Origin of the sequence: Candidatus Accumulibacter phosphatis (genome assembly GCF_012939955.1) — a bacterium.
Classification (GTDB): domain Bacteria; phylum Pseudomonadota; class Gammaproteobacteria; order Burkholderiales; family Rhodocyclaceae; genus Accumulibacter; species Accumulibacter delftensis.
On the sequence record NZ_SPMY01000022.1, the window covers coordinates 1 to 56773 of the forward strand.

Below are 56773 nucleotides of genomic sequence, written 5' to 3' on the forward strand. Positions count from 1 at the left end.
CGGCCCCCTTGCCCGACAATGCCACGCCAGTACAGGCGATGTCCCATCGGCTGAAGACCAAGGATGGACGAGCGCGCTACGCCTTACGCAAGCAGACGATCGAGCCGGTCTTCGGGATCATCAAGTCGGTGATGGGCTTTCGCCGCTTCTCCCTGCGCGGCTTGAAGAAGGTCACCGGCGAGTGGACGCTGGTTTGCCTCGCCTGGAATTTGAAGCGCTTGGCCGTATTGCGTCCACAGTAGGGAGAATGAGGGGAAATCCCTTGGAAACGCCAGAAAACCAGGGAAATCCGGCTTTTTGTCCCACATGGTGAAACGCGCCGGCTTTGCCGACGGGTAGTCCGACAAGCTGCTAGTAAGCGCTGGGTTGGGGTCCTGCTTAAGTTCGGCGATACTGGAAATCGACGGACGGACGTTAAGGGTCACCGTGCCGTTGTCGCTGATCTGCGGCGTCAGGCTCATGAAGAAACCGATCGAGACTGACTGCGGCGTGGTTGTGGTACTCACGGTCGCGTTGGTGTTGGGACCTCCTGCCACGGAATCCTGCTTGACGCTGAAATAGACGAAGTCCTCGGAAACCTTGAGCGTCGCCGTCTGGTTGTTGAGCACCGTCAGCTTGGGGCTGGAGAGGACCTTGACGGTGCCAAAGGCACGCAGCAGTTCCACGCTTCCCAGCAGACTCGCCGGGTTGAGGCTGCTGTACTTGATGACGTAGGGCGTCACGGCCGTACCGACATTCGTCGTCACCGCCGGCTTGGTGATCTCGTAAGTGCTGCCACTGGTCAGGCGACTCCACTCGATACCCTGCTGGTAGCCATCACTCAGGCCCACCTCGACGATCGTTGCCTCGATCAGCACCTGGCGCCGGGCGCTGCTCATCACCCGATCGAGAAAGGCCTGCACTCTTTCGTGTTGTCGAGCGGTCGCCCGAATGTCGATCACCCCCGTTTCCGGATTGGCGATGACCGACGCAGCTTCACGAAAGGTCATCCGTTTGACGACGGTGGCGCCGGTGTTCTGCAGCGTCGCCGGATTCGGGCTGCCGGCCAAGCCTTGTGCGAGCTGCGTCAGGCGCGCCGCAGTGCCCTTTGCCTGTGCCGGCGCGCCAGCACCGGTACCGCTGGTACTTTGCGAGCTGGCCTCCTCGGTCACCGTCTCGGTGGAACCTTCCGGGAAGACCTTGTCGGTCTCATGCAGCAGGTCTTTGAGGTTTTTCTCGAGGGACGCCCAGAAACGGTTGTTCGACTTGTTCTCGATCTGAATCCGCGAGGTGTTCCCCGTTCCGGCCGCACCGCCAGCGCCGGTCGCCAACGCGCTGGTGGAAATCTGGGTGTTGGTCGATATCGTGGCGGTGGCGTCGCGAGAGATGTTGACGTAGTCGACCTTGTAGTTCTTCAAATAGGGGGCGTCGGGCATCACCGCCAGGTTCGGGCCATCGAGTTCGAAGCGCATATCCACCTGCTTGGAAATACGTGTAAGCAGCTGCGGCAGGGTCTGATCGATGGCGTTGAGAGTCACTTCTCCGACAATGCCGGGATGGATATCAACGTTCAGCTTGGCATCGCGGGCGAGGGCAAAAAGCAGATCGTGAACCGCGACGTTGTTGACCACCACGCTGTAGGTCTCGGTCTTGCCGGCCGGCCGTGGCCTCGGTAGAGAGAGGCTCTGTTGAACCGGTGCAGGAATAGTGCCCGGCGTGCTGACCACGCTGTCGGCTTGCAGGTGTGCAGGCGCCGGCCCGCCACTGAGCGTCGTCGGCGTACAAGCGCCAAGGAGAAGCGAAAAAAGGATGGCGCTGAGAGTTTGCAGAGGCACGCTCGGGCTTGCTCCGGTTAAGGGTTGACTTCATGATACCACGACAAAACTTCGAGGCAAGTGCATGATTTTTATTGTGTTACAACCCTATTCCGAGGCGCCCCGGAGAGCGTTGTCAGCGTAGTCGGCTGACCGCTCGAACGTAGGGCTTGCTCGCCGGGCTGACCTCGGCGAGCTTGGCCAGCGCAGCATTCGCCAGCTCGCGTGACGGATAGTCGCCATAAATGACGCCGAGCCGGTCGCGACCGCTCAGATTCGAGCGATAGACGCGAAGCTGCTGCAGGTCAAGCGTTGCGGCATGCTTGTCAATGAAATCCAGCACTTCTTTCTCACTTGCGGCATCGACGACGAGCAACTGAATGAAAAAATGACTATCCGGAGTCTTTGCCAGCCAGGCGGCGCTGGCCGCGCTACGCTCAGCCAGCGTCAGAGAAGCTGGCGCGCGCGGCAACTCGGTGCCTGGTAGCGGGGCCTCCGCAGCGGCGACCGAAAGCTCCGCCGTTGCGACACCGGACGTTGCGTCCAGCGCCAAGGCCGGCGCCGCAAGCGGTGCCTCGACGCCCTGTGCCACGGCCATGGCCGCGACGACCGGCGGCTCGGCGAGGGGAGCGCCGGCCGGGCCGCCAAGACTGGCGAGGTTCCGAGTGCCGGCGAGATAGGCGACGACGACCACTACGCAAAGGCCTGCTGCCGCGGCGCCCGCCCAGGCCCAGCCGACGCCAAAACGGCGCTTGAGGCGGCGGAACTCGACGTCGCGAATCGCCGCCCGGACCTGCCGCCGATCGATCTGATGCACACCTTCGGAGAAAGCGGCGAGCAGTGCCTTGTCGGCAAGAATGTTGATGCGTCGGCTGAGCCCTTCTGAGGCCTTGCTGATCAGCTCGACAGCCCCTTTGGTGAAGGGATCCGGCCCCCGATAACCGGCCGCGCGCAGGCGGAACAACAGATAGACCGAAACATCGCTGCGGCGCAGCGGTTCCAGCCTGAAATTGTGGGTGATGCGGTCATTGAGTTGGCGCATGCTCGTTTGCCGTAAGCGGGAATCCAGCTCGGGCTGACCGAAGAGAACGATTTGCAGCAGTTTGTGGCGGTTGGACTCCAGATTGGAAAGCAGCCGAATCTCTTCCAGAGCCTCGGGCGGCATGGCATGCGCCTCGTCGATCAAGGCCACCACCTGGCGACCGCTGCCGTAGATCTCCAGGAGACGCTCTTGAAGCGAACGGAGCAGCAGATGGTTACGCCCGTCCGCAAGGGGGATGCGCAACTCCTCGGCAATGGCGAAGAGAATTTCGTCGCGCGAGAGCAGCGGATTGGACAGATAGACCGTCTCGACGTTATCCGGGAGCTTCTCGAGCAACATCCGGCAGAGCATCGTTTTGCCGCTACCCACCTCGCCGCTGACCTTGACGATGCCTTCATCGTGAGTGATCGCGTAGATCAGAGCCTCGAGCGTCGCGCCGCGCTTGCCGCCGGCAAAAAAGAACTCGGTATGCGGCGTGATCCGAAAAGGCGCTTGATGCAGGCCGAAATGTTCTAGATACATCAGAGTTCCCGCGCCGACGATTCCATGCGGTTGTAGAGCGTCGTGCGATGGATGCCGAGCAGGCGAGCAGCCTGACTGACATTGCCATGCGCCAGCTTCAGCGCGGCTTCGATATAGCCGCGTTCGGTGGCATTGAGCAAGCCATCGAGACTGAAGGGCTCGCGTTGCCGCAAGCGCTGCGTTGCCGCGGCGATGATGACCTCGCCGTCGGCCTCCTCACCGCCGCCAGTGGCGACGCCGGTCGCCGCGGCCAGCGGCTCGTCAGGCACGTCAAGCTCGGCTTCGAGCGCAGCCACGTCGACCACCTGCCCCGAGTGCTTGCTGGCCAGACGAATGACAATGTTACGCAACTCGCGGACATTGCCGGGAAAAGAGTAGTCGAGCCAGAGGCGCCTTGCCTCGGCGGAAAGACTGAACGGCAGTTGCTGCGCTTGGGCCGCGTACAGCTGCCGGAAGTGTTCAAGCAGGAGCAGCTTGTCGTCGCCCATCTCGCGCAATGGCGGAGCGACGATGGCGCACACCGACAGGCGGTGGTAGAGATCAGCCCGGAAATTTCCGGTCCGCACCTCCTTGCGCAAATCGCGGTTGGTGGCGGCAATGATGCGCGCCCGGCTGACGCGCGGCTGTGTTTCGCCGACCCGTTGATACTCGCCGTTTTCCAGCACCCGCAGCAGCTTGGCCTGTAGTTCGAGCGCCAGTTCGCCAATCTCGTCCAGAAACAAGGTACCCTCGGTGGCGTCTTCGAAGTAACCCGCCTTGGTGGCGATGGCGCCGGTAAACGCGCCGCGCGCGTAGCCAAACAAGGTTGCCTCCACCAGGTTCGGCGAAATTGCCGCGCAATTCAGCGCCAGGAACGGCTTCTCGCGACGGCGCGTATCGTAATGCAGACAAGCCGAAGCGATGATTTCCTTGCCGCTCCCCGATTCACCTTCGATCAGTACCGCGAAAGGCAGGTCGGCATACTGTCGCAACTGCAACCGCAGTTTGTCGATAGCCGGGCTGTTACCGATCAGCGGTGAGGCAGCCGCGCCCGGCGGGCGCTTCTCGACGAGGGCGCGAAACGTCAGCGCCCCTTGGAGAAGCTGCTGCAGATCGGCGGGGTTGCACGGCTTGGCCACGAAATCGGCCGCGCCAAGCGTCCGCGCGTGACGTGCGTTGCCGTCCTCGCTTTGTCCGGAGAGGACGACGATACGCATTTCCGGCGCGACCTTGAGCAGCTCCGATATCAGCGCAAAGCCCTCGTCGGGACGATGCGGCAGCGGCGGCAGACCGAGGTCAAGCAGCGCCAGCTCCGGCGGCCGGCGCAACTGCCGAAGCAGCTGCAAGGCATGCGGGCGCGAATGGCTGGTGACCACTTCGAAGAACGAACTCAGCGAAAAACTCAAGCTGTCACAGATCAGCGGGTCGTCGTCAACAATCAGCAGCAGGGGTTTATCGGGCAGGGAGATTTCCGTCATGGGAAGAATGAAAAACGGGCCGTTGTTTCCGGGTAGATTAACACGTCACTGTTTCCCAGATACGCGGGCGCCAAGCAATTCACGCGGCTGACGCCGAGAGTCCGGTATAATGGTTTTTTTTGTCTCAGGATTCAACAGTGTCTGACGATAATCTGGTCGAAATCAAGGATCTTGATTTCGCCTATGACGATCGGCCGATCCTCAAGGGGATCAGCATGCAGATCCCGCGCGGAAAGGTCGTCGCGATTATGGGCGGCTCCGGCTGCGGCAAGACCACTCTGCTGCGGCTGATTGGTGGGCAGCTCAAGCCCAGCCGCGGCGAGGTGCTGGTCGACGGCCTGTCGGTGCCCAAATTGCGCCATGACGAGCTCTACGATCTGCGCCGACGCATGGGCATGCTGTTCCAGTTCGGCGCGTTGTTTACGGACATTTCGGTATTTGACAACGTCGCCTATCAGATGCGCGAGCACACCGACCTGCCCGAGGAACTGATCCGCGACCTGGTCCTCCTCAAGCTCAATGCCGTTGGCTTGCGCGGTGCCGATCAGCTGATGCCCGCCGAACTCTCCGGCGGCATGGCCAGACGAGTAGCACTGGCACGGGCGATTTCGCTCGACCCAATGCTGATCATGTACGACGAGCCTTTTGCCGGGCTCGATCCGATCTCCCTGGGAGTCATCGGGCAACTGATTCGCAAGCTGAACGATGCGCTCGGCGCAACCTCGATCATGGTCACCCATGACATTCAGGAGTCGCTGCAGATCGTCGACTACATCTATTTCATGTCCGACGGAAAAGTGGTGGCGATGGGCACGCCCGACGAGATCCGCGCTTCGCAACATCCTTTTGTGCACCAGTTCGTTTTCGCGCAGGCGGACGGACCGGTCCCCTTCCACTATCCTGCCAAGCCTCTTGTTGAGGAATTGCTTGGGAAAGCTGCCCATGAGCGAGCCTAGACGTGATGGTCGGAGTACGGCTGTGGCGATGATCACCCATTTGGGACACCGCGTAACTTCGGCGCTCCAGCAGTTGGGCTTTATCGCCCGTTTCTTTGTCGTGCTGCTGCTCTCGTCCGGACAGTCCTTCCGGCGTATACATCTGACCATCCGCGAACTCTATTTTTCCGGCTTCCAATCGCTGCTGATCATCATGGTTTCTGGTTTGTTCATCGGCATGGTGCTCGGCATGCAGGGCTACGAAACACTGCAGCGCTACGGCTCCGCCGACGCCCTTGGCGTTCTGGTAGCGTTATCGCTGGTCCGGGAACTTGGTCCCGTGGTCGCTGGACTGCTCTTTGCTTCGCGGGCCGGCTCGGCGATCACGGCCGAAATCGGCCTGATGAAGGCAACCGAGCAGCTCACGGCAATGGACATGATGGCGGTCAACCCGATTGCCCGCGTCGTGGCCCCGCGTTTCTGGGGTGGCGTGATCTCGATGCCCTTGCTGGCGGCGCTATTCTCGGTGGCAGGTATCTTCGGCGGCTACCTGATAGGGGTCATCTTCATCGGCGTCGACGAAGGCGCATTCTGGTCACAGATGGGGGCTTCGGTTGATTTTTACCATGACATCTGGAGTGGCATCATCAAGAGCTTTGTCTTCGGCATTGCGGTTTCGCTGATTGCCGTCTTCGAGGGCTACGATGCAGTACCGACAGCGGAAGGCGTTTCCAGCTCGATCAAGAGCACTGTCGTGCAGTCGGCACTGGCGATCCTGGCGCTCGACTTTGTATTAACCTCGTTCATGTTGCGGGAGGCTTGATGAGTCGCAAGTTACTCGACCTGTGGGTCGGAATTTTTGTTGCCATGGGACTGGCTGGCGTACTGTTCCTGGCGCTGAAGGTGGGCAATCTCTCGGCTGGCAATTTCGCCGAAACATACCCGCTGACGGCCAAGTTTGCTAATATCGGCGGCCTGAAGGTCAGGGCGCCGGTAAAAAGCGCCGGCGTCGTCGTCGGCCGGGTGGCTGACATCCGTTTCGACCCCAAGGACTACGAAGCGGTGGTCACCTTCCACATCAACGAGAGCTATCGTTTTCCAAGAGATACTTTCGCCCTGATCCTGACCGCCGGCCTGCTCGGAGAGCAATACATCGGCCTTGATCCAGGCGGCGACGAAAAGATGCTGCAGGCCAACGACGTGATCACGAAAACGCAATCCGCAGTGGTGCTGGAAAGCCTGATCAGTCAGTTCATGTTCAACAAGGCCTCGGAAAGTCCGACAGAATAACGGAAGGAAATCAGTGAAACCAACTTTTTCGCGCCCCCTTACCGCCTGCGCCTGCGCAGTGGCGATTCTTGCCGCCAGCGGTTGCGCAACGGTAGATCAGGATCCGGCAGACCCCTTCGAGGGCTTCAACCGCGCCATGTTTGCCGTCAATGAAGGCCTCGACAAGGTTGCCATCAAGCCCGTAGCCCAAGGCTACGACGCTGTGACGCCGCTGCCGGTCAAAGTCGCGGTCGGCAATTTTTTCGGCAATATCTGGGACTCGTGGACGGCAATCAACAACCTCCTGCAGGGCAAGGGAGCTGACGGCCTTTCCGATATTGGACGGGTGCTGATCAACAGTACCGTCGGTATCGGCGGCATCTTTGACGTGGCCGGCGAAATGGGCTTGGTCAAACACACCGAAGACTTCGGCCAGACGCTCGGCACGTGGGGCGTTCCCAACGGCCCCTACTTCTACTGGCCCATCATCGGACCGCGTACGACACGGGACACCTTCGGTTGGCTGCTCGACACCTATTACGATCCGGTCTGGCGCGTCGACAACGTTGCGCTGCGCAACAGCCTGGTTGCGCTGCGCTACACAGACATCAGGGCGGGCTACCTGCCGGCTGACAAGGTGGTTGAAGAGGCGGCTTTCGACAAATACTCGTATATACGCGATGCCTACCTGCAGAATCGTCGCAGCTTGATATTCGACGGTGTCGACAGTCCCCCGCCACCGCTTTCCCCTGACCATTGAGCGGCCGCGTCGGCTGCTGTAGACCATGCTGCGTTAAGCAGCAGTCCTTACTTGCACGGAAATATTCATGAGATCTCTACTGTCACTATTTTTTTCTCTATTGCTGCTGGCGGGCTCCGCGGTCGCACTGGAGCAGTCACCCGATGCACTTGTGCAACAGGTCACCGACGATGTACTGAACATCGTCCGTCAGGACAAGGACATTCAGAGCGGCGATACCGCCAAGGCTCTCAAACTGGTCGAAACAAAGGTGCTCCCGTACTTTGATTTCCGGCGCATGACGGCCCTCGCCGTCGGACGCAACTGGAACAAGGCCACACCCGAGCAGCAGCAACGCTTGGCTGAAGAGTTCAAGAACCTGCTGGTACGCACCTATTCGAATGCCCTGACCTCGTTCAAGGACCAAAGCGTCTCCTACCGGCCGAGCACCTTTGCAGCCGGCGCAACCGATGTCGTTGTCAAGACCGAAGTCGTGCAACCGGGCAGCCAATCGATTCCGCTCAATTACTCGCTCGAAAAGCAGGGCAGCGGCTGGAAGGTCTACGATGTCATCGTCTCCGGCGTCAGCCTGGTCACCAATTACCGGGGAACCTTCGCCCGCGAAGTCAGCAACAAGGGTATCGACGGGCTGATCCAGATGCTCAGCAATAGAAACATGCAACTGGCAAACGCCAACAAATGATCGAGCAAGCAGAAGGCCGGCTGCGTGTCACCGCGCCGATGCTCATCGCCAACGCCCGTGCGCTGCTCGAAGCAGGCTACCCCCTGCTGAATTGCGGTGCACAATCAGGCGAATTGCTGCTCGACCTTGCGGGCGTGGCCGAGCTTGATTCGTCATCGCTGAGCACCTTTTTCGCCTGGCAGCGCAAGGCTACGGAGCGCGGCGTCCAACTGCGAATTGCCCATCCGCCGGCAAGCATGATCAGCCTGGCAGAGCTATACGGCGTCTCCGAACTCCTCCCGCTCGCCTGAACGGGCGACGCAGCTTCGACCCCGTCCCCGATGCCATGAGCGTCGCAGTTTCTATTTCTCAAGTCGAAAAGCGCTTTGGCAGCTTGCGGGCGCTCGCGGGTGTTTCGCTGCAGATTGCCGAAGGCGAATTTTTCGGTCTCCTCGGCCCGAACGGCGCGGGTAAGACAACGCTGATTTCCTGCCTGGCCGGCCTCACCCGCCCGGATGCCGGCACGCTGAGCGTCATGGGCCACGACGTGCTCAGCGACTACCGCGAAGCGCGGCGAAGACTGGGCGTGGTTCCCCAAGAACTCGTTTTCGACCCCTTCTTTTCGGTACGCGAGACGCTGCGGATTCAATCCGGCTATTTCGGAATGCGCAACAACGACGACTGGATTGACGAGATTCTCGCCAATCTTGATCTCACTGCCAAGGCCGACATCAACATGCGCCGCCTGTCCGGTGGCATGAAGCGGCGTGTCCTGGTCGCGCAGGCTCTGGTACACAAGCCGCCAGTGCTGGTCCTCGACGAGCCGACCGCCGGCGTCGACGTCGAGTTGCGCCAGGGCCTGTGGCAATTCATCCGCCGTCTCAACCAGGACGGCCACACGATCATCCTGACGACGCACTATCTCGAGGAGGCAGAAGCTCTCTGCGGCCGAATCGCGATGCTCAAGCAGGGACAGGTCGTGGCCCTGGATACGACCCGCAACCTGCTGGCACGCTTCTCGGGTCAGACACTGAACCTCCGTCTCGCGGGCGGGCCAGCTTCGCTGCCCGCCGCCCTGCGCGCTCGCGCCAGTGAAAGTGAGCAGACCTGCGCCTTCCACCTGGCAAGCCTCGACGAGCTCGAACCGCTATTGGCGACCCTGCGCGCGGCTGGCTGTGGTATTGACGACCTGCGGCTGACGCAAGCCGACCTCGAGGACGTCTTTCTCGGCGTCATGCAGGAGAGTGGTAGCGCGCAGGACACCGCAAGATGAGCAGCGGCTTCCTAACCTTGCTCTACAAGGAGCTTTTGCGTTTCTGGAAAGTGAGCTTCCAGACCGTCGGCGCGCCGATACTCACCGCACTGCTCTACCTGATGATCTTCTCGCACGTGCTGGAGTCGCACGTGCAGGTGAACGGTGTGCCGTACGCTGCCTTTCTGATTCCCGGGCTGGTGATCATGTCAGCGCTACAGAACGCCTTCGCCAACAGCTCGTCGAGCCTGATTCAGTCAAAAGTGACGGGCAGCGTCGTTTTCGTGCTTCTGCCACCGATCTCTTACGTCGAGTTCTTCCTGGCCTACGTCGTTGCCGCAATGCTGCGCGGCGTGATGGTCGGCGGCGGCGTACTGGTGGTAACCATGTGGTTCGCACCCCTGACTTTCACTGCCCCGCACTGGATTCTGCTCTTCATCGCTCTCGGCGGCGGGATCATGGGAACCCTGGGGATGATCGCCGGTATCTGGGCCGACAAGTTCGACCAGTTGGCGGGTTTTCAGAACTTCCTGATCATGCCCCTGACCATGCTCTCTGGCGTCTTTTACTCGATTCATTCGCTGCCCGAATTCTGGCAACTCGTTTCGCGTTTCAACCCCGTGTTCTATATCATCGACGGCTTTCGCTTCGGCTTTTTCGGCGTCTCGGACGTGCCGCCGGGAATTAGTCTGGCGGTCGTTACCGCAACTTTCCTGCTGGTGTCCGCGGCAACGCTGGCGCTCCTCAGGAGCGGCTACAAACTGAGGTCCTGAATCATGATGCACCCTGAACAAGTCCGCAAAATCATCGCCGAAGGCATCGCCTGCGAGCATCTCGAAGTCGCCGGCGATGGCCAGCATTTCGAAGCCCTGATCGTCAGCGGCGAGTTCGCCGGCAAGAGCCGCGTGCAAAGGCAGCAGGCGGTGAACGAAATACTACGTCAGCATTTCAACAGCGGCGCACTGCACGCACTGTCGATGAAGACGCAAACACCTGCCGAATGGAGCGAGACGCGTGGATAAGTTGCTGATCGAGGGCGGCACGCCGCTGGCCGGCGAAATCGCCATTTCGGGTGCCAAAAACGCCGCCCTGCCAATTCTCTGCGCCAGCCTGCTGTCGTCCGAGCCGCTGCATCTAAGCAACGTACCGCGGCTGAAGGACATCTCGACGATGCTGCGCCTGCTCGAACAGATGGGCGTCGCTGTCGAAGACCTCGGCGCCGACGGGCTGCTCTTGAACAGCCGGGGGCTCGACAACCCGCTTGCCCCCTACGATATGGTCAAGACCATGCGTGCGTCGATCCTGGTCCTCGGCCCCCTGCTGGCGCGCCATGGTGAAGCGCGGGTGTCCTTGCCGGGCGGTTGTGCAATTGGTGCGCGGCCGGTCGAACAACACATCAGGGGGCTACAGGCGATGGGTGCCGAAGTGCTCGTCGAGCATGGCTACATCCAGGCCAGGGCGCAAGGCAAAGGTGGCCTCACCGGGGCGCGCATCGTCACTGACATGGTCACCGTCACCGGCACCGAAAACCTGATGATGGCGGCAGTCCTGGCCAAGGGCGAAACGATCATCGAGAATGCTGCTCGCGAACCCGAGGTGGTCGACCTGGCGAACTGCCTCGTTTCGATGGGTGCGCAGATCGCTGGCGCCGGCACCGCCAAGATTCGCATCCAGGGCGTCGAGCGCCTGCATGGCGCAAGGCATGCGATCATGGCCGACCGCATCGAGACCGGCACCTATCTTTGCGCGGCCGCGGCGACGGGTGGCAATATCCGGCTGACCAATACCTCGGCTGCCAATCTCGACGCCGTGATCGACAAGTTGTTCGATACCGGCTGTGAACTGCTCATCGAGCGCACGGCGATTACGCTACAGGCACCGCCACGGCTAAAGGCGGTAAGTATCCGCACTGCACCCTACCCGGCTTTTCCGACCGACATGCAGGCGCAGTTCATGGCCGTCAACTGTGTCGCCGAGGGATCGGCGGTTATCCGCGAGACGATCTTCGAAAATCGCTTCATGCACGCCGTCGAACTGATCCGCCTGGGGGCTGACATCAAGATCGACGCCAGCAACGCCATGGTCACCGGCGTCGGCCATCTTGATGGGGCGACGGTAATGGCCACCGACCTGCGCGCCTCAGCCAGCCTGGTCATCGCCGGTCTGGTAGCGCAGGGCGAAACCTTGATCGAGCGCATTTATCATCTCGACCGCGGCTATGAACGCATCGAGGAAAAGCTCGGCCAGCTTGGCGCACGCGTAAGAAGAATTGGCTGAGGAAGCGGGAGTGGCGGATGAGGGGATGCGGAGCGCCTGCGGCTGGGCGACGAACCGCTAAGCCGGCGAACCACTCGGCTTCCAGCTAAGGCGCATAGTCGAACTCGGTAACTGTGGCCGCTACACGGAAGACGGCTGGTCCTTTGACAGAAATCGCCTAACGGCCGGGCAGGACGCCTTCAATCAATTCGAGGTCGTTGTCCTGCGCGAAATGCAGCACGAATCTATAGGCCATGGGCTCAACTTCGTACAAGCCACCGTCGACAAAAACAGCCTTTTCTCCCTTGTAGTTGCGCGGCCCGACGTACGGTGAATAGCGCATTCGTTTCTCGGCGCCGAACGCCGAGAGAACGCCACACAAACGCTCGGCCCAGTCGCTTGGGCGGAACTTCTTGCCGGCGGTGGTCCGTCCGACGATGATGAAGGAGGAATGCGACGAAGTGGTCATGTCTTGGTGATGTCGTAACGAAGAAAAGCGCCAACGACTCTCCGGGATTGTCGTCGAATGACTAAAGCGAAGCGCAACACGCGGATTCTACCAGAAAGACGCCTGCTTGGCGGCTCTTGAAGAGCCTTGCTGGCCGATGTCAGGGTGATCAATGGCGTGGCCATGGGCGGCTGGCGGATAACTCGGGCCAGGCCAGTCGGGAATTGCTGGCGGCGGAAATGATGGTGGGCGATAGTGGGTTCGAACCACTGACTTCCACCGTGTGAAGGTGGCACTCTACCACTGAGTTAATCGCCCGATGTTCTGCGGCAGGGACAGGCTGCTGTCGGTACGCGGCGGCTGCAAGGCTGCCGAAAAAGAACGCCGACAGACGGTGCCGCCGAAAGAAGCGCCATCCGGGAAGCGGATCCACAGAAGGCGGGATTAGATCACAAGTCGATAGTCGGGTCAATGTCGATAACGAGCTACCAACGGGTGTCACGCACAGCAACTCCGGCCGCACGGGCAAGGCTTCTTGAAGCGCTTGCCGGGCGTGCCGAATGCGAACAGCGGCGAGCGCGCCAAGCGGGCTTCGCAGCCCCTTGTGAGCGCCCCGCACTGCCATCCCGTGGCTTGCCCTTGGCGCAGCCGATGAGGTTTTGGGAGCACTGTGCAAGCGCGCAGCAGCCGAGTCGCAAGCAGCCACCAAGAAACGTTCAGGCGGGCATAAGGAAGTCGCGACTGATACCCTCGCCAAGTTCATAGATGCGATCCATGAAATCCGTCAAATACTCGTGCAGCCCACCAGCCAGCACATCTTCGATACGCCCGAAGTGCAACTTGGCATGCAGTACACCCGCCTGGCGCTGGGTCTCCGCCGAAGCACTGTTGGCAATCAAGGGCAACATGCGGACAATGCCGTCCGCACAGGAATGCAGGGATCGCGGTAGATCCATGCGCAGAATCAGCAGTTCGGCGACCCGGGCCGGGGTGATCGCATCACGATAGACCTTGCGGTAGACCTGAAACGCCGACAAGGAGCGGAGCAAAGCGCCCCAGCGATAGAAATCACTGGCCCCCTCGTCGCCGTTGCGCAGGACGTGATATTGCATGTCGAGAATGCGCGCCGTGTTGTCACCCCGCTCGAGCAGCCCGCCGAGGCGAATGAAATGCAGCGCGTCGTCCCTGAGCATGGTGCCAAAGGTCACCCCGCGGATGACGGCCGAACGCAGCTTGACCCACTCGAAGAACTCGCTGACACCGCGCGCCAGTACCTGCTCGACATTCTGCTCGCGGAGTTCGATCCAGGTGGCATTGACGCTTTCCCACATTTCGGCGGTTAGCGTACCGCGCACCGCGTGCGCATTCTCGCGTGCGGCACGCAGGCAACTGAAGATCGACGAGGGATTGGCAGCATCGGCGACCGTGAACCGCAGGACATTTTCGGCGCTGACCTCGTCATAGACCTTGGCGAACGCTTCCTCCTGGCTGTTCAGGGCGAGGATGGCGCGCCAGTTCTCGTTCTGCGCCGCCAGGGGCTGCGGCACCATCGACATCTGGTAGGAGGCGTCGAGCAATCGGGCCATGTTTTCAGCGCGCTCGGTACTGCGTGCCATCCAGTAAAGGTGATCAGCTGTGCGGCTCAACATCTCGGTTCTCCATCCATCTCAGTTTTCCAACACCCAGGTATCCTTGGTACCGCCGCCCTGCGAGGAATTGACCACCAGCGAGCCTGCGCGCAGGGCGACCCGCGTCAGGCCACCGGGCACCATGCGGATGCTCTTTCCGGAGAGCACAAACGGACGCAGATCAAGGTGGCGCGGCGCGATGCCCGCCTCGACGAAGGTCGGGCAGTTGGACAGCGCCAGCGTCGGCTGTGCGATGTACTTCTCCGGCGCGGCGACGATACGAGCGCGGAAGTCCTCGATCTCGGCCTTGCTCGACGCCGGCCCGACCAGCATGCCGTAGCCCCCCGCTCCATGCACCTCCTTGACCACCAGTTCCGGCAGGTGCGCCAGTACATATTTGAGGTCCTCGGGCTTGCGCAGAATCCAGGTCGGTACGTTGTGAAGTATCGGCTCTTCACCGAGGTAGAAGCGGATCATCTCCGGCACGTAGGGATAGATCGACTTGTCATCGGCGACGCCGGCACCAATGGCATTGGCCAGATTGACGTTGCCGGCCTGGTAGGCGCCGAGCAAGCCCGGAACACCGAGCATCGATTCCTTGTTGAAGGCCAGCGGATCGAGAAAGTCGTCGTCGAGCCGACGATAGATCACGTCGACCCGCTGCGGACCCTGTGTGGTGCGCATGAAGACCGCCTGCTCCTTGACGAAGAGATCTCTGCCCTCGACAAGCTCGACACCCATCTGCTGAGCAAGAAAACTGTGTTCGAAATAGGCGCTGTTGTAGGCGCCGGGCGTCAGTACCACCACCGTCGGGTCGGCGACGCCTTTCGGTGCCACGGTGCGCAGGTTTTCGAGCAGCAGGTCAGGATAATGCTGAACGGGCGCGACCATGTGCCGCGAGAAGAGTTCCGGAAACAGCCGCATCATCATCTTGCGGTCCTCAAGCATATAGGACACGCCGGACGGCACGCGCAGGTTGTCTTCGAGGACGTAGGACTCACCTGCCCCGGCACGCACCATGTCGACGCCCGCGATATGAGCGTAAATCCCGGCCGGCAGGTCGACGCCGATCATCTCGCGCCGGAACTGCGCGTTGTTGCGCACCTGATCGTACGGAATGTGTCCGGCGCCGAGAATTTCCTGATCATGGTAGATGTCGTGCACAAAGGCATTAAGCGCCTTCACTCTCTGCCGCAAGCCCGCTTCCATCACCGTCCACTCACTCGCCGGGATGATGCGCGGGATGATGTCGAAGGGGATCAGGCGCTCGGTGCCGGCCTTTTCTCCATAGACGGCAAAGGTAATGCCAAGGCGGTGAAAGGCGCTATCGGCCTCGGCCTGCTTGCTCGCCAGACGCTCAGGCGAGGTCGCTGCCAGCCAGGCCGCAAAACCCTCGTAATGGGGTCGCAAGCCGCCGGCAGAATCGTACATCTCGTTATAGAAGTCTACATTCATGAGGCTCACCGACAGAGTGGATTAAGCAGTATTAAGCAGAAACCGTGCCATAAGCTAAACAAGCTTCAAGTGGGAGAGCGCCATGCGACGAACAGGCAACGGCGCCTACGAATGGTGCGCAAAACGCCCTGCGAAGCACCGCGACGGTGCATGACAGCCCCGGCCCGGGGCTTACACGCCCAGCGGCGTGAAGGCGGGCGAAGGCCTGCAACGCACAGGATGATCGCGCCGCCAGGCAGGAGCGCACGTCCCCGGCGAGGCCTTGTCATGTTATATTAGCTACCTCTTATACACTATCGGGAGCCATCATGAAGAAATCCACAGCCCTTATTCTCGCTCTTTCGCTCACCTCCGCCACACAGGTCGTGCACGCGCAGGATACCGCCGCACTAATGAGCGAAACGCGAAAAACCGCGCTGCCAATCTTGCCAAAAGTGGTGCAGGCGATGCAGACGGCCGTGCAGGAACAGGGTCCCGTCGCTGCCATAGCGGTCTGCAAGGAAAAAGCGCCGCAACTGCTGCGGGAGATGCAACAGCACACCGGCTGGGCGATCCACCGTGTCAGCCTGAAGACTCGCAACGCGACGACCGGCACGCCTGACGCCTGGGAAGCGCGACAGCTGGCCGAATTCAACATTTTGGTCGCCAACGGTGCGCAGCCTCAAGAGCTGGAAGTTGGCGAGATCGTCGTCGCCAGTGGTGGGCAACGCAGTTTCCGCTACATGAAAGCACTGCCGGTCGTCGAGGTCTGCCAGACCTGCCACGGGCCGGCCGATTCGCTATCGCCCGAACTCAAGGCAGCGCTGGCCAAGGATTACCCGCACGACCAGGCGACCGGCTATGTCGCCGGCGAGATCCGCGGCGCCTTGTCGGTCACGCGGCCGCTGTAACCCGCCGGACAGCTGCTGCCTGCTACGCGGGTATGCGCTCAGACCCACGCGCCGAAGCGACAGGGACATCGCGCCGTGCGGGGCCGATATAGAGCTGCCGCGGGCGGGCGATCTTGTATTCGGGGTCGGCGCGCATTTCTTCCCATTGCGCCATCCAGCCCGCCGTGCGTGCCACGGCAACGATGCAGCCAAACATCGAAGCGGGCAGACCCAGTGCTTTCTGCAGAATACCCGAATAGAAATCGACGTTCGGGTAGAGCTTGTTCTCGACGAAGTACGGGTCTTCAAGTGCGATCCTGTCGAGTTCTATCGCCAACTTGAACAGCGGATCATTCTCCAGGCGCAGCTCGGTCAGCACTTCGGTACACAATCGGCGCATCAGCTTTGCGCGCGGATCGAAGTTGCGGTAAACGTAAAGACCAAAGCCGGTCACTTTGGAGTGATCGCTCTCGATCCTGGAGCGGCTGATCATCGCCGCAACTTTCCGCACATCGCCGACTTCCTGGAGCATCGCCAAACAGGCTTCGCTGGCGCCGCCGTGCTCGCGACCCGACAGGCAAGCTATCGCCGCAGAAATGCAGGCGAAGGGGTTGGCCCCGGACGAACCCGCCATGCGCACCGTCGAGGTTGAAGCGTCCTGAGCATGATCGGCATGCAGGATCAACAGTCGGTCAAAGGCCCGCATCAGCACCGGGTTTAGCTCGAATTTCTCGGCCGGATTCGCGAACATCATGTGCACGAAGTTGGCCGCATAATCGAGGTCATTACGCGGATGTACCGGCGGATGACCCATGGTGTACTTGTAAGCCATCGCTGCCAGCGTCGGCATTTTGGCAATGATGCGATGAATGGTCAGGCTGCGCTGCTCGACATCGGAAAAGTCTGCCGCTTCACGATGGAACGCGGACAGCGCGCCAACCACGCCAACCATCACCGGCATGGTGTGCGCATCGCGGCGAAAGCCATGGTAGAAATTCACCATCTGGCCATGCACCGGCGTGTTCCTCTTGATGGTTTCCGCGAAGCTCAGCTTTTGCGCCACATTCGGCAGTTCGCCATTCTTCAGCAAATACGCCACTTCAAGAAAGTCGCAGCGCTCGGTCAGTTGCTCAATCGGATAGCCTCGATAGAGAAGTTCACCCTTCGCACCATCGACGTAGGTAATGCTCGATTTACAGCTGGCGGTCGACTCGAAGCCGGAGTCATACCCGAAGCGATCGGTGTTGCCGCCGAGCGCGCGAATATCCACGCACTCGTTGCCGTGTGTCGGCGTCAGAATCGGAAATTCCACCGGACCTTCTCCGGTAATGGTCAAAGTCGCCTTACGTTCGCTGCTCATCACTCAACTCCCCTTCAGATACTCGACATCACGACTTGCAGGTGGCGGACAATCCGCCGGCCAGCACCTCTTGCTCGCCTTTGCCAGGACCCAACACCAAGGCGCCTTCACCCCATTCGCCCTGCACTCAATTGGCACATTCCGCGGCTGCTGCAGCGCCGGTCGCCACGCTGACTGCCTCTCCGGGGAATTGCACGCCGGCGCCTGACAAGCACACGCCCCATTCTATCGCCACTACCGCCCCAAGCCTGTGCGAGCAGCGGATCGAAGCGCGCCAGCGCCTCGGCCCGCGGACAAACCTTGTCGCCAAGTGTAGCGTAGTTCCGCCAAGAAGAAACGTTTGCCGCCAGCGACCCAGCCCTGCGGAGCACGGCCGCTGACCAAGAGCGAAGGCGGCGGCGGTGCTCGCCAGCGTTACTGGCGCGACTTTTGCTTACCCCTGACGGGCCGCACCCGAGTTGGGCCAGACCGACAGCAATGGCCCGCTACCCGAAAGGGCTTTCCCCGATCAGCGAAAGACGAGATGACCATTCCGATGCTTCTCCCCTGGCTTGCACGCCGGGCATTGCTTGTCTGGCCGTTGCTGCCAGGATTCCTGTTACACCGCGGCTCACCCGCAGCGATGGGCGACAGACCATGAGCGCCGAACGCGCAGCGCGAAACAGGCTGATCAGCAGCTTCCGGAATCGCCTGCAGGAGGGTCAAAGAGCGATCTGCGAGCGATTTCTCACGACCGGGAACGCTCTCGCTCTGCTCCATGAACGCTGCCGGCTGATCGACGACACGCTCTGCGACCTCTGCCAGGCGGTGAACTTACCTGCCTCGCTCGCTGTGCTGGCCGTCGGCGGTTATGGACGCGGCGAGTTGTACCCGGCCTCCGATGTCGATCTCCTGATTCTTCTTCCGGAGCAGGCAGACGACGCCTTGACCGCGCAACTCGAAGGCCTGGTGTGCCTGTTCTGGGACATCGGACTGGAAATTGGCCACAGCGTGCGCACCATCGAGGAGTGCCTCGAGCAGGCCAGCGGCAATATTACCGTCCAGACATCGATGATCGAAGCCCGCCTGCTGGCTGGCAGCGCGTCACTCTTCGCAGGCTTTTCGGTGCGCATCAAAGCCGCACTGGACGCAAAAAACTTCTTCCAGACCAAGCGCATCGAGCAGGAGGACCGCCACCAACGCTTCGGCGAAACGCCCTACAGCCTGGAAGCAAACTGCAAGGAAGGCCCCGGCGGGCTGCGCGATTTGCAGCTGATTCTGTGGACCACACAGGCAGCGGGCTATGGCAACTGCTGGAAAGATCTCGAACGGCGAGGCTTCATCACCATTGATGAGAAACAACTGCTGGAGAGCAGCGAGGCCTTCCTGCGCGACTTGCGCACACGCCTGCACCTACTGGCCGGACGGCGCGAAGATCGCCTGCTCTTCGAGTACCAGACGGCTCTGGCTGAACAACTCGGCATTACCGCCACCGCCACCCAACGTGCCAGCGAACAGCTGATGCAGCGCTACTACCGGCGCGCGAAAGCGGTCCTGCAGATCAACGCCATTCTGCTGCAGAACATCGGTACGGCACTGGTACCTCCCCGGGAGGAGCCACCACAGCCGATCAACGAACGTTTCCAGAATGCGCACGAGCTCCTCGACGTGGTGCACGAAGACGTCTTCGACGTGACCCCGGGGGCCATCCTCGAGGCCTTCCTGTTACTCCAGCAGCATGCGGGCCTACACGGCATGACCGCCCGTGCGCAGCGCGCCCTGTGGCGTGCCCGCACCCTGATCGATGACGACTTCCGCCGCAACCCGACCAACCGCAGGCATTTTCTGGAGCTATTCACCTACGGAAATCGCCTGACCCAGGCCCTTCGGCGCATGAACCAGCTCGGCGTCCTGGGTCGCTATCTGCCCAATTTCGGACGTGTCGTCGGGCAAATGCAGCACGACCTGTTTCACGTCTACACGGTTGATCAGCATATCCTGCAGGTGCTGCGCCGCTTGCGCCGTTTCGCGATCGAGGAATTTGCGCATGAGTACCCGCTCTGCAGCCGCCTGATCAGTGACTTCGGCAATCCCTGGGTACTGTACATCGCGGCCCTCTTTCACGACATCGGCAAGGGTCGTGGCGGCGACCACTCGGAACTCGGCGCGATCGACGCTGCCCAGTTCTGCGCAGACCACGACCTCGCGGCGGACGAAAGCGAACTGGTCGTGTGGCTGGTTCGCCAGCACCTGTTGATGTCCAGAAGTGCCCAGAAAGAGGATATCTCAGACCCCACAGTCATAGCCAGGTTTGCCGAAATCATCGGTGATGAGAGACATCTGGTGGCCCTTTACCTGCTGACCGTTGCCGACATCCGCGGTACCAGTCCGAAGGTGTGGAATGCATGGAAAGGACAGCTGCTCGAACAGCTGTTCACCGCCACCCGGCGACATCTGCGGTCGAGTGAAGCACCGCCCATGCCCGCGGGAGTCATCGCCCAGCGGCAAGAGGAAGCAAGGCGCGTAATGCGCTTTCTGGCGCTTCCCGAAACCATCCATGAACGCTTGTGGGAGCAGGTCGATACGGTCTATTTCCTGCGCCAATCAGCCGAGGAGATCGCCTGGCATGCTCGCGTGCTGCACGACCGCCGCAAGACCGACACGCCCCTGGTCAAGGCACGCCTCAGCCCCCTCGCCACAGGACTCGAAGTCATGGTCTACGCGCACGATCAAGCCGACTTGTTTGTGCGCATAGTCGGTTTCTTCAGCAGCGCCGATTACAGCATCGTCGACGCCAAGATCCACACCACCAGCGATGGCTATGCCCTCGATACCTTCGTCCTGCTCGACGTCACCAATCGCCACAGCGAGCGTGAGATGATCAGTTACATCGAGCACGAACTGAGCCAACGTCTGTCTCGGCACTCGGCTGGCGAGGCACCTGCGAGCGGGCGCGTTTCGCGCCAAGTGAGACATTTTCCCTTGCAGCCACTGGTCAGCATCCAGCCCCTGGTAAGCCTCGAAGCCGATGAAACCGGAAAGATGTTCGTGCTGACCGTCGTCGCAGCGGATCGCCCCGGCCTCCTGTTCACCATCGCCACGCAGCTGGCGGCACATCGCGCCAATCTGCACACAGCCAAGATCGTCACCCTTGGCGAACGCGTCGAAGACACCTTCCTGATCAGTGGCGGCCATCTCGAGGAAAGTGCCTGTCGTGTGAAACTCGAGGCCGATTTGCTGAAACAGTTGCAGCTCTGACGATGCGACTCTTTCTTGCCCACAGCCGTCCTGCTGCTGCATGGCCTGCGCGCACCGCGGTGATCACCCCCGCGATCTGCGCAGCCTGGCGTATGCTTTGCCAACAACCCTCTTCGCCTTCCCCCAGGAGTTAACCGTGTCCATCCATGTTGCCCTCAACCATGTCACGCACTATCGCTACGATCGGCCGATCAGCCTCGCACCGCAAGTCGTCCGCTTGCGGCCAGCACCGCATTCGCGCACGCCAATTCTGAGCTATTCGCTGAAAATTACGCCCGCACAACACTTCATCAACTGGCAGCAGGATCCGCAGGCCAACTACCTGGCGCGCCTGGTATTCCCCGAGAAGACCCGCGAATTTCGCGTTGAAGTCGATCTGGTGGCCGAGATGTCGGTGATCAATCCCTTCGACTTCTTTCCCGAGCCCTACGCGACGAGCTTTCCATTTGCATACGAGGCCTGGCAGCGAGAAGAGCTCGAGCCCTATCTGACCCCCTTGCCGCGGACCCCGCTACTGACTGAGTTCCTGGCAACGATTCCCCGCGAAGCGCGCGCCAGCGTCGACTTTCTGGTCGATCTCAACCAGCGGGTGCAGCACAAGGTCGCTTACGTCATTCGCCTCGAACCCGGCGTGCAGACGCCGGAGGAAACACTGACGCTGGCGCTCGGCTCGTGTCGTGACTCGGCCTGGTTGCTGGTGCAGGTACTGCGCAATCTCGGCCTGGCGGCGCGCTTCGTTTCAGGCTATCTGATCCAGCTGGTACCTGACGTGAAGTCACTCGACGGGCCTTCAGGAACCGATCACGACTTCACCGACCTGCACGCCTGGTGTGAAGTGTACCTGCCCGGAGCAGGCTGGATTGGCCTCGACCCGACCTCGGGCTTGTTCGCCGGCGAGGGGCACATCCCGCTCGCCTGTTCGCCGCAGCCATCGTCGGCGTCGCCGATTACCGGCTTGACCGAGAAATGCGAATGCCAGTTCGAGCACCACATGCAGGTCGAGCGTGTCTGGGAAGCGCCAAGAGTGACTCGCCCGTACAGCGACGAGCAGTGGCAGACGATCGAGGCCCTCGGCCACCAGATCGATGCCGACCTCGTCAGCGATGACGTGCGTCTGACGATGGGTGGCGAACCCACTTTCGTCTCCATCGACGACCACGACGGCGGCGAATGGAACACCGAAGCGCTCGGCCCGACGAAACGCGCGCGCGCAGCGGAAATCTTTCACCGCTTGCGCGACAAATATGCGCCGCAAGGACTGCCACATTTTGGCCAGGGCAAGTGGTATCCGGGAGAACAGCTGCCGCGCTGGTCGCTGAATTGCTTCTGGCGCCGCGACGGCCAAGTAATGTGGAACAATCCGGCACTCTACGCCGACGAGAGCCGCGACTATGGTGCCGACGCTCAACTGGCCGGGCGCTTCCTGCGAAGACTCGCGGAGCACCTGGCCATCGACCCGAAGTACGTATTCGCAGCCTACGAGGATGTTTACTATCACCTGTGGCGAGAAGATCGCCTGCCGGTCAACGTCGACCCCTTCGCATCCCGCCTCGATGACCCGCTGGAACGTGAGCGGCTGGCCAAGGTCTTTCGCCAGGGCCTCGATGCGGTGGTCGGCCATGTGCTGCCGCTGCAGGCGCGCGCACAAGGCGGCTGGCAAAGCGGACCGTGGTATCTGCGCGGCGGCCGCTGCTACCTGGTCCCGGGCGATTCGCCGGTCGGCTATCGCTTGCCGCTCGACTCGCAGCCCTGGGTAGCCAAAGCCGACTATCCTTACGTGCACGCGCCCGACCCGACGCAGGCCTTCCCGGCGCTGCCCGCACACAGCGAGATGCACGCGCAGTTCGCCATCAGCCGCAGTCTGGGCTTGCCTGCCGTCAGCGCGGCAGTGAGCGGCGAACACTTCGCCGAGAAGGCCCTGGAACGTGTCGATGAAGCCCTTGCCCACGGCGCCGGTGATGGCAATGAAAGCCCGCCGCGCGCCGGCGAATCGGCAAGCCTGGTCACCCGTACCTCGCTTTCGGCACAGGCCCGCAAGGGCGTGCTCTACATCTTCATGCCGCCAACCGAAACGCTCGAGGACTACCTCGAACTGATCACCGCTGTCGAAGCCACCGCCGAAGCGCTCGCTGCGCCGGTGATCGTCGAAGGCTACGAGCCACCGTCCGATCCACGACTGACCAACTTCCGGGTCACTCCCGACCCGGGCGTAATCGAAGTCAACATCCAGCCGTCGGCAAGCTGGGACGAACTCGTCGCGCGCACGACTCACCTCTACGAGGCGGCGCACCTGTCGCGTCTGTGCACCGAGAAGTTCATGCTCGACGGTCGCCACACGGGTACCGGCGGTGGCAACCACTTCGTCTTCGGCGGTGCGACGACACAGGACTCCCCCTTCCTGCGCCGACCCGACCTGCTGCGCAGCCTGATCAGCTACTGGCACAACCATCCGTCGCTTTCCTACCTCTTCTCGGGTCTGTTTATCGGCCCGACCAGCCAGTCGCCGCGCGTCGACGAAGCCCGTAACGATTCAGTGTACGAGTTGGAAATCGCCTTCAGCGAGCTTTCCAGGGCGACGGCCGAGGCTGCCGAGCTTGCCGAAGGCATTGCGCCCTGGGTGATCGACCGCGCGCTGCGCAATTTGCTCATCGACGCGACCGGCAACACCCACCGTGCCGAGTTCTGTATCGACAAACTGTACTCTCCGGACGGCGCCACCGGCCGCCTCGGGCTGCTCGAAATGCGGGCCTTCGAAATGCCGCCGCACGCACGCATGTCGCTCGCTCAGCAGCTGCTCCTGCGCGCACTGATCGCACACTTCTGGCGCACGCCCTATGCGCCCGAGCGGCTGGTCCGCTGGGGAACCGAGCTACACGACCGTTTCCTGCTGCCGCACTTCGTGAAGCAGGACTTCGACGATGTGATCAGCGACCTGCGCGGCACCGGCTACGCACTCGACAGCGCGTGGTTTGCCCCCCATTTCGAGTTTCGTTTCCCGGTACATGGCAGCATTTCGGTGCTGGGCATGGAACTGGAGCTGCGCCATGCGCTCGAGCCCTGGAACGTGATGGGAGAACAAGGCTCGGTCGGCGGCACTGCGCGTTACGTCGACTCGTCGCTCGAGCGTCTGCAGGTCAAGCTGAGCGGTATGGCAGCCGAACGCTACGTGCTCACCTGCAACGGCCGCCGCGTGCCGCTGCGCTCGACCGGCAAAGTCGGCGAATTCGTTGCCGGCGTCCGCTACCGCGCCTGGAACCCACCATCCGCCCTGCATCCGACGATCGGCGTACATGCGCCGCTGGTTTTCGACCTGGTCGACACCTGGATGAAGCGCTCGCTCGCTGGCTGCCAGTATCACGTCGAGCACCCCGGCGGTCGCAACCCCGACCGCTACCCGGTTAACGCCAACGAGGCCGAAGGCCGCCGTCTGGCGCGATTCACGCCCTTCGGCCACTCCCCCGGAGAGATTGACGTAGCACCGCTGCCGGACAATGCCGGCTTCCCGTTTACGCTAGACTTGCGGCGTTCCTGAAACCGGTCGGCCCGGGCTAACTCCCGGGCCTGTTTGCTTGATGCCAAGATCCTTGCTGTCGACCTATCCGCAGACGCCTGATCGCTTCGACGAAATGCTTGCCGAAGATGGCAGCATCCGCCGCGCCTGGCAGCCATTCTTTGCGCACCTGGAGGCGGCGACGCCCGAACAGATGCGTCACCGCCTCGACTACGTGCGCCGGCGCATCCTCGAAAACGGCGTCACCTACAACGTCTATGCGGATCCCGAAGGCGCAGACCGGCCGTGGGAACTTGATCCTCTGCCGCTGATTCTCTGCCCCGACGAGTGGCAGGCGATAGCCAGCGCTGTGCAGCAACGTGCGCGCCTGCTCAACGCCGTGCTGCGCGACCTTTACGGCGAACAGACATTGCTCAGGGACGGCATCGTGCCAGCGGCACTGATCTACGGGCACAACAATTATCTCTGGCCATGTCAGGACATCAAACCACTCGGCGACACCTACCTGCACCTCTACGCCGCCGATCTTGCGCGTTCGCCGGATGGCCGCTGGTGGGTCATCGCAGACCGCACCCAGACGCCATCCGGCGCGGGCTATGCGCTCGAAAACCGGACCATCATTGGCCGCCTCTTTCCAGAACAGTTCCGCGACCTGCACGTCCAGCACCTGGCTTCGTTCTTCCGCAAATTTCAGCAAGCCCTGGCGCATTGGGCACCGCACGGCGACGAGCCGCCACTGATCGTGCTGTTGACGCCAGGCCCCTACAACGAAACCTATTTCGAGCACACCTACCTCGCGCGCTATCTCGCTTTTCCACTGGTCGAAGGGCAGGACCTGACGGTGCGTGGCGAATGCGTCTACCTGAAGACACTCAACGGCTTGCGCCGTGTGCACGCCATCATGCGCCGGCTCGACGACGACTACTGCGACCCGCTTGAGCTGCGCGGCGACTCGGCGCTGGGCATTCCCGGCCTCCTGCAGGCAGTGCGCGCTGGCAATGTGCTGGTCGCCAACGCCCTCGGCAGCGGCCTCCTCGAGTCCGCTGCCCTACCCGGTTTCCTGCCCGGCGCCTGTAAAAAGCTGCTTGGTGAGCCACTGGCAATGCCTTCCGTAGCCACCTGGTGGTGCGGCGAGCAGGAGGCGCTCGACTATACCATCGCCAACCTTGAGCATCTGGTCATCAAGGGCGCCTACCCCTCGCAGACGTTCGACCCGCTCTTCGGCAACGAGTTGACCGCTGGCAGCCGCGACGAAATGATTGCCCGTCTTCGCGCGCGGCCGCAGGCCTACGTTGCGCAGGAGCTGGTTAATTACTCGCAGGCGCCAAGCTGGAGCCCGGACCACAAACGACGCCTGCTGCCGCGCGGCGTTGGCCTGCGCGTCTACGTCGCCGCCACGCCCTCTGGTCACGTGGTGATGCCGGGCGGACTGACGCGCGTATCGGCAAAAGCGAACGCGCGCACCATCTCGATGCAGCGCGGTGGATCGAGCAAGGATACCTGGGTGCTCACCAATGCCGCGGTCAACACCTTCAGCCTGCTCAAGCACTCCGTCGGCAAAGCCGATCTGGTACGCGGCGGCCTCAAGCTTTCGTCGCGAGTCGTCGAAAATCTCTACTGGTTCGGCCGTTACTCCGAGCGCTGCGACAAGACGGCCCGCCTGTTGCGCGTCGCGCTCGCGCGACTGGTGGACGCGGGCGACGACGCCGCCCCGGCGCTGAGTTCAGCGCTCGACCTGTGCCTGGCGCTGAAGCTCCTGCCCGTCGCCGAAGCCGACCCGGAGAGCAACGCCGGGGCCAAGGTCCCCGCCTCGCGGGTGCAGCGTGAGGCGCTGATGCTGACTGCGATTTGCGGCAAGGAATGGGGCGCCGGGCTGGCCGGCGACCTACGCCGCCTGCTGTGGGTTGCCGCACAGGTGCGCGAACGCTTCTCGCTCGATAACTGGCATGCCCTGAATCGCCTGCAACACCAGTTGCAGGCCTACAGCCGGCTGCGCAGCAGCGAAGCGCTAGCCGAGGAACTTGGCGACGCGCTTGCTTTTCTCGACCAGGTCCTGCTCGCCTCGTCCTCCCTGGCTGGCTTTGCGATGGACAACATGACGCGTGACGACGGCTGGCGCCTACTGATCATCGGCCGGCGCATCGAGCGACTCATCTTCCTCGCCAAAGCCTGCGCGCAGTTCCTGCGCCTGGAATCAACCCGCGCTCCCGGCGGCCTGGAGTGGTTGCTGGAGTTCACCGACAGCATCATTACCTACCGTTCGTCTTACATGACGCAACCGGAGTTGCTACCGACGCTCGACCTGGTCGTCTTCGACGACGCCAACCCGCACTCGGTTGCCTTCCAACTGCAGATCCTGCTCCGTTACCTGGACCAGCAGGCCCGCCTGCTCGGTGGCCCGCGCGACGAAACCCTGCGGCAAGCGCAGGAACGACTGCAAGCCTTCGACCTCGGCCTTTTCGAGGGACAAAGCTTCGGCGATTGCCGCGCTTGCAACCCCTGCCTGCAACTGGCGACGATTCTCGAGCAGGCGGCCACTGCCGCGGCAGCACTTTCCGACCGCCTGGCGATGCGCTATTTCAGCCACGTCAGCGACGTCAGTCACTACACACTCACCTCATGACCCCCGCGAACCTGCCTGCCAGCCGCTATCACGTCGTTCACGAAACGATCTACCGCTACGAGAGCCCGGTTTCATTGTCGCGCCAGATGCTGCATCTGACGCCGCGCGATTGCCATTGGCAGCGCTGCCTGAGCCATCAGATCACGGTCGCTCCCGAGGTCAGCGCAAGCCGCCAGCGGCACGACAGCTTTGGCAATCCGATCCGGGAACTGGCGATCGAATTTCCGCACGACAGCCTCACCGTTCGCGCTCAGAGCACCATCGAAGTGCTGCCGCACCTGCCGCTTGACCCACAGTCGACGCGGCTTGCCGACGCACCATACGCCGCTCGCCAAGCCGTTCGTGGTGCTGCGGGGCAGAGGCCTGGTTTCCTGACGTCCTCGCCAGCTTGGGAAAGGGTACGCGAAGCACTGGCCTATGGCTCGCGTCCGGTTCTCGTCGACGCCAGCCGTTTCCAGTTCGAATCGCCGCACGTGCGCGTAAAGCACGAGTTCCTGAGTTACGCCAGCAAATGCTTCTCGCCGCAACGGCCGCTACTCGAGGCCGTTCAGGCACTGATGAGCTGCATCTACGAGGATCTGGAGTTCGACCCGGAAGCGACCACGATCGCCACCCCCGTACTGCAGGTGCTGGCCGACAAACGCGGCGTCTGCCAGGACTTCGCGCACCTGATGCTGGCCTGCCTGCGCTCACAGGGCCTGGCGGCGCGCTATGTCAGCGGTTACCTGCTCACCCACCCGCCAGCTGGCCAACCACGGATGGTCGGCGCCGACGCGTCACACGCCTGGGTGTCGGTGTACTGCCCGGAACTCGAAGGTGGCCGCTGGGTCGACTTCGACCCGACCAACAACCTCCTGCCAGACACCCAGCACATCACGCTGGCCTGGGGGCGCGACTTTGCCGACGTTTCACCGCTGCGGGGAGTGATTCTCGGCGGCGACGCCCACGAACCGGACGTCGCGGTCACCGTGACGCCGCTCGACGAAGTCAGCGATCAAGGCAAGTAGCTCGCCACCCGCAGCAGCATCACCAGAACGCCTGCGGGCAGAGGCCTTCCAGCCCATGGTCCCGCGCAGTGGGCCACACCCAGCTGGCTGGCCCGGTCTACCAGAGGATCTGCACTTCCTGGACAACCTGTGGCGTCGCCCGCTGGACGGTAAACTTGATACCCGCCACTTCGATGACCGTTCCCACCTTCGGGATTTCGCGCGCATGTTCGAGGAGAAGACCGGACAAGGTATCGTAGTCGCCCTCCGGCAGCTTCAGCCCCAGCTTTTCATTGAGCATTGCCGGATCGGCCCGGGCGCTGACCAGGTAGTCATGGTGGCCAAGCTTCTTCAACCACTCCGCCGGCTTCTCCTGGCGATCATACTCGTCCTGCATATCCTCCATCACTTCCTCAATGATGTCCTCAATGGTGATTATCCCCTCGGCACCGCCGAACTCGTCCATCACCACGGCCATCGCATCGCCATCCTTGCGCAGCTCGACGAGCATCGACTCGGCACTCTTGCTACCCGGAACGTATTGCGTCGGGCTGATGTAAGACTCGATCGACGCGGACCCGTCCACGCCCAGCAAATCCATCGTGTTGAGCACTCCGACGACGCGGTCGATACGCCCGTCGAAGACCGGCAAGCGAATGTGCGAGCCGGCCACAGCCAGGCGAATCGCCTCGGCAACGGTACAGGTCTTCTCGACCGCGTCCACGTCAATCAAGGGCACCATCACCTTCGAAACGGTGGTCTCCGAGAAATTGAACATGCGCCGAATCATGTTCTTTTCGATCAGCTGGATGTCGCCCCCTTCGTGCGGTGGCATCTGCACCATGCTCTGAATCTGCTGGCGCAGGGTAAAGGGGTTTTGTTCCTCCGCGCCGCCAGCGAGCCGGGAAAGGAACTTCGACAGCGTCACGAAGAAGATCAGGATCGGCGAAAAGAGAATTGAGAAGAAGTGCAGCACGTAGATCAGATACGGTGCCATGACATCGGCGCGCTGCTGAAAAATGCTCTTCGGGACGATTTCTCCAAATACCCAGATCAAGGGCGCGACAACGAGCACCGCCATCCAACCGCCGGCGTCGCCAAACAAGGAGATCATCATCGCCGTGGTGATCGTCGAGTTGGCGACAACGGCGATATTGGTCCCGACCAGGGTCGTCGACAGCAACCATTCGGGCCGCTTCTCGAGCATATCGAGAGCCAGGCGTGCACCCCGTGAGCCCTTAGCCGCATCGTGACGAAGCTTCATGCGGTCGGCGCTGACGATGCCGAGTTCCGAGCCGGAAAAAAATGCCTCCGCGATCAGGCAGGCGAACATGAACAGAACAGTGAGCCAGATATCGGACATTTAGACGCCCTCCGCTTTCTTCGGCGGCTCGACTGGGCCGCTGTTCGCATCCCTTGCCGCGGCTTGGTCGCCGGGCTCCCCGCCACTGGTCCCGGCGGTTTCGACCGCGGCCCCCACCTCAGTGCTATCAACCGCGCCAGCCGTCGACGCCACTGCCGGCGGCTCGATCAGCACCCGGCTGATGCGATTGAATTCGACGCTCTCGACCGTCAGCTTCATGCCGCAGAGAACAATCGACGCGCCCGTCGCCGGCAGTTCGCCGAAAGCTTCGAGCAAAGCACCGGCGATTGTCTCGGCGTCTTCACAGTCGATAGTCACACCGAAAGTGCGGTTGAACTCCTCCAGAGACATACCGGCGTCGATCAGGCGGCGGCCATCGTCGAATTCGCTGACCATGTGCCGGTCGGGTGCCTCGCTATCCGATGGGCTGGCAATCTCACCGAAGACGCACTCCAACAAATCCTCCATGGTCACCAGACCGGTGACACCGCCGTACTCGTCGACGATCAGCGCGAACGAGAGTTTGCGCTGGCGGAAGGTATGGAACAGCTCGACCGCCGGCTTGGACTCAGGGAAGAAGTTCGGCTGCCGCAGGAGCTTGCGAAAAGCATGCGGGTCGCGCTCCAGCCTGCCGAGGTCGACACCGAGCAAGTCACGCGTGTGCAAGATGCCGAGGATGGTATCCCGCCGCTCGCGATAAATGGGATAGCGTGACTGACGGGTAGCCTTGATCTCTGTAATCAGCTCGGGCACCGAAAGATCCGCCGACAAAAATTCGATGTCCGAGCGCGGACGCATGATGTCGCGCAGCGACTTGTTGCCGAAGTCGAAGATTTTCTCGATGTAGCGCGCTTCCTGGCTGTCGAGAGCGCCTTCACCAACGGCGTCGGTCACCAGGGTACGGATCATGTCTTCCGTAACCAGATTGCCCTGCGAGCGCTGCTTACCGACGATGAGCGTGATGAAAAACTCGGCTACATGGCGGATCACTTCGCGCAGCGGGGTGATCAGACGCGCAAACAGATGGATTGGGCGTGCCTGGAAGCTGGCAAACGCCATGTTGTTGCGAATCGCCAGGACCTTGGGGGTGATCTCGCCAAACAGCAGCAGGATCGGCACCATGACCAGGAGATTGAGCATGTCGTTCTCGGCGCCGAACAGCTTGATGATCACTGCGGCAGAGATCACCGAAGCGGCGACATTGACAAATTCGTTGCCAATCAGAATGGTGACAATCAGCCGGCGTGGCTCGCTGCGCAAACGCTCGATGAGATCGATGCGCGGGTTCTTGGCCTTGCGCATCTGATCAAGGTGGAAAGAACTCAGAGAAAACAGCGCGGTTTCGGTGCTCGAGAAGAAACCCGAAAACACCAGCAGGACGACAAAAACCGCCAGCTCTATCCAAAGTGCTGGATCCATTCTTCACTCCTCGAGAAAAATTGCATGCCGCCTTCGGAACCCCTTGAAAGCGCACGATGCCAGAGCGGACAAAACCACGGCAGCAAGCTTCCTGACGGCCACACCGGCAATTCAGCGGCGGCATAAGCGCCCGTAGCTGCTTCGCCCAAATGCGAACTTGCCCGCAGCTGCGCACGACCCGCGATTATCAGCGAGTTTGATGCCAAAGTCAAACTGCGGCGCCCACGGCGCGTGACCCGCCAAAGCTGGCCCGCAGACCGCTAGCGTGGCTGACACAGCCGCAGAGGAAAGCCCGGGTGCCGCTCGCCCGTTCACCGCAGCTAGCGCTTTGCTGCCAAGGCCTTCGCGGCCAGAATTAGCGAACGTCGACGAGCTTGCGGCCTGGTAAAGGCACGCAGCTCGACAGCGCAACAGCTTCGGCAGACACGGGCGCACCACATCCACCGCCCCGAACATCCGGCCAGTGCCTCAAGCCGGCAATATTGCACCGGCCTTGCAAGTAGTGTATCAACGCCGGGAAGTCCTTACCCCGGCCTCTGGATATCGCGAGCCGGGCGCGCCAACTCTGGGAGCCATCTCACCGTGTTTGAAGCGTTTCTGCTGCTGATCATGCTCACCCTGTCGGCCTTCTTCTCGGGTTCCGAAACCGCCCTCACCACACTCTCCAGGGCACGCACCGAGTCGCTGCTTGCCGAAGGACGGCGAGGTGCCAGGGCGCTGCATCGCATGAAGAGCAACCTGAATCGGACGCTGGTCATCATCCTGATCGGCAATAATCTGGTAAACACGGGCGCCGCGACCCTGGCCACAGTGGTGGCCACCGAGCATTTCGGCCACCTCGGCCCCGGCCTCGCCGTCGGGGTCATCACCCTGTTGCTCCTGGTGTTTGGCGAGATCACGCCGAAGACTTATGCCACACGCTACGCCATAGTCGTCGCCTTGCTGGCAGCAACGCCACTGGAGATTCTTGGCAAACTGCTCTTCCCGCTGGTCTGGGCAATGGAAAGACTGATCGAATGGATGCGACAGTCTCAGCAGCCCGCCAAAGGATCCAAGCATCACCGAATCAGAGCTGATCGCCCTAGCCGCCCATGGCACCCGGGAAGGATCGATCGAGGCAGGCGAGCATATGATGATCCGGCGAATCTTCGATTTCAGCACGCTACGCGCCAGCGACATCATGGTGCACCGCCACCAGATCTTTTCGCTCGACGGCAACCGCTCTATTCGCGACGCCCTGGACGAGATCATCGCCAGCTCGCACTACCGGATCCCTCTTCACTCAGGCGACCCGGACGAGATCAACCAGGTGATCACTCTGCAGAGCGTCCTTGGCGAGGTGGCCCAAGGCAATCTCGACAAACCCCTCAAGGAAGCTGGCAGAGAGCCGCTGTTCGTACCGCCGAACCAGCCGGTAGACAGCCTGCTGAGGATACTGAAAGCAGACAAGGAGCGCCTGATGGTGGTTGTCAACGAGTTTGGCGGCCTGCTTGGTATCTTCACGCTGGAGGACATCCTCGAGGAACTGGTCGGCGAAATTCATGACGACACGGAAGCTTCGCAAGCAGATCAGACGCTCGTCGGAAAGCCGAACGGCAGCGAGCTGTTGGTCGATGGCATAACGGAACTGCGCGTCCTGGAAGATCACTTTGGCCAGGAACTCGCAGGCAAACCGTATGACTCGGTAAATCTCTGGGTGATCACCCACCTCGAACGCCTTCCCACAGCGGGCGAGCACCTCGTCCTCGAGGGCCTTGAAGTAAGAATCGAACGCGCATCGCGGCGCCGCATCCATGAGGTGCGAATCCGCCGCCAGCAGAATATCGCTCCCGGGCCCCAAGTCGAAAAACCAGCGGCGCCAGAACAGGGGCCAAACGAGAAGGGCTGATCCAGGAACGATACCTCGGAGCAGCCATCGCGAGACTGGCGTATCCTGAATTGCGAAATTGACGCTTGGCGTCGCACGGCAAGCATGTATATAATGCGCGGCTAAGCTGTACCATACCCACCTGAACCTTGGATGAGTCTATGCCTGCCATTCGTGTAAAAGAAAATGAGCCTTTCGAAGTTGCCATCCGGCGCTTCAAGCGCACCGTAGAAAAAACGGGCCTATTGACCGAACTGCGAGCGCGCGAGTTCTACGAGAAGCCCACCGCCGAGCGCAAGCGCAAGCTGGCCGCCGCGGTCAAGCGCCATCACAAGCGCATGCGCAGCCAGACCCTACCTCCCAAGCTGTTTTAGAGATCGTCAGCGTCGTTTGAACGGCCGCCTGTCTGCAGATGGGCGGCTTTTGGCGTTCCTGCAACGCCCGCATTCGGCGAGCGCAAAAACGCCTTCGCGCAGCAATTATGTAGACCTGGAGGTGCTTGGCGATGACCCTCAAAACACGCATCAACGAAGACGTCAAGGCAGCGATGCGCGCGCGCGACGCGAAAACGCTCAGCACCTTGCGCCTGCTGCTGGCGGCAATCAAGCAGAGAGAAGTCGACGAGCGCATCACACTCGACGACGACGCGATCGTCGCTGTCATCGGCAAGATGCTCAAGCAACGCCGGGATTCGATCACCCAGTATGCAGCAGCCGGGCGCAAGGACCTCGCCGACGCGGAGCAATTCGAGTCCGAACTCCTCGGCGCCTACCTGCCAGCGAGCCTGTCGACAGAAGAAATTGTCGAAGCAGTTGCACAGGCCATTGCAGAAACCGGCGCGGCGAGCCCTGCTGACATGGGCAAGGTGATGGCGCAGCTGCGACCCGGACTAGCGGGGCGCGCCGACATGAGCGAGGTTTCGCGGCTCGTGAAAATGCGCCTTGTTGCTGGCGCCTGAACGCCACCGTCAGGGCCGCCAACCACCCGTCCGAGGGAAGCCCGGATGATCCCGGACACATTCATTCAGGATTTGCTGTATCGCGTTGACCTGATCGACCTGATCGACAGCTACGTCCCGCTGAAGAAAACCGGTGCCAATTTCGCGGCCTGCTGCCCGTTCCACAGCGAAAAATCACCCTCTTTCACCGTCAGTCCAAGCAAGCAGTTCTACCACTGCTTCGGCTGCGGCGCGCACGGCAACGCCATCGGCTTCATCATGGCCTACTCCGGGGCCGGCTTCATTGAAGCGCTCAAGGAACTCGCGGCGCGCTGCGGTTTGCAGCTTCCCGACGATCAAGGGCACGCACCGCAGCACGGTCCGCAACGCCAGCAACTCGCCGAAAGCATGGGCAAGGCCGCGAAGTTCTACTACGAACAACTCAAGCGCTCGGAAAACGCAATCCGCTACCTCAAGGAACGCGGCGTCAGCGGCGAGATAGCCCGCCGCTTCGGCGTTGGCTACGCGCCTGCGGGAGGGCAAGGTCTGGCTGCTGCTTTCGAAGACTATGGCCATCCGGAGCTGCAGCAGGCCGGCCTGGTCATCAAGAACGAGCAAGGCCGCCTCTACGATCGTTTTCGTGACCGGGTAATGTTTCCGATTATCAGCCAAAAGGGCGAGGTGATCGCTTTTGGTGGCCGCGTCCTTGGCGCGGGTGAGCCGAAGTATCTGAACTCGCCCGAAACCCCCCTCTTCGAAAAAGGCCGCGAGTTGTTCGGCTTGCCGCAGGCGCGCACGGCAATACGTGACCGAGAAACGGTGATCGTCGTCGAGGGCTACATGGACGTCATTGCGCTCGCACAACACGGGGTCGACAACGCGATAGCGACGCTCGGCACAGCGACTACGCCAATGCACGTGCAAAAGCTTCTCCGTCAAGCCGACCGCGTCGTGTTTTGCTTTGATGGTGATGCAGCTGGTCGCAAGGCCGCGTGGCGAGCACTGGAGAACAGCCTCGAAGTTCTTCCCGAGCAAAAGAGCATCGGCTTTGTCCTCTTGCCGGAAGGCGAGGACCCCGACAGCCTGGTACGCAAACGCGGCGGCGAAGCCTTCCAGCGGATGATCATCGAAGCGACACCCCTCTCTGATTTCCTGTTGCGTGAACTGAGCCAGCACTGTGATCTGAGCAGTGCCGAAGGGCGAGCCAGACTCGTCGCCGACGCCAAGCCGCTGCTTGGCCGGATGCTGTCGCCATTGTTGCGGCTGCAACTGGTCAAGCGACTGGCTCAGGTCAGCGGCTTCTCACAGGCAGAAGTGGAACGTCTGTGCTCGCTGCGTGCAATCGTCAAGCCAGCGCCGGCACGGGCGCCGCGACAGGCGCCCTCGCTGCTGCGGCCCTTGCTGCGCCTCCTGCTCCAGAATCCCGCCCTGGCTTCCCGCTTGCCACTCGAACTGCTCCCCGAGCATGCGCCGGAAGCGCGCGCGATTCGCCTGCTCTGCGCAACCATTGCCGGCGCCGGCGCGCAACCACTGGCCTATCCCGCCTTGCTCGAAAAGCTGCGCGGCAGCGAGGACGAGTCAATGCTGCACGCCGCGGCAGCTGAACTAATGCAACAGCCTTTTGCCGAAGACGAAATCGACAGCGAATTTGACGGTACGCTTGCACAGCTGCAGGAGAGTGAGCACAAACGCGCGTTCACTCGACTACAGGACAAGATCCAAAAACTTGGTGTCGGCGGTCTATCGAACGAAGAAAAACAGGAGTACCTGCAAGCACTCAGCGCGCGCAGCAAAGGCAGCCATACAGTGTAAGCTATGGTAGAATTTAGAGTTTTTCCAGCATAACGCTATCCGGGAATTGGTCATGGCAAGGGAAAAGGTGGCAACTACGGCGACGAAGGCGGCAAAAGCCAAGGCAGCGGCGGATCTATTGGCGGTTGGCAACCAACCGCCCCCGATCGACGACGAGACGCGCAAGACTCGCCTGAAGACGCTGATCAAGCTCGGCAAGGAGCGCGGTTTCCTGACCTACGCCGAGATCAACGACCATCTACCCGATGATGTCGTCGATGCCGAGCAGATCGAGAGCATCATCAGTACCTTCAACGATATGGGGATCCAGGTCTACGACGAGGCCCCCGACGCTGAAACTCTGCTGATGTCGGACGCTGCACCAGCTTCCGGGGCAGACGATGCCGACGTTGAAGAACAGGCGGAACAAGCGCTGTCCACCGTCGACTCCGAGTTCGGCAGGACAACCGACCCGGTGCGCATGTACATGCGCGAGATGGGTTCGGTGGAACTGCTCACCCGCGAAGGCGAAATCGAGATCGCCAAGCGCATCGAAGACGGCCTGAAACACATGGTTCAGGCAATCTCGGCCTGCCCGACAACGATCGCTGAAATCCTCGGTTGCGCCGACAAGATCAGCCGCGAGGAAATGCGAATCGAGGAGTTGATCGACGGGCTGATTTACCCCGAAGAGGAAAGCTCCCCGGAAGATTCCGCTGAGAATGCCGACGAAAGCGACAACGCCGACGACGGTGACGATAGTGATGACGACGAAGACGACGACGACAACAACAGCGAATCCACCGAGGGCGCGGCGGCCGCAGCCTCGTTGCTGAAACTCAGGACGGAAGGACTCGCTCGCCTTGAACTGATTCGGGAGCACTACAGCAAGGCGCACGCTCTGCTCTCCCGCAAGGGCTCGCAGGACAAAGCCTATCTGATGCTCCAGGAACAGATCTCGAACGAAATGATGGGTATTCGCTTCACCTCGAAAACCATCGAGCGCCTCTGCGACACGGTGCGGGCGATGGTTGACGAAGCGCGGCGCTGCGAGCGCAAAATCCAGAGGATCTGTGTGGACACCGTACGCATGCCACGCCCGCATTTCATCAAGGTCTTTCCGGGCAACGAACTCAACCTCGAATGGGTGGACAGCGAAATCGCGGCAGCGGGCAAGACCTACGCCGCGATCCTCACACGCAATGCTCCGAACATCACCGAAGAACAGCGCAAGCTGCTCGCCCTGCAAGACCGCATCGGGATCCCGCTGAAAGAGCTGAAAGACATCAATAAGCAGATGTCCACCGGAGAAGCCAAAGCCCGTCGCGCCAAACGCGAAATGACCGAGGCCAATCTGCGTCTGGTCATCTCGATCGCCAAGAAATATACCAACCGCGGCCTGCAGTTCCTCGATCTGATCCAGGAAGGCAACATCGGCCTGATGAAAGCCGTCGACAAATTCGAGTACCGTCGCGGCTACAAGTTTTCAACCTACGCCACCTGGTGGATTCGCCAGGCGATCACCCGCTCGATTGCCGATCAGGCGCGAACGATCCGCATCCCGGTGCACATGATCGAGACGATCAACAAGATGAACCGTATCTCTCGGCAGATTCTCCAGGAGACCGGCCTCGAAGCCGATCCGGCGACGCTGGCCAAGAAGATGGAAATGCCGGAAGAGAAAATCCGCAAGATCCTCAAGATCAGCAAGGAACCGATCTCGATGGAAACGCCGATCGGCGACGATGATGACTCGCATCTGGGCGATTTTATCGAGGATCAGGCAACCCTTGCACCTACCGAGGCCGCCCTCTACTCAAGCCTGCGCTTCATTACCAAAGACGTACTGGATACCTTGACACCGCGTGAAGCCAAGGTGCTGCGCATGCGCTTCGGTATCGAAATGAATACCGACCATACCCTCGAGGAGGTCGGCAAGCAGTTCGACGTCACCCGCGAGCGAATACGGCAGATCGAGGCCAAGGCCCTGCGCAAACTACGCCACCCGTCGCGTTCGGACAAGTTGCGCAGCTTCCTGGATAACGGCAACAACTAGGGCGCTCGGCACACACCAACACACGACCTTACCAGCGCGTTGCCACAGCACCTGCGAACACAGCGCAGTGCGCGAAACGAAGGGGACTTTTGTGGTCCCCTTCGCGCCTTCCGACCTGCCTACCCAGGGCGTTTGCCGATCCACAAGGCCGGCGGATGGAAAATATGGCAGCGTCTCGCCACGGGCCAGCGCGAACTGTCAGCGCTTTTAGTGATCAGCCCCGCCCGCGCTCCTTCGGCTCGCTTTGCCTTCTTGGCCGTCACGCAATCGACCCTTGAACCGGCAGCAGCCTGGCAATGATCGAATCCATCCTCCTTGCCGCCACGCGCATCACGACCTTTCTTCAGCAGCAAGCGCTGACCAACGCCAGCGGCTTCTTCTTCAGGCGTGATGAGCAGCTGTTCCTGGTCACCAGCCGGCACGTGCTGTTCGACGAACCTAGCCAGCACACCCCCGATCGCATCGAGATCGAGTTGCATATCAACCCGGACAATCTCGCCGAGTCGACCGCATTCTCGATTCCGCTGTACGCTTACGGTCAGCGCGTCTGGCGGCAAGGCCTCGATATGGCCGGCGCGATCGACGTCGCGGTGGTCGCGATCGATGGCGCCGCGCTGCCGAAAACGGGGGTATACCGTGCCTTTACCCCACGCCATCTGCCGGAGCGCTTCGATCAGGTGGAAGTAGGCAGCTCATTGCTGGTGGTAGGCTTCCCGCTGGGCTTCCAGGACAGCCTGCACCACATGCCGGTGGTACGCCAGGCAATCGTTGCATCTTCGTTCGGGCTCCGTTTTCAGGGGGAAGGCTACTTCCTTACCGACGCCCGCACACACCGCGGGACCAGCGGTGCGCCGGTGGTCATGCGCGTCGCGGCACAGGATTTCGCGTCCAGCGATTTGCCGTGGATGCTTCTCGGCGTCCACTCCGCCCGCCTCGATGTCGGTTTCCGCGACCCGAACCAGGACGAGGCACTTGGGCTCAATTGCGCCTGGTACGCTGACATTCTGCTGACCTTGACCGAGCGCTGAACGAACGCGCTCCACCACCGCTGCACCGCAGCGCCGACGCGGGCTGGTCGCCGCCGACAGCAGGCCATCGGGCACCAACCTCCGTGGCTAGTTGGTGGGGCTAGGCGCCTCGGCAAGCTTTTCCTCGATCTTGGCAAGAGGGATTGCACCGGGGATACGCTCGCCATCCGCAAAGAAGATCGTCGGCGTGCCATTGATGGCCAACTTACGGCCCATTTCGACGCTCTTCTTCACCGCTGTGGTGTCGCAATCGCCCTTACCGCCCGGCGCCTTGCCGTCAATCATCCAATCGTTCCACGCCTTGACCTTGTCAGCCGAACACCAGATCTGATTGGACTTTTCCAGTGAATCGGGCGACAGGATCGGGTAGAGAAAGGTATAGACGGTGACGTTGTCCAGCTTGGCAAGGTCTCTTGCCAATTTCTTGCAGTAGCCGCAGTTCGGATCCTCGAAGCTCGCGAAGACGCGCTTGCCATCACCGCGTACCTGTTTGATCGCATGCGTCAGGGGAAGATCCGAAAACTTGATCGCGGTGAGCTTCTGCATCCGCTCGCTGGTCACGTTCTTCATCGTCTTGCCATCAATCAGGGAGCCGACCAGCAAGGCCGAAGCCTTCTCGTCCGTGTAAACGATCTGGCCATCCGCATACACTTCATAGAGCCCCAGATAAGGCGTTTTGGTGACGCTGGTGACCGGAGCACCGAGCTTTGCTTCGAGTGCCTTCTTGACGCTTGCCTCATCTGCCAGGGTGGGCAGGCTGAGCGCGGCAGCGACGACAACAAATGGCACGAATTTCATATACATCTGGTTTCTCCGGGTTTAGGTAGGGGTGTTTCAGAAGGCGCCGATTGCGTAGCGCACAAGAGAGTTCTTTAGGACTGGCAAAGCGTTCGCCAGGTTCATTCCCAGGTTGCGCAAAGGCCTGAGGCCGGGGAAGTCGTCGTGGAAGAGTTTGTGCAAAGCGTGCGTAGTCGTCTGCATAAGCAGGGTTTCCTCCCGCCGTTCGCGTTGATAGCGCAGGAGCAGGCGCTCGTTGCCAATGTCCTTCCAGTCGGGCGTCCCGGCGAGCAGGCGCGCAAGCACTTTGGCATCTTGATAGCCAAGATTGATGCCGTGGCCGGAGAGCGGGTGGATGCCATGTGCTGCATCGCCAACCAGCGCCAGCCTGGGGGCGACGATTCGCGGCACCTGCATCAGGCGCAGCGGAAACGCCGCGGGAGGAGTGAGCAATTGCAGGGCTCCCAACTGGTGGCTGCCGGCAGCTGCGACCCGGGCGCACAAATCCTCGGCAGACATCGCGAGCAACCTCCTGGCGTTCTCGTCGGGGGTAGACCAGACGATCGAGATACGATTTCCGGGCAGCGGCAGCCAGGCAAGGACCCCGTCCGCACGAAACCACTGCCGGGCAATACCGCCATGCGGGCGCCCGCATTCGAAATTGGCCACCAGACCCATCTCGCCATACGCGGTGTTGATTGCCGGCAGCTCAAGCGCTTCGCGTACCCATGAATCCCTTCCATCGGCGCCAACCAACAACTTGGCCGAAAGTGTGTCGCCGTTGGAAAGGGTCAGCACGGATGCCTCGGAGGTAATTGCCAACGACTGCGGCGCGGCCGGGCAACACAGGCTGAGATTGCCCTGCCGCTTGGCGTTCTCCCAGAGTTCGCAGGCCATCAGCGACGACTCCAAAATCCAGCCAAGCTCCGGGATGCCCGTCTCATAGGCCGAAAAGTCAAGCTCGGCGTCACCGTCACCGAAAATCTGCATGGCGTGAAGCGGGGCAATGCGCTCGACGGCCATGTGCTTCCATGCGCCGATCTCCCGCAGGAAGGCGGCATTGGCCGGCGAAACCGCATAAACGCGCGCATCCCAGCCCGCAGGCCTCTGCGGGGGACGTTGCTCGACCAGGCCAAGCCTGAGGCGGGTGTCACGCAGCGCACAAGCCAGCGAGAGACCCGCCAGGCCTCCACCCACTATTAGAACGTCGAACGCGCTAACTTGCATGTCGATGGGGCTCAGAGAAGAACTGTACAACGGTGCGCTCGTCGTACGCGGCAGATTTTACAAATGCAGCCGAGCGTGTTAGAAGCTCAAAGTCATGACATCGCTCGCCAGACAAGCTGCTCACCTTTACTTCCCGGCAATTGTTCGTTCCGAGCATGATTCCCCGCTAGACGCGTTGGTCGCCGCGTGCGTGCCGCGACCCGAGGCCATGGACCTGGTGGCCGCTTCCTGGGCCGACCGTTATTCGAATTGCCTCCTGGCCTTTGTCGACGGCGGCCGCCCGGTTGTCGTGTTGCGTACGCCCGCGGGGCGGTGGGCGGCGTGTAACGCTTTTCTTGGCAGCCTATATGCAACGGCGCAGGAGGCTGATAAGCACCTGGGAAAACTCCGTCAGCCCCGCCGCGAGGCCTACGTGGTCAGCCTTCCAAGGGACCACATTCACACCGCCACGCCGGGCAATCTGCTTGGCAAGCTGGCCGCTGACGACGCTGATGAAGAAAGGTCAGCGCGACGCAAAACCCCGAAACGCCGGCCTGCAACCAGCGACAGCAAAAAAAAAGCCGGCTGCGGCCTGAGAGCTGGCGCCGAAGAGCGACGCCCGCATGCCGCTTGGCTAGCCCTTGAGGCACTCGCTCATGAAGGCCTTGCGCTCGTCACCCTTGAGCGCCTTGCTGCCAGCCTTGGCGTTGCAGTCCGTCATCTTGTCCTGCTGACTCGTCTTGGCAGGCGCTGCAGCTGCCGGGACTGCTTCCGGAGTCGCCACGGCCGGCGCTTTCTTGAGGCAATTACTCATGAATTGCTTGCGCTCGTCGCCGCTCAAAGCCCTGGTCTTGGCCTCAGCGTTACAGAAGGTCATCTTCTCCTGTTGTGCCTTCTGGGCTGCAGAGGGTTCCTTCTTTTCGTCGGCAGCAAGAGCGCCGCTGGAGGCGAAGACAAGAGCGACAATAGCGATCAAAGCTTTCATCGGAATTTCTCCTAGGTTGAGGAAACGCTGTGATTAGGCCACTGCTAAAGATCTTCGTCAAGCAGCGCCTGCTGCTGGCGATCGATAAAGTCGCCCATGCTATCGATCCCGCGTAGCTGCAGGATGCTGTTGCGGACCGCAGCTTCGAGCAGAACCGCAATGTTCCGACCGGCGGCGACCGGGATGACGACCTTGCGTATTGACACACCGAGGATGTCCTGCGACTGGGCATCGAGAGGCAGGCGCGGGCCATCGCTGCTGCTCAGCGGCCTCTGCAGATGGGCAATCAATTTGAGCTTCATTTTCCGGCGCGATGCCGTCTCGCCGAAAATTGTACGGATGTTGAGCAAGCCAAGTCCACGCACTTCCAGATAGTCACGCAACATACTCGGGCAACGTCCTTCGATCGTCGTCGGGGCGATACATGCCAGCTCAACGACATCGTCGGCGACCAGACCGTGGCCGCGTGAAATCAGCTCCAATGCCAATTCGCTCTTGCCGGCACCGGAATCGCCGGTAATCAGGACACCCATTCCGAACACATCCATCAACACGCCATGCACCGACGTCGAACCGGCCAGGCGGCGCGAAAGATAGATGCGCAGCAAGTCGATGACCGCCGAACAGGGCTTCGAGCTGACAAACAGCGGCGTTTGCGTGGACTCGCAAGCGTCGCGAATCTCCGCCAGGATGTCCAGATTGTCGGCGATGATCAGCGCCGGTGGCCTCGCCGCCATCAGTTCCCGCACCTGTTGGCGCAGGCGGTCCACGGTGACGCGTTGCGCCCAGGCATGCTCGGCACGGCCGATAACCTGTAGCCGTTCCGGGTGAATCAGGTTGAGATGACCGACGACGTCAGCACCATAATTACTCTGCTCTTTGAGCGCGATCTGGCGGTCAACGCCGACTGCCACAACCCAGGACAGCTTCAGCTTCTCGCGGTGATCTTCATACAGCTGAATTACGCTGAACTGGCGCAGGGCACTCATGTTCCGCCGGCAAAGATCTGGCGAACACAATTCGCGTCGATGGCACTGGCAAGAGCCTCGCGGCACGTGCGGTCGGAAAAGTGCTGTGCCAATTCGGAGAGGATTTGTAGATGCTGTTCGGTGGCAACTTCGGGAACCAGCAGGACGAACAAAAGTGAAACCGGCTTGCCGTCCGGGGAATCGAAGGGCACCGGCGCAGCCAGACGTAGGAAAGCACCCGTGGCATCTTTCAGGCCTTTGATACGGCCATGCGGAATGGCCACGCCCTGGCCAAGCCCGGTCGAACCAAGCTTCTCGCGCGCGAACAGGCTGTCGAACACAGCACTGCGCGCAATGCCGAGATAGTTTTCGAAAAGGAGGCCCACGTGTTCAAAGACGCGTTTCTTGCTGCTTGCGTCAAGATCAAGAATGATATTTTCAAGGGGAAGTAACTGGGTAATCTGGCTCATGCGACAAAAACCCGAAAAAGGCTGACGTGGATTAATTCAAACTGGAAAGCGCACGGACTGGCCGGCGATTGCTGCCGAGCCTGCCGTGCGCCGACGAAACATCAATCACTCGACGACGATGTGGTCGATGATCTTGCTCCCGCGGTGATGATCCTGCAACTTCTGCTTGTACTTCTGGACCTGGCGCTCGAGCTTGTCGGCGAGGGCATCCACGGCGGCATAAAGGTCCTCATCGACCGTTTCCACGTAGACGTCTTTGCCAGCCAGGTGAACGGTCACTTCTGCTTTCTGCTTCAGTTTTTCCACCGACAGAATCACGTTCACGTCTATCACGTTATCGAAATGACGGGTGATCCGCTCGAGTTTGGCGGTGACGTAATCGCGCAGTGCTGGAGTAATCTCGAGGTGGTGTCCACTGACTTGCAGGTTCATGATGTGGCTCCTTCTTCTAAATGGACTTGCGTAGGTTGACCGACGGAATATTGAGCGCCTCACGGTATTTCGCAATTGTTCGCCGTGCAACGACAATGCCCTGCTGGCCAAGGACTTCGGATATCTGGCTATCCGAAAGAGGTTTCTTCGGTTCTTCGGTGCTGATCAGCTGCTTGATCAACGCACCAATGGCCGTTGCTGAACATGCCCCGCCAGCGTCCGTGCCGACGTGACTGCCAAAAAAATACTTCAGTTCAAAAATCCCGCGCGGCGTTGCCATGTACTTCTGCGTGGTTACCCGCGAGATGGTCGATTCGTGCAGCCCCAGGACATCGGCAATTTCACGCAAGACCAGTGGCCGCATCGCGACTTCACCGTGGTCAAGAAACTGACGCTGACGTTCGACGATAGCCTGCGCCACACGCAGGATCGTGTCAAACCGTTGTTGCACATTGCGGATCAACCAGCGCGCTTCCTGGAGCTGGCCGGCAAGCCCGGAGCCCCGTTGCCGGGAGAGGATCTGAGCGTAGAGACTATTGATTCGCAGACGTGGAAAGGCATCGGCGTTGACGCTGACCGACCACTGCCCCCGCACTTTGCGCACCACCACGTCGGGCGAGATGTAGCGAGTGTCCGCCGAAGCGTACGCTGCGCCTGGCCTTGGATTCAGGCTGCAGATCAACAGATGTGCCGCACGTAGTGCATCGTCGTCGCAACCCGTCTGCTTCTTGAGCTTGACAAAGTCGTGACTGGCCAATAGATCCAGACAGTGACGGACGATCTCCAGCGCCAGCTTACGCGTCGGACCTGCGGGCAAGGCTTCGAGTTGTAACGACAGGCACTCCTGTGCGCTGCGTGCGCCGACCCCGGTGGGGTCGAAATGCTGCAGGTGCTTGAGCGCAATCTGCAGTTCTTCAGGCTCGATCTCCAGCTCCGCCGGCATGGTTTCCGAAAGCTCCGCCAGCGACTGGGTGAGATAGCCGTCGTCATCCAGCGCATCGACCAGGCAGCGTACCAGCACGCGGTCGCGGTCGGGCAGCGTCATCAGGCCGAGTTGCCACAGCAGGTGTTCGCGCAGGGAAACCGTCGCTGCCTGGACATCCTGATAATCGCTGTCTTCGTCGTCGACAGAAGCCGTTGAACTGTGCTGGCTGTTTTCGTCACCGGGCCAGGCGTCGTCGTCGGAGAACGATTGTTCACTGTGCTCGGAGAGTTCCGGACGTTCTGCGTGCTCGTCCGCCGCCACCGGATCGGCGGCCGCTTCCTCGCTACCGTTCGTTGGTGCCTCGGTCCGCGCGTACTCCTCCTCGCGCTCAAGCAACGGGTTCTCCAGCAAGTACTTTTCGAGCTCTTGTTCGAGTTCGATCGTCGACAATTGCAGCAGCCGAATCGATTGCTGGAGCTGTGGGGTCAGGGCAAGATGCTGGGTAAGCTTGAGCTGGAGGGACGGTTTCATTTACAGAACCGGGGAAGTCGCCGCATTGTGGTCGGGAAACTGCCCATAGGGTTCTCGAATTGTGGCTGAAAAACCGGCGGGCTCAGAGGCGGAAATTCTCACCCAGATATACCTTCCGGACGTTTTCATTATAAATGATTTCCTCGGGCCGGCCAGCGGCCAGAACGCTCCCTTCGTTGATGATATAGGCGTGATCACAAATGCCAAGGGTTTCGCGCACGTTGTGATCGGTGATCAACACGCCGATGCCGCGCTCCTTGAGAAAACGGATGATCTTCTGGATATCGAGCACGGCGATCGGGTCCACGCCAGCGAAGGGCTCATCAAGCAGAATGAAACGAGGCCCGGTGGCCAGGGCACGCGCGATCTCGACGCGCCGACGCTCTCCACCGGAGAGTGAGGTCGCCGGACTGCGACGAAGGTGCCCGATATGCAGCTCGTCGAGCAGCTCCACGGTACGCGCCTCGACTTCGTCGGCCGACAGCTTCTGCAGTTCGAGGACCGCTTCGATGTTTTCGCTGACCGTCAGCTTGCGAAAAACAGAGGCTTCCTGCGGCAGGTAGGAGACGCCCAGTCGGGCACGCTTGTGCATCGGCAAGTGCGTGAGCGCCTGCCCGTCGAGATGAACGTCACCACCATCACAGGCGACCAGGCCGACGACCATGTAGAAGCAGGTCGTCTTGCCGGCGCCATTCGGGCCGAGGAGGCCAACGACTTCCCCGCTGAGCACTTCGAATGAGACATCGTGTACCACGGTACGTGACTTGTAGCACTTCTTGAGATTCTGCGTGGAAAGTGTGCTCTGCGTATCTGACATTTCTCAATCGTCTTCAAGATCGCCGCGCAGGACGCGTCGGATGGTTTCAGCGGAAAACCCGCGGCCGGCCAGAAAGCGCATCTGACGGCTGCGCGCCACAACATCGTCGGCGGCCAGCGCTGGTTGGCGAGCGAACTTCCGCTGCCAGACGCGCCACGCCCGCGACAACTCGTCGTCGCCCGTCGCCAGTGCAGCGCTCACCAGCTCGCCGGCAACGCCTTTTGATCGCAATTCATGAGCCAGTTGCGCGTCACCAACGCGCCCGGCACGAGCACTTACCCGCGCCAGTGCGTAACGCTCATCCGACAGCAGGCCGCTGGCGTTCAGGGCGTCGAGCAAGGCTTGCACCTGTTCCGCCGATTCCGCGTGCGGCGCCAACTTGCCGGCAAGCTCAAGCCGCGCGTAGTCGCGGCGCCCGAGCATCCGCAGAGCCCGCTCGCGCAAAGCGTCGCCCATCGCGGGGGGCTCTAGGCGACCGTCTTCGCCGACGGTGAGGGAACGTTAACGGCGGCACGAATTTTTGCTTCTATCTCCGCGGCGATCTGCGGCTTGCTCTTCAGATACTCACGCGCATTATCCTTGCCCTGGCCTATCTTTTCGCCATTGTAGGCATACCAGGAACCCGATTTCTCGACCAGTTTGTGCAGCACACCGAGTTCGATGATCTCGCCTTCGCGCGAGGTTCCTTCGCCGTAGAGGATATCGAAGACGGCCTCGCGGAAGGGCGGCGCAACCTTGTTCTTGACGACCTTGACGCGGGTCTCGTTTCCGACGACTTCGTCGCCCTTCTTGATGCTGCCGATACGGCGAATGTCGAGACGTACCGACGCGTAAAACTTTAGTGCATTGCCACCCGTGGTGGTTTCCGGACTGCCGAACATGACCCCGATTTTCATGCGAATCTGGTTGATGAAGATCACCAGGGTATTGGTGCGGTTGATGTTGGCCGTCAGCTTGCGTAGCGCCTGACTCATCAGGCGCGCTTGCAGGCCGGGCAGGGAATCACCCATCTCGCCTTCGATTTCGGCCTTCGGCACCAGCGCGGCGACCGAATCGATGACCACCACATCGACACTGGCAGAACGCACCAGCATATCGGCGATTTCCAGCGCCTGTTCGCCGGTATCGGGTTGCGAGATCAGCAGTTCGTCAAGGTTTACACCAAGCTTCTGCGCGTAGCCCGGGTCGAGCGCGTGTTCGGCGTCAATAAAGGCTGCCGTACCGCCAAGCTTCTGCATTTCGGCGATGACCTGCAGGGTCAAGGTCGTCTTGCCTGAGGATTCCGGGCCATAGACCTCAACCACGCGGCCACGCGGAAGGCCTCCGATGCCCAGTGCAATGTCCAGCCCCAGCGAGCCGGTGGAGACCACCGGGACATCGGTCACCACGCTGCCCTCGCCCATTTTCATGATCGAGCCCTTGCCAAACTGCTTTTCGATCTGGGCCAGCGCTGCTGCCAGCGCCTTTGCCTTGTTATCGTCCATTGCCAGTCCCCTTGCTTGAGTGAGCGGAATTATCCCATGTTCGACGGCGCTGAAGATGGCAACCTCCGCACCAACGTTGACTGGCATTATATACAGTCACCAGGGAATGATCTGCCTCTACAAACGGTGGCTGGGAGCTGCGGCTGGGCGAGGCGCTGGTTCAAGCGGTGCGAGCGAGGCGACTTTCCATGCTGCCGATCAGCCATAGCAGCTCGCGCACCGCCCCAGCGGTAAAACCTTGTCGCTCGCCATTGCGGTTGTCGCGCAGGAGTTTGTTCAGGTAAATCAGGCATTCTGGCGAGCCCCAGGTGCGTGAAATCTCCGTGCTGATGCGTGCCACTCCGCCAAGCGTTGGCAGCTGCGGCAGCAGCTGGTCGATCGATGCGCTCCTTTCTTCGCCAACAAAAGCCAGCGCTTCAAAGGCTTCGCCGAGCGACTCCCATTCTGGCGAAGCCACGTTGAAGTGGCGTCTGAGTCGCTGGCCCAGCGCTTCGAAAGGCTGACGCTGCCCATTCTGTCGATAGAGTTCGAGGAGTTTCAGCCAGGGCGTCAGCGCCGCCAAGGGGTGGGCGCTGACAAAGCCCTCCAGCGCCTGCTCTGCGCCTCGGGCGCGCCCGAAGCAGAGCATGATCTCGGCGAGTTCGAGGACCGTAGCGACCTCGGCGTCACGGCGCTCTGGCTGCGGCTGGGCCGGCAACCCCGGCACGCCATCGCTCGCCGGGACAGCATCGGCAAGCATGCTGCTGTCGCCCTCGACAGGCGGCACATCGAGCTCGTTGTTGGCCTGCAGCTCCCAACCGGAATCGTCGCTGCTGTCAAACGGGGGGACGACAGAAAGCAGGATCTCCGGCGGCTCGAATCGCTCCTCACGGCAACGGCGAACCAGCCAGCTGACGCCGCCAAGCAAACCGAGGAGGGCCGCCAGCTTGAGCCACCAATTGCGGTGATCGAGCACGGCCGCGGCGCCACTCGCCGCGACGAAGGCAATCGCCAGCAGCGAACAAATACCCCATATAACGAGAGGAGTGTAGATTCTCGAGCGCATGGTCCGAAATGAAGACAGAGCAGATTCTGGTGGCTCATTTTATTCCGAAGCGCCCGCCTCTGACGCACCTAGCTGTCACATTACTTTATTTTATTAACGCTCTAGCAGAATTCCACAGAGCTGGCTGTGGGCCTCAGCCCAACGGCCTCCTGATGCGCTGCAGCAGCCCTTGCAGCGCATGCGCTACCGACTGCGCGCGCACCGCGGAGCGGTCGCCAGCAAAGCAGCGGGTTTCGGTCTCGAGGCGCCCTTGCGGCCCAGCCCAGGCGAAGCAGACTGTCCCCACGGGCCTGCCCGGAGACCCCCCAGCCGGACCGGCAACCCCAGTGACCGCCAGAGCCCAATCCGCACGGCTGCGACACAAGGCGCCGAGCGCCATGGCCGCCGCGCCGGCCTCGCTGACCGCCCCGTGTGCGGCAAGGATTTCGGCGCCGACGCCGAGCATCTCGATCTTGGCGTCGTTCGAATAGGTGACAAAACCCCGCTCGAACCAGCGCGAGCTGCCGGCAATCGCCGTCGCACACTGCCCCACCCAACCACCGGTGCAGGATTCGGCGGTCGCCAGGCGCTCGCCATTGGCCAGCAACTGCTCGCCGACTTCGGCAGCCAGCGCTTCCAGCGAAAATTGATCGCTGGCGCTCATGACAAGACAAAACGCAGAATCGCCAGCACCAGCAAGGTATAGCCAGCAGCGACCAGATCGTCGGTCATCACCCCGAATCCGTTCTTCACCTGCTCGTCGAAGTAACGCGCCGGTTGCGGCTTGCTGATGTCGAAAAAGCGGAACAGGCAGAAAGCAGTGGTCTGCCACAACCAATTATCGGGACAAAACAGCAGCACCAGCCAGAACGGTACGATCTCGTCCCAGACGATGCTGCCGTGATCGACGACACCCAGGTCGACGCCGGTCTTATGTACCGCCAGCACGCCGCCGACGAAACAGACGACAATGAAAGCCAGTAGTTCGAAGTCGCTCATGTACGGACGCAACAGCAGGAACGACAACCAGCCGAAGAGCGTACCGAACGTCCCCGGCGCGCGCGGCGACAAGCCACTGCCGAAACCACAGGCAAGCAGGTGCGCGGGATGCGCCATGAGAAACTGCAGGGAAGGCGGATGGGACGGATTGTAAGGATTGGGATCAGGCAAAGTGGTCGAATCCTTGGCCATCGACGGCTAGCTCCTGGCCGTCTTCGTCAAGCAGCGTCAGGCGCCTGTCGGCCGCAGCGACGATCCGGCCGAAGCGCCAGAGCGGCAGATCAAGCTCGGCGGCCAGCGCGGCAAGCTCGCGCCGTCTTGCCGGCGCTGCCGAGAAAACAAGCTCGTAGTCGTCACCGCCGGCCAGCTGGCATTGGCGCGCGAACGCCGGGTCGGCGCCGGCCGGTCTCGATGGCAGCTGCCCCACCTGGACTTCCGCGGCAACCGCAGAGCGTTCAAGGATATGCCCGAGATCCGCGAGCAAGCCATCCGAGACATCGATGGCCGCGTTCGCCAGGCGACGCGAGCGCAATTCCAGACCCAGTTCGACGCGCGGCCACGGTTGCTGCAAGGCCGCCAGACAGCGTTTGGCGAGCCCCTCCGCGAGCTCAGTCCGTCCCTGCAAATGGGCCAGCCCCAGGGCCGCCAGGCCCGGCCAGCCGGAAACCCAGAGGTCGTCACCGGGCAAGGCCCGATCGCGACGAAGCGCCTCGCCGGCAGGCAGCTCACCGAGCACAGTGAAGCACAGATTGAGCGGGCCGCGCGTCGTATCGCCGCCGACCAGATCAACGCCGTAGCGACTGGCGCATGCAAAGACGCCTTCCGAAAACGACGCCAGCCATTCCGCGCACGCTTCCGGCAGGCTGCCCGCAAGTAGCGCCCAGCGAGGCTTGGCGCCCATCGCGGCGAGGTCGGAGAGGTTGACCGCGAGAGCTTTCCAGCCGAGCTGGCGGGGGTCGGTATCGGGCAGAAAATGACGGCCAGCAACCAGCATGTCGGTGCTGATCGCCAGTTCGCAACCTGCCGACGGCACGAGCAGCGCGCAATCGTCACCGGGGCCGAGAACCGCCTGCGGCGTCGGCCTGGAAAAATACGTTCGGATCAGTTCAAACTCGCTGGGCATCACCGCCCCTCCTCCTTGCCAATGCACGACTTGCCGGGCTTGCTCGGCGACGCTGCTCAGCGTGCTTTGGCGCGTGCCGCGCGCTTGGCTTCGACCTCGGCCGGACGCAATCTGGCAGCCAGCTTGTCGAGTACGCCGTTGACGTACTTGTGGCCGTCGGTACCACCGTAAGCCTTGGCCAGTTCGATTGACTCGTTGATGATCACCCGATAGGGGGTCTGCGGATAATTACCCAGCTCGAAAGCTCCCGCCAGCAGGACGCTGGCCTCGATCGGTGACAGCTCGTCAAAGGGCCGGTCCAGATACACCTGTAACTGCTCCTGCAGCACCGAACGCTGGACGAGAACACCGCGCAGCAACTTGACGAAGAACTCACGGTCAGCCTTGTCGAAGCCTTCGACGTCGCCGAGGTGCGCTTCGATTGCTGCTTCGTCGTTGCCACTCAGCTGCCACTGGTAAAGCCCCTGCAGGGCGAACTCGCGGGCCCGGCGACGCGGCGACCTGACGGCACTGGCGTTGGCCTTGTTCGGCAAACCCCCGGCCATCACGAGCGCTCCCCGAGTGCCACCAGCAGATTGGCCATCTCGACCGCCACCTGTGCGCAGTCGGCGCCTTTCTGGTGCATGCGGGCCAACGCCTGATCGTCGTCTTCGCAGGTCAGAATTCCGTTGGCGATGGGCACGCCGCTGTCGAGCTGCACTTCCATCACTCCCCGGCTCGAGTCGTTGGCGACGATCTCGAAATGATAGGTTTCGCCGCGGATGACCGCGCCGAGTGCGACCAGCGCGTCGAAACGCTCGCTTTGTGCCATCGTCTGCAGGGCCAGGGGGATCTCCAGAGCGCCCGGGACGGTGGTCAGCGTAATGCGCGCTGCGTCGACGCCGAGGCGCTGCAACTCACTGAGGCAGGCACTGAGCAGGCCTTCACCAAGTTCCGGGCTGAAGCGGCTCATGACGATACCGATCGCCAGCCCTTCGCCGTCCAGCGAAGCCGCACATTCGTCGATGGCCTCGTCGCGACGCACGGGCGCGGTGTTGGTAGGCGTTGTCTGGATGCTCATCAGAGTCCTTCAAGGTCGGTCAGTTTGGCAATATGCCCAGTGACTTCGAGATCGAAGCCGGTCATGCTCGGCATCCGCCGCGGACTGGCCAGCAATTTCATCTTGCCGACCCCCAGATCACGCAGGATCTGCGCCCCGATACCGTAGATGCGCGGGTCCCAACGGGCAGCCGGACGTTTGCTCGCGGCTGGCTCACGGAGCATGGCGAGAATATCCTGACCGCTTTCGGGACGGTGCAGCAAGACGATCACCCCCGCCCTCGCCCGCGCCAACGCCGCTTGTGCGACGTCGAGCGAAAAAGTATGCCGCTCCCCACCCGGGTCAAGGAAATCGACGACCGAGAGCGGTTCATGCACCCGCACCAGCGTCTCCTGATCGGGGCAGATCTCGCCCTTGGTGAGCACCAGATGCACCTCGTTCGAGGTGCAATCGGTATACGCGTGCAGCATGAACTCGCCGTGCGCTGACTGTACCGCTTTCGACAGCGTGCGCTCGACCAGGGTCTCGTGCTGGCTGCGGTAATGAATCAGATCGGCGATGGTGCCGATCTTGAGGCCATGCTGGCGAGCGAAGTCGACCAGGTCGTGCAGACGGGCCATGCTGCCATCCTCGTTGAGGATCTCGCAAATCACCGCCGCTGGTTCGAGCCCGGCGAGCAGCGCCAGATCACAGCCAGCTTCCGTATGCCCGGCACGCACCAGGACACCGCCCGCGCGCGCCATGATCGGAAAGACATGCCCGGGCTGCACGATGTCGGTCGGCTCGGCGTTACGCGCCACCGCCGCCTGGATGGTCAGCGCGCGGTCCTGCGCCGAGATCCCCGTGGTCACCCCTTCGGCGGCTTCGATTGAAACCGTGAACGCCGTACTGTACGGACTCTTGTTGTCGCGCGCCATCTGCGTCAGGCCCAGTTGCCCGCAACGCGCTTCGGTCAACGTCAGGCAAATCAGGCCACGCCCGAAACGGGCCATGAAGTTGATCGCTTCCGGCGTAACATGCTCGGCGGCGAGAATCAAATCGCCTTCGTTCTCGCGGTCTTCCTCGTCGACCAGAACGACCATCCGTCCGGCACGCATTTCGACAATGATTTCTTCGATCGGTGATACATCGCCAGAAGTGCTCTGTGGTGCCATTCTTTACATCCTCCACGCCGGGCTTGCGCGTAAATAGGCCCACGCCAACTGGCGACAGGCCATCGCCTGCTAAGACGGGCAGGTTCCTCGGACGCCGCACCGCTCCAGCTGCGTCTGGAAGGGGCAAAGCTCGCCTGGCAAACGCCGCCCCGGCCAGCGTCGCTCCCGAGCCCGGCATTCTCTCAGTTTCCGGGCTTGACCGCTATGCAGGGATGAGGCAGATGCTGCTATTGCGGCTATTCGTCGACCAACGCCCTGCCCGGCGATCGCCCAACAAGTCAATTATTCGTTTTATCATGGTCGACAGCGACAGCCCAGGGCAGTCGGCTGATCAGTTGAACGGTAACTGGGTGTGCGTCGGCACATTCCGACGAGGGTGAATGCCAAGAGGGCGAAGGATCAGTTCAATGTCAATCAATGAGAGCTTGCTGTTGATCGCCGCGGGAGTCGGCGTGGCCTTTTTCGCATGGCGCTCCTTCAATACACGTCGCTCAGCGAACGAGCAAGCGGAACGGACGGCAATTCAAGACGCTGCCCGTGCAGAGGCCCAGCGCAAGGCCGCCGAGGAAGCCGCTCGTGCCGAAGCCGAACGCAAGGCCGCAGAAGAAGCCGCTCGTGCCGAAGTCGAGCGCAAGGTCGCCAGGGAGGCGGCGCAGGCCGAGGCCGACCGCCAGGCCGTTGAGAAAGCCCAGCGCCTGGAAGATGAGGAACGGCTGGCGGTCGACCAGGCCATTGCTCGAGAAACCGAGCGCCAGGCAAGCGAGGAAAATGCCCGCCGAGCGGCTGAACGGAAAGCTGCCGAGGACGCACGGCAGCTAGCCGCGACCCGCACCGCGACTGTCGCGCCGGCAAAAGCGAAGACGCCAGAAGAAACAGTGGTCATGGTCGCAGACGATTCCAAGGTGGTCCGCGTCAAGACCGGCCGGCTGTTGGGCGCGCAGCACTATCAAGTGGTAATGGCTGAAGACGGACTGGACGCCGCCCGGCAAATCGAGAGAGCCTTACCCGATGTACTGATTACCGACGTTGATATGCCCGGCATGAGCGGCTTGCAGCTGACACGGCAGCTGCGTGCCCATGCGGCGACCGCAGGGCTGCCGATCATCATGGTCACTTCGGACAGTGAGCAGTTGCGCGGTGAAGCACACGCCGCGGGCGTAAACGTGCTGCTCGGCAAACCCTACCCCGAGGCGCAACTGCTCGCCCATATTCAGAGCTTGCTTAGCGGACAGAGCTGCACTTGAGGCAGCACGCAACGAGCAGCGGCGAGATGGAGAGGGAGAGCACAGCAAGGTCCGAACAAGCGCCGACGCACGCGGAACGAAAACCCGCGCTGGCCGAGTTCGTCATCGTCTGCCTGTGCGCTGAGTGGTGCGGCGTTTGCCGCGAGTACCAGGACGGCTTCGCGAAGCTTGCCCGCCAGTTTCCGGGAGCCGGATTTCACTGGCTGGATATCGAGGAACACGCCGACGATCTGGGCGACATTGACGTGGACAACTTCCCAACGCTGCTCATCAAGCGCCGGGAGCTGGTCCTTTTCTACGGGACGATGCTACCCACAGCAAGTCACCTGAAACGGACAATCGAAGCCTTCCTCGAACAAAGCATTGAAGAAAGTGAGGAATACGCTTTCTCGAACGTCGAGCGGCACGGCTGGCAGGACGACCAGGACCTGCGCCGACTCAACGCAACGAGCCTGGGCGAACTCTGCCCACAGGTCTAGCCAACGCGACGTTGTAGCGCACCTACAGGGCAACCAGCACGCCCTGCTCGTCGCGTAGCGTACCGACGCGAATCAGGTCGCGAACCAGGCGCTGCGCCAGCGCCTGGTTACTGAGATTGAGATAGCGCGTGTTCACGCTCTGGCAGAAACTCAGGCCGGCCAGAAAATCAGGCAGATCGGCACGTGGCAGTTGCCGCCTTTCCAGCAAGGCAAAAGCAAGGATCACCTTGAGCGCGTGCCAGGCGAGCAGATCGATATCCTGTTCGAAAGCCGCCAGCCGCCGATAGGCCCGCTCAAAAGCATCGTCGACCTCGATGAACGGCGCGCCATGACCGGGAATCACCAGCTCGACCGGCAGGCGAGCCAGCACGTCGAGCGTTTCACGGGCCGCCTTCAGGCCGCCGGCACCTTCCGGATGGCCGAGAATCTCCGAGAAGATGACCCCGAAGCCGTTCCGCCACAGGGCGTCGCCGGAGATCAGGATGCGCCGCTCGGGGTTGTGAAAAGCAAGCGCGTCCATATCGTGGCCGGGAACCGCAATGGCCCGCCAGTTGAGACCGCCGAGCTCGCTTTCATCGCCAGCGGCAATCGTCGCGTCGTGGCGAAAACGCGTAGCGGACTGGCCAAGCGGCGATAGCAAGAGCGCCTCTTCGTCCCACTCGGCAATCGTCGCATCAATGCCGTGCGGAACAATGACCTGGCAGCCGAAAGCCGCGCTCACCGCCGCGTTGCCGCCGATATGGTCGGAATGCGAATGGGTGTTCAGCAAGCGGGTCAGCCGCCGACCCGCTAGTGCGTGTTCGAGCAAGGCGACGGTCTGCTGGGCCTGCGTGACGTAGCCGCTGTCGATCAAGGCCGCCTGCTCGCCTTCAAGAAAGACGATATTGTTCGACGACAACCAGCCGCGCTCGAGAACCAGCAGGTTCTCGGGCAGCATCAGGGACCGTCCGGAGAATCGTCGGGAGACATCAGCGACTCCCCGGAGGATCGTCGGGCGACATCAGGACTCACCCGGAGAAGCGCCGGCAGCATCAGTGCTTGCCTGGAGAATCGCCGTCGGGGCCCGCATCGACGACCCGCAGCGGACGCGCTTCCTCGGCGACGATCTCCTGCGAAGCCTCGGATACCGGCTCGGGCGGGCGTCCACAGCCAAGGCAGTAACCCGAATCGGGGTCGAACATACACACACCGACGCAGAGATAGTCGTCTTCAGTCGTGCTCATTCGCGATGACCCTGCTCACGTAACCCACTGCCGCCCGGTCTATTCTTCACGCGCTCGCTCCTCGCCTCTGCTGCTGCCCGTCGGCTCACAGTCGTCACGGAAGTCCTCGCCTGCCGCACAGGCACTGTGCTCGATGCGGCGACGCTCGACAGCGACCAGTATGTTCAGGCGCTGCTCGTCCCGCGTTCGGCTCCAGACGGCGATCTCCGCAATGGTCCGGAAGCAGCCGATGCAGAAACCGCCGTCGTCGTCCATTTTGCAGACGTTGATGCACGGCGAAGCGACGCTTGGCGTCGGCGGTTGACTCACGACAATCTCCTCCCCATCAAAGACCTTGCTCCTGCTTTTCGCCAGCCCGCTGGCGGGCGAGCAGCGCGCGCGCCGCTTTCGACGCAGATTCGCGGCCCAGGTGACTCGAGATGAACTGGCCGGCAGCGAGCAACTTGTCGATATCGACACCGCTCTCGATGGCCAAGCCCTGCAGCAGATAAACGACGTCTTCGGTAGCCACGTTACCGCTCGCGCCGGCCGCATACGGACACCCACCGAGCCCGGCGATCGAGCTGTCGAAGACCGCCATGCCCATTTCCAGCGAAGCGTAGATATTGGCGATCGCCATCCCGTAGGTGTCGTGGTAATGGCCCGCCAGGCGCTTCATCGGCACCACTGCCGCACACGCCGCCAGCATTCTCTGCACCGACGCCGGCGTCCCGGCACCGATGGTATCGCCGAGCGAAACCTCGTAGCAACCCATGTCGAGCAGCTGCCGCGCGACCGCGGCAACACGCTGCGGATCAACGGCGCCTTCGTAGGGGCAGGCGACCACGCATGACACGTAAGCACGCACGCGTATCTCGAGCGCGCTGGCGGTGTCGACGACGGCAGCGAAACGCTTCAGACTTTCGGCAATGCTGCAGTTGATGTTCTTCTGCGAGAATGACTCCGAAGCGGCACCGAAAATTGCAACTTCCTGCGCCCCCGCTTCTACCGCCGCGTCGAAACCCTTGAGGTTGGGCGTCAGAACCGGGTACGCCACCTGCAGCCGGCGTCGCGGACTCGCCAAGACCGCGCGCAGGACCTCGGCGTTGTCTGCCATTTGCGGCACCCATTTCGGCGACACGAACGAGGTCGCCTCGATGGCCGGCAGGCCGGCGTCGGCGAGACGCTCGATGAGTTCGACCTTGATCGCCGCCGGGACGATCTGCGCCTCGTTCTGCAGACCATCGCGGGGACCGACTTCGACCAGTTTGACCTGTGCCGGCAGCGCCATCTCAATTCTCCGCGGCAAAATCGAGCAGTTCGGCGCCATCGGCCACCTGATCGCCGGCGGCGTAGCAGAAGGCCTTGACGATACCGTTCTTCGGCGCC

Annotated in this window: 54 protein-coding genes, 1 tRNA gene and 2 pseudogenes (1 of these 57 cut by a window edge); 25 read left to right on the forward strand and 32 right to left on the reverse strand. The window is 61.6% G+C overall.

Annotation, left to right across the window (positions count from 1 at the left end):
* Window positions 1–242: transposase (locus E4Q23_RS08265; protein ID WP_169066200.1), on the forward strand; the 242-nt coding region annotated here is incomplete at its 5' end.
* A 141-nt stretch (window positions 243–383) separates the two neighbouring features.
* Here the strand turns inward: E4Q23_RS08265 and E4Q23_RS08270 are convergent.
* From E4Q23_RS08270 to E4Q23_RS08280, 3 genes and pseudogenes are all read right to left on the reverse strand, one after another.
* A pseudogene (locus E4Q23_RS08270) lies at window positions 384–1451 on the reverse strand (type II secretion system protein GspD); the annotation flags it as partial.
* A gap of 478 nt (window positions 1452–1929) precedes the next feature.
* On the reverse strand, window positions 1930–3357 hold the full coding sequence (locus E4Q23_RS08275; RefSeq protein ID WP_169066201.1) for an AAA family ATPase: 1428 nt from the start codon (window positions 3355–3357) through the stop codon (window positions 1930–1932).
* On the reverse strand, window positions 3357–4814 hold the full coding sequence (locus E4Q23_RS08280) for a sigma-54-dependent transcriptional regulator (protein ID WP_169066202.1): 1458 nt from the start codon (window positions 4812–4814) through the stop codon (window positions 3357–3359). The genes E4Q23_RS08275 and E4Q23_RS08280 overlap by 1 nt, the downstream gene beginning before the upstream one ends.
* Window positions 4815–4951: 137 nt before the next feature.
* Between E4Q23_RS08280 and E4Q23_RS08285 the strand changes: the two genes are divergently transcribed.
* The 10 genes from E4Q23_RS08285 (at window position 4952) to murA (ending at window position 11968) form a co-directional block, all read left to right on the forward strand.
* Complete coding sequence (locus E4Q23_RS08285) at window positions 4952–5770, forward strand: ABC transporter ATP-binding protein (protein ID WP_169066203.1); 819 nt, start codon at window positions 4952–4954, stop codon at window positions 5768–5770.
* A gap of 28 nt (window positions 5771–5798) precedes the next feature.
* Window positions 5799–6572: a lipid asymmetry maintenance ABC transporter permease subunit MlaE gene (gene mlaE / locus E4Q23_RS08290; RefSeq protein WP_211203690.1), complete on the forward strand. Its 774-nt coding sequence runs from the start codon at window positions 5799–5801 to the stop codon at window positions 6570–6572.
* The gene (gene mlaD / locus E4Q23_RS08295; RefSeq protein WP_169066205.1) at window positions 6572–7039 is read left to right on the forward strand and encodes an outer membrane lipid asymmetry maintenance protein MlaD; all 468 of its coding nucleotides are present in this window, start codon (window positions 6572–6574) and stop codon (window positions 7037–7039) included. The genes mlaE and mlaD overlap by 1 nt, the downstream gene beginning before the upstream one ends.
* Window positions 7040–7052: 13 nt before the next feature.
* Complete coding sequence (locus E4Q23_RS08300; RefSeq protein WP_169066206.1) at window positions 7053–7778, forward strand: MlaA family lipoprotein; 726 nt, start codon at window positions 7053–7055, stop codon at window positions 7776–7778.
* Window positions 7779–7845: 67 nt separating this feature from the next.
* On the forward strand, window positions 7846–8460 hold the full coding sequence (locus E4Q23_RS08305; protein WP_169066207.1) for an MlaC/ttg2D family ABC transporter substrate-binding protein: 615 nt from the start codon (window positions 7846–7848) through the stop codon (window positions 8458–8460).
* A complete protein-coding gene (locus E4Q23_RS08310) occupies window positions 8457–8750 on the forward strand; it encodes an STAS domain-containing protein (protein WP_169066208.1) in 294 nt (97 codons plus the stop codon). The genes E4Q23_RS08305 and E4Q23_RS08310 overlap by 4 nt, the downstream gene beginning before the upstream one ends.
* A 35-nt stretch (window positions 8751–8785) precedes the next feature.
* Window positions 8786–9712: an ABC transporter ATP-binding protein gene (locus E4Q23_RS08315; protein WP_169066209.1), complete on the forward strand. Its 927-nt coding sequence runs from the start codon at window positions 8786–8788 to the stop codon at window positions 9710–9712.
* A complete protein-coding gene (locus tag E4Q23_RS08320; RefSeq protein ID WP_169066210.1) occupies window positions 9709–10464 on the forward strand; it encodes an ABC transporter permease in 756 nt (251 codons plus the stop codon). The genes E4Q23_RS08315 and E4Q23_RS08320 overlap by 4 nt, the downstream gene beginning before the upstream one ends.
* 3 nt (window positions 10465–10467) lie before the next feature.
* On the forward strand, window positions 10468–10713 hold the full coding sequence (locus E4Q23_RS08325) for a BolA family protein (RefSeq protein ID WP_211203688.1): 246 nt from the start codon (window positions 10468–10470) through the stop codon (window positions 10711–10713).
* Entirely contained in the window at window positions 10706–11968 is a 1263-nt protein-coding gene (gene murA / locus E4Q23_RS08330) for a UDP-N-acetylglucosamine 1-carboxyvinyltransferase (RefSeq protein WP_169066211.1), read from the forward strand. The genes E4Q23_RS08325 and murA overlap by 8 nt, the downstream gene beginning before the upstream one ends.
* 157 nt (window positions 11969–12125) lie before the next feature.
* On the opposite strand, the gene E4Q23_RS08335 is transcribed toward murA, so the two are convergent.
* From E4Q23_RS08335 to E4Q23_RS08350, 4 genes are all read right to left on the reverse strand, one after another.
* Window positions 12126–12416, reverse strand: a complete 291-nt coding sequence (locus tag E4Q23_RS08335; protein ID WP_169066212.1) for a DUF3579 domain-containing protein — start codon at window positions 12414–12416, stop codon at window positions 12126–12128.
* 222 nt (window positions 12417–12638) lie between these two features.
* Window positions 12639–12713, reverse strand: a tRNA-Val gene (locus E4Q23_RS08340).
* A 398-nt stretch (window positions 12714–13111) separates the two neighbouring features.
* Window positions 13112–14044: an alpha-E domain-containing protein gene (locus E4Q23_RS08345; protein ID WP_169066213.1), complete on the reverse strand. Its 933-nt coding sequence runs from the start codon at window positions 14042–14044 to the stop codon at window positions 13112–13114.
* 18 nt (window positions 14045–14062) lie between these two features.
* The gene (locus tag E4Q23_RS08350) at window positions 14063–15478 is read right to left on the reverse strand and encodes a circularly permuted type 2 ATP-grasp protein (protein ID WP_169066214.1); all 1416 of its coding nucleotides are present in this window, start codon (window positions 15476–15478) and stop codon (window positions 14063–14065) included.
* 308 nt (window positions 15479–15786) lie between these two features.
* Here E4Q23_RS08350 and E4Q23_RS08355 point away from each other — a divergent pair, with 308 nt between their 5' ends.
* Complete coding sequence (locus E4Q23_RS08355) at window positions 15787–16368, forward strand: Tll0287-like domain-containing protein (RefSeq protein WP_169066215.1); 582 nt, start codon at window positions 15787–15789, stop codon at window positions 16366–16368.
* A 22-nt stretch (window positions 16369–16390) separates the two neighbouring features.
* On the opposite strand, the gene gltA is transcribed toward E4Q23_RS08355, so the two are convergent.
* Window positions 16391–17707: a citrate synthase gene (gene gltA, locus E4Q23_RS08360; RefSeq protein ID WP_169066216.1), complete on the reverse strand. Its 1317-nt coding sequence runs from the start codon at window positions 17705–17707 to the stop codon at window positions 16391–16393.
* A 636-nt stretch (window positions 17708–18343) separates the two neighbouring features.
* Here gltA and E4Q23_RS08365 point away from each other — a divergent pair.
* The 4 genes from E4Q23_RS08365 (at window position 18344) to E4Q23_RS08380 (ending at window position 28085) form a co-directional block, all read left to right on the forward strand.
* The gene (locus E4Q23_RS08365) at window positions 18344–20944 is read left to right on the forward strand and encodes a [protein-PII] uridylyltransferase (protein ID WP_169066217.1); all 2601 of its coding nucleotides are present in this window, start codon (window positions 18344–18346) and stop codon (window positions 20942–20944) included.
* Between the two features lie 136 nt (window positions 20945–21080).
* Window positions 21081–24476: a transglutaminase family protein gene (locus E4Q23_RS08370; protein ID WP_169066218.1), complete on the forward strand. Its 3396-nt coding sequence runs from the start codon at window positions 21081–21083 to the stop codon at window positions 24474–24476.
* 40 nt (window positions 24477–24516) lie between these two features.
* A complete protein-coding gene (locus E4Q23_RS08375; RefSeq protein WP_169066219.1) occupies window positions 24517–27078 on the forward strand; it encodes a circularly permuted type 2 ATP-grasp protein in 2562 nt (853 codons plus the stop codon).
* Window positions 27075–28085, forward strand: coding sequence for a transglutaminase family protein (locus E4Q23_RS08380; RefSeq protein WP_169066220.1), 1011 nt, complete (start codon window positions 27075–27077; stop codon window positions 28083–28085). The genes E4Q23_RS08375 and E4Q23_RS08380 overlap by 4 nt, the downstream gene beginning before the upstream one ends.
* A 97-nt stretch (window positions 28086–28182) precedes the next feature.
* On the opposite strand, the gene E4Q23_RS08385 is transcribed toward E4Q23_RS08380, so the two are convergent.
* Both E4Q23_RS08385 and E4Q23_RS08390 read right to left on the reverse strand, forming a co-directional pair.
* Window positions 28183–29427 (reverse strand): hemolysin family protein, encoded by a 1245-nt coding sequence (locus E4Q23_RS08385; protein WP_169066221.1) that lies wholly within the window; start codon window positions 29425–29427, stop codon window positions 28183–28185.
* Window positions 29428–30846, reverse strand: a complete 1419-nt coding sequence (locus tag E4Q23_RS08390; RefSeq protein ID WP_169066222.1) for a hemolysin family protein — start codon at window positions 30844–30846, stop codon at window positions 29428–29430.
* Window positions 30847–31455: 609 nt separating this feature from the next.
* Between E4Q23_RS08390 and E4Q23_RS25165 the strand changes: the two are divergent.
* The 7 genes and pseudogenes from E4Q23_RS25165 to E4Q23_RS08425 form a co-directional block, all read left to right on the forward strand.
* A pseudogene (locus E4Q23_RS25165) lies at window positions 31456–31812 on the forward strand (CNNM domain-containing protein); the annotation flags it as partial.
* A gap of 166 nt (window positions 31813–31978) precedes the next feature.
* Window positions 31979–32734: a transporter associated domain-containing protein gene (locus tag E4Q23_RS08400; RefSeq protein ID WP_248595324.1), complete on the forward strand. Its 756-nt coding sequence runs from the start codon at window positions 31979–31981 to the stop codon at window positions 32732–32734.
* A 140-nt stretch (window positions 32735–32874) separates the two neighbouring features.
* Entirely contained in the window at window positions 32875–33087 is a 213-nt protein-coding gene (rpsU, locus tag E4Q23_RS08405; protein ID WP_042334924.1) for a 30S ribosomal protein S21, read from the forward strand.
* 131 nt (window positions 33088–33218) lie between these two features.
* Window positions 33219–33671: a GatB/YqeY domain-containing protein gene (locus tag E4Q23_RS08410; protein ID WP_169066224.1), complete on the forward strand. Its 453-nt coding sequence runs from the start codon at window positions 33219–33221 to the stop codon at window positions 33669–33671.
* Between the two features lie 45 nt (window positions 33672–33716).
* A complete protein-coding gene (gene dnaG, locus E4Q23_RS08415) occupies window positions 33717–35462 on the forward strand; it encodes a DNA primase (RefSeq protein ID WP_169066225.1) in 1746 nt (581 codons plus the stop codon).
* 52 nt (window positions 35463–35514) lie between these two features.
* Complete coding sequence (gene rpoD, locus E4Q23_RS08420; RefSeq protein ID WP_169066226.1) at window positions 35515–37497, forward strand: RNA polymerase sigma factor RpoD; 1983 nt, start codon at window positions 35515–35517, stop codon at window positions 37495–37497.
* Between the two features lie 296 nt (window positions 37498–37793).
* Window positions 37794–38525 carry a S1 family peptidase gene (locus E4Q23_RS08425; RefSeq protein ID WP_169066227.1) on the forward strand — a complete coding sequence of 244 codons (732 nt, stop codon included), beginning with the start codon at window positions 37794–37796 and terminating at the stop codon, window positions 38523–38525.
* A gap of 87 nt (window positions 38526–38612) precedes the next feature.
* Here E4Q23_RS08425 and E4Q23_RS08430 read toward each other — a convergent pair whose 3' ends face one another.
* The 17 genes from E4Q23_RS08430 to ribBA form a co-directional block, all read right to left on the reverse strand.
* A complete protein-coding gene (locus E4Q23_RS08430) occupies window positions 38613–39329 on the reverse strand; it encodes a DsbC family protein (protein ID WP_169066228.1) in 717 nt (238 codons plus the stop codon).
* 30 nt (window positions 39330–39359) lie between these two features.
* Entirely contained in the window at window positions 39360–40529 is a 1170-nt protein-coding gene (locus E4Q23_RS08435; RefSeq protein WP_169066229.1) for a UbiH/UbiF family hydroxylase, read from the reverse strand.
* 613 nt (window positions 40530–41142) lie between these two features.
* Window positions 41143–41493, reverse strand: coding sequence for a PsiF family protein (locus E4Q23_RS08440; protein ID WP_169066230.1), 351 nt, complete (start codon window positions 41491–41493; stop codon window positions 41143–41145).
* A gap of 44 nt (window positions 41494–41537) precedes the next feature.
* Entirely contained in the window at window positions 41538–42473 is a 936-nt protein-coding gene (hprK, locus tag E4Q23_RS08445) for an HPr(Ser) kinase/phosphatase (RefSeq protein ID WP_169066266.1), read from the reverse strand.
* Window positions 42474–42478: 5 nt separating this feature from the next.
* Window positions 42479–42931 carry a PTS IIA-like nitrogen regulatory protein PtsN gene (ptsN, locus tag E4Q23_RS08450; protein WP_169066231.1) on the reverse strand — a complete coding sequence of 151 codons (453 nt, stop codon included), beginning with the start codon at window positions 42929–42931 and terminating at the stop codon, window positions 42479–42481.
* A 105-nt stretch (window positions 42932–43036) separates the two neighbouring features.
* Entirely contained in the window at window positions 43037–43363 is a 327-nt protein-coding gene (gene hpf, locus E4Q23_RS08455) for a ribosome hibernation-promoting factor, HPF/YfiA family (protein WP_169066232.1), read from the reverse strand.
* Window positions 43364–43379: 16 nt separating this feature from the next.
* Window positions 43380–44819, reverse strand: a complete 1440-nt coding sequence (locus tag E4Q23_RS08460; RefSeq protein ID WP_169066233.1) for an RNA polymerase factor sigma-54 — start codon at window positions 44817–44819, stop codon at window positions 43380–43382.
* 82 nt (window positions 44820–44901) lie between these two features.
* A complete protein-coding gene (gene lptB / locus E4Q23_RS08465) occupies window positions 44902–45636 on the reverse strand; it encodes an LPS export ABC transporter ATP-binding protein (protein WP_169066234.1) in 735 nt (244 codons plus the stop codon).
* Between the two features lie 3 nt (window positions 45637–45639).
* Window positions 45640–46092, reverse strand: coding sequence for a recombination regulator RecX (recX, locus tag E4Q23_RS08470; RefSeq protein ID WP_169066235.1), 453 nt, complete (start codon window positions 46090–46092; stop codon window positions 45640–45642).
* Window positions 46093–46103: 11 nt separating this feature from the next.
* On the reverse strand, window positions 46104–47120 hold the full coding sequence (recA, locus tag E4Q23_RS08475) for a recombinase RecA (protein WP_169066236.1): 1017 nt from the start codon (window positions 47118–47120) through the stop codon (window positions 46104–46106).
* Window positions 47121–47280: 160 nt separating this feature from the next.
* Window positions 47281–48165 carry a type IV pilus assembly protein FimV gene (locus tag E4Q23_RS08480; protein ID WP_169066237.1) on the reverse strand — a complete coding sequence of 295 codons (885 nt, stop codon included), beginning with the start codon at window positions 48163–48165 and terminating at the stop codon, window positions 47281–47283.
* Window positions 48166–48298: 133 nt separating this feature from the next.
* Window positions 48299–48808: a CinA family protein gene (locus E4Q23_RS08485; protein ID WP_169066238.1), complete on the reverse strand. Its 510-nt coding sequence runs from the start codon at window positions 48806–48808 to the stop codon at window positions 48299–48301.
* Window positions 48805–49335, reverse strand: coding sequence for a phosphatidylglycerophosphatase A family protein (locus E4Q23_RS08490; protein WP_169066239.1), 531 nt, complete (start codon window positions 49333–49335; stop codon window positions 48805–48807). Before E4Q23_RS08490 ends, E4Q23_RS08485 begins: the two co-directional genes overlap by 4 nt.
* Complete coding sequence (gene thiL / locus E4Q23_RS08495; RefSeq protein ID WP_169066240.1) at window positions 49307–50266, reverse strand: thiamine-phosphate kinase; 960 nt, start codon at window positions 50264–50266, stop codon at window positions 49307–49309. The genes E4Q23_RS08490 and thiL overlap by 29 nt, the downstream gene beginning before the upstream one ends.
* A gap of 56 nt (window positions 50267–50322) precedes the next feature.
* A complete protein-coding gene (gene nusB / locus E4Q23_RS08500) occupies window positions 50323–50811 on the reverse strand; it encodes a transcription antitermination factor NusB (protein WP_169066241.1) in 489 nt (162 codons plus the stop codon).
* Entirely contained in the window at window positions 50811–51326 is a 516-nt protein-coding gene (gene ribH, locus E4Q23_RS08505) for a 6,7-dimethyl-8-ribityllumazine synthase (protein ID WP_169066242.1), read from the reverse strand. Before ribH ends, nusB begins: the two co-directional genes overlap by 1 nt.
* On the reverse strand, window positions 51326–52459 hold the full coding sequence (gene ribBA, locus E4Q23_RS08510; RefSeq protein WP_169066243.1) for a bifunctional 3,4-dihydroxy-2-butanone-4-phosphate synthase/GTP cyclohydrolase II: 1134 nt from the start codon (window positions 52457–52459) through the stop codon (window positions 51326–51328). The genes ribH and ribBA overlap by 1 nt, the downstream gene beginning before the upstream one ends.
* A gap of 407 nt (window positions 52460–52866) precedes the next feature.
* Between ribBA and E4Q23_RS08515 the strand changes: the two genes are divergently transcribed.
* Together E4Q23_RS08515 and E4Q23_RS08520 are read left to right on the forward strand one after the other, a co-directional pair.
* Window positions 52867–53703, forward strand: coding sequence for a response regulator (locus E4Q23_RS08515; protein ID WP_169066244.1), 837 nt, complete (start codon window positions 52867–52869; stop codon window positions 53701–53703).
* Window positions 53700–54182, forward strand: a complete 483-nt coding sequence (locus E4Q23_RS08520; protein ID WP_248595325.1) for a thioredoxin domain-containing protein — start codon at window positions 53700–53702, stop codon at window positions 54180–54182. Before E4Q23_RS08515 ends, E4Q23_RS08520 begins: the two co-directional genes overlap by 4 nt.
* A gap of 22 nt (window positions 54183–54204) precedes the next feature.
* Here E4Q23_RS08520 and E4Q23_RS08525 read toward each other — a convergent pair whose 3' ends face one another.
* From E4Q23_RS08525 to E4Q23_RS08545, 5 genes are all read right to left on the reverse strand, one after another.
* A complete protein-coding gene (locus tag E4Q23_RS08525; protein WP_169066245.1) occupies window positions 54205–55119 on the reverse strand; it encodes an MBL fold metallo-hydrolase in 915 nt (304 codons plus the stop codon).
* Window positions 55120–55213: 94 nt separating this feature from the next.
* Window positions 55214–55405 (reverse strand): DUF1289 domain-containing protein, encoded by a 192-nt coding sequence (locus E4Q23_RS08530; protein ID WP_169066246.1) that lies wholly within the window; start codon window positions 55403–55405, stop codon window positions 55214–55216.
* A 39-nt stretch (window positions 55406–55444) separates the two neighbouring features.
* Window positions 55445–55714 (reverse strand): DUF1289 domain-containing protein, encoded by a 270-nt coding sequence (locus E4Q23_RS08535; RefSeq protein WP_336511635.1) that lies wholly within the window; start codon window positions 55712–55714, stop codon window positions 55445–55447.
* A 16-nt stretch (window positions 55715–55730) separates the two neighbouring features.
* Window positions 55731–56675 (reverse strand): hydroxymethylglutaryl-CoA lyase, encoded by a 945-nt coding sequence (locus E4Q23_RS08540; RefSeq protein WP_169066247.1) that lies wholly within the window; start codon window positions 56673–56675, stop codon window positions 55731–55733.
* 1 nt (window position 56676) lies between these two features.
* Window positions 56677–56773, reverse strand: partial view of an acetyl/propionyl/methylcrotonyl-CoA carboxylase subunit alpha gene (locus tag E4Q23_RS08545; protein WP_169066248.1) — the final stretch only. Its footprint extends 1940 nt past the window's final position; 97 of the gene's 2037 nt are visible here — the last part of the coding sequence; its start codon lies off the right edge, out of view; it ends in the stop codon at window positions 56677–56679.

What these genes read in the sequence shown, in the direction of transcription:
- nusB (WP_169066241.1), bottom strand. Translation starts at nt 50,811, where the DNA reads ATGGCCGGGGGTTTGCCGAACAAGGCCAACGCCAGTGCCGTCAGGTCG.
- E4Q23_RS08460 (WP_169066233.1), bottom strand. Translation starts at nt 44,819, where the DNA reads ATGAAACCGTCCCTCCAGCTCAAGCTTACCCAGCATCTTGCCCTGACC.
- mlaD (WP_169066205.1), top strand. Translation starts at nt 6,572, where the DNA reads ATGAGTCGCAAGTTACTCGACCTGTGGGTCGGAATTTTTGTTGCCATG.
- E4Q23_RS08480 (WP_169066237.1), bottom strand. Translation starts at nt 48,165, where the DNA reads ATGCGCTCGAGAATCTACACTCCTCTCGTTATATGGGGTATTTGTTCG.
- E4Q23_RS08390 (WP_169066222.1), bottom strand. Translation starts at nt 30,846, where the DNA reads ATGGATCCAGCACTTTGGATAGAGCTGGCGGTTTTTGTCGTCCTGCTG.
- E4Q23_RS08430 (WP_169066228.1), bottom strand. Translation starts at nt 39,329, where the DNA reads ATGTATATGAAATTCGTGCCATTTGTTGTCGTCGCTGCCGCGCTCAGC.
- ribH (WP_169066242.1), bottom strand. Translation starts at nt 51,326, where the DNA reads ATGAGCATCCAGACAACGCCTACCAACACCGCGCCCGTGCGTCGCGAC.
- E4Q23_RS08280 (WP_169066202.1), bottom strand. Translation starts at nt 4,814, where the DNA reads ATGACGGAAATCTCCCTGCCCGATAAACCCCTGCTGCTGATTGTTGAC.
- E4Q23_RS08515 (WP_169066244.1), top strand. Translation starts at nt 52,867, where the DNA reads ATGTCAATCAATGAGAGCTTGCTGTTGATCGCCGCGGGAGTCGGCGTG.
- E4Q23_RS08305 (WP_169066207.1), top strand. Translation starts at nt 7,846, where the DNA reads ATGAGATCTCTACTGTCACTATTTTTTTCTCTATTGCTGCTGGCGGGC.
- E4Q23_RS08410 (WP_169066224.1), top strand. Translation starts at nt 33,219, where the DNA reads ATGACCCTCAAAACACGCATCAACGAAGACGTCAAGGCAGCGATGCGC.
- E4Q23_RS08425 (WP_169066227.1), top strand. Translation starts at nt 37,794, where the DNA reads ATGATCGAATCCATCCTCCTTGCCGCCACGCGCATCACGACCTTTCTT.
- hpf (WP_169066232.1), bottom strand. Translation starts at nt 43,363, where the DNA reads ATGAACCTGCAAGTCAGTGGACACCACCTCGAGATTACTCCAGCACTG.
- recX (WP_169066235.1), bottom strand. Translation starts at nt 46,092, where the DNA reads ATGGGCGACGCTTTGCGCGAGCGGGCTCTGCGGATGCTCGGGCGCCGC.
- E4Q23_RS08365 (WP_169066217.1), top strand. Translation starts at nt 18,344, where the DNA reads ATGAGCGCCGAACGCGCAGCGCGAAACAGGCTGATCAGCAGCTTCCGG.
- E4Q23_RS08380 (WP_169066220.1), top strand. Translation starts at nt 27,075, where the DNA reads ATGACCCCCGCGAACCTGCCTGCCAGCCGCTATCACGTCGTTCACGAA.
- rpoD (WP_169066226.1), top strand. Translation starts at nt 35,515, where the DNA reads ATGGCAAGGGAAAAGGTGGCAACTACGGCGACGAAGGCGGCAAAAGCC.
- thiL (WP_169066240.1), bottom strand. Translation starts at nt 50,266, where the DNA reads ATGCCCAGCGAGTTTGAACTGATCCGAACGTATTTTTCCAGGCCGACG.
- lptB (WP_169066234.1), bottom strand. Translation starts at nt 45,636, where the DNA reads ATGTCAGATACGCAGAGCACACTTTCCACGCAGAATCTCAAGAAGTGC.
- E4Q23_RS08335 (WP_169066212.1), bottom strand. Translation starts at nt 12,416, where the DNA reads ATGACCACTTCGTCGCATTCCTCCTTCATCATCGTCGGACGGACCACC.
- dnaG (WP_169066225.1), top strand. Translation starts at nt 33,717, where the DNA reads ATGATCCCGGACACATTCATTCAGGATTTGCTGTATCGCGTTGACCTG.
- E4Q23_RS08400 (WP_248595324.1), top strand. Translation starts at nt 31,979, where the DNA reads ATGATCCGGCGAATCTTCGATTTCAGCACGCTACGCGCCAGCGACATC.
- E4Q23_RS08385 (WP_169066221.1), bottom strand. Translation starts at nt 29,427, where the DNA reads ATGTCCGATATCTGGCTCACTGTTCTGTTCATGTTCGCCTGCCTGATC.
- recA (WP_169066236.1), bottom strand. Translation starts at nt 47,120, where the DNA reads ATGGACGATAACAAGGCAAAGGCGCTGGCAGCAGCGCTGGCCCAGATC.
- E4Q23_RS08310 (WP_169066208.1), top strand. Translation starts at nt 8,457, where the DNA reads ATGATCGAGCAAGCAGAAGGCCGGCTGCGTGTCACCGCGCCGATGCTC.
- E4Q23_RS08525 (WP_169066245.1), bottom strand. Translation starts at nt 55,119, where the DNA reads ATGCTGCCCGAGAACCTGCTGGTTCTCGAGCGCGGCTGGTTGTCGTCG.
- E4Q23_RS08355 (WP_169066215.1), top strand. Translation starts at nt 15,787, where the DNA reads ATGAAGAAATCCACAGCCCTTATTCTCGCTCTTTCGCTCACCTCCGCC.
- E4Q23_RS08540 (WP_169066247.1), bottom strand. Translation starts at nt 56,675, where the DNA reads ATGGCGCTGCCGGCACAGGTCAAACTGGTCGAAGTCGGTCCCCGCGAT.
- E4Q23_RS08320 (WP_169066210.1), top strand. Translation starts at nt 9,709, where the DNA reads ATGAGCAGCGGCTTCCTAACCTTGCTCTACAAGGAGCTTTTGCGTTTC.
- E4Q23_RS08325 (WP_211203688.1), top strand. Translation starts at nt 10,468, where the DNA reads ATGATGCACCCTGAACAAGTCCGCAAAATCATCGCCGAAGGCATCGCC.
- E4Q23_RS08440 (WP_169066230.1), bottom strand. Translation starts at nt 41,493, where the DNA reads ATGAAAGCTTTGATCGCTATTGTCGCTCTTGTCTTCGCCTCCAGCGGC.
- E4Q23_RS08435 (WP_169066229.1), bottom strand. Translation starts at nt 40,529, where the DNA reads ATGCAAGTTAGCGCGTTCGACGTTCTAATAGTGGGTGGAGGCCTGGCG.
- E4Q23_RS08275 (WP_169066201.1), bottom strand. Translation starts at nt 3,357, where the DNA reads ATGTATCTAGAACATTTCGGCCTGCATCAAGCGCCTTTTCGGATCACG.
- gltA (WP_169066216.1), bottom strand. Translation starts at nt 17,707, where the DNA reads ATGAGCAGCGAACGTAAGGCGACTTTGACCATTACCGGAGAAGGTCCG.
- E4Q23_RS08530 (WP_169066246.1), bottom strand. Translation starts at nt 55,405, where the DNA reads ATGAGCACGACTGAAGACGACTATCTCTGCGTCGGTGTGTGTATGTTC.
- ribBA (WP_169066243.1), bottom strand. Translation starts at nt 52,459, where the DNA reads ATGGCACCACAGAGCACTTCTGGCGATGTATCACCGATCGAAGAAATC.
- E4Q23_RS08315 (WP_169066209.1), top strand. Translation starts at nt 8,786, where the DNA reads ATGAGCGTCGCAGTTTCTATTTCTCAAGTCGAAAAGCGCTTTGGCAGC.
- E4Q23_RS08485 (WP_169066238.1), bottom strand. Translation starts at nt 48,808, where the DNA reads ATGAGCGCCAGCGATCAATTTTCGCTGGAAGCGCTGGCTGCCGAAGTC.
- E4Q23_RS08375 (WP_169066219.1), top strand. Translation starts at nt 24,517, where the DNA reads ATGCCAAGATCCTTGCTGTCGACCTATCCGCAGACGCCTGATCGCTTC.
- E4Q23_RS08490 (WP_169066239.1), bottom strand. Translation starts at nt 49,335, where the DNA reads ATGGCCAAGGATTCGACCACTTTGCCTGATCCCAATCCTTACAATCCG.
- ptsN (WP_169066231.1), bottom strand. Translation starts at nt 42,931, where the DNA reads ATGAGCCAGATTACCCAGTTACTTCCCCTTGAAAATATCATTCTTGAT.
- mlaE (WP_211203690.1), top strand. Translation starts at nt 5,799, where the DNA reads ATGATCACCCATTTGGGACACCGCGTAACTTCGGCGCTCCAGCAGTTG.
- rpsU (WP_042334924.1), top strand. Translation starts at nt 32,875, where the DNA reads ATGCCTGCCATTCGTGTAAAAGAAAATGAGCCTTTCGAAGTTGCCATC.
- E4Q23_RS08345 (WP_169066213.1), bottom strand. Translation starts at nt 14,044, where the DNA reads ATGTTGAGCCGCACAGCTGATCACCTTTACTGGATGGCACGCAGTACC.
- E4Q23_RS08350 (WP_169066214.1), bottom strand. Translation starts at nt 15,478, where the DNA reads ATGAATGTAGACTTCTATAACGAGATGTACGATTCTGCCGGCGGCTTG.